Genomic DNA, 45,616 nt, shown 5'->3' with positions numbered 1-45,616 from the left:
CGGGAGAGGGTTGGGGTGAGGGTGTCTGCGAATTGCAGTATTTTTTCCAGCACCGCTTCTGTTTGAAGCAGCACGTCGTTGTTCCAAAACCGCAGCGTTTGGAAATCAAGTGCAGCCATGTCGTCGCTGCGTTTCTGGTCATGCGCAACGCCTGCGTCTTCAGCATGCTGGCCGCCGTCAAGCTCAATGACCAGCCCTGTTTCAAGGCAGGCGAAATCTGCAAAGTAGGGGCCTATGGGACGCTGGCGGCGAAATTTCAAATTGCCGAGTTGCCTGGAACGCAGTCTTGACCAAAGCAGGCTTTCGGCATCGGTTTGGACCTTTCGAAGCGCGCGGGCGCGCACCCTCATCCCCGCCCTCTCCCGCAAGCGTGAGAGGGAGTCAAGCGGGGACGACACCAACGCCGGCTCTTGCTCTTGCTCCCTCTCCCGCGTGCGGGAGAGGGTTGGGGTGAGGGTCTGCGGAATTTTCATGGCACCTGCTTGCGCAAATCGGACGGTACCCAGGCCCACACAAATTCACATTCAACAGGTTCGATGCCCGCTTCGTCGGTCACCGTCACCTGCACATTGACTTCACCCTTGTCACTGGACTGCATCAGCGCCTGCTGCTCGGCCGTGAGGATGGCGACCGCGCGCATCGCGCCGGTGGCGCGCTTTTTGAACGCCATCTTCAGCTCCTTGGCCAGCGGCGTGCAGTCGTCGCGCACATTCATGCCGACCACCATGCCGGTGGCGGTTTCGGCCAGCAGGTTCATGGCCGACGCATGGATGCCGCCGATGTGGTTCTGCACTTTCTTGTCGTTCTTCAAACCGACTTCGACGCGCTGCCGGCTCATCTGCAAAAAGTCCAGCCCGGCCGTGCCGGTGAAAGGCACGGCGCGGCGCAGCACCACGCCTTGATACCAGATGCGGGCAAAAGACGGCACATCGGACAGCCGTTCCAGCTGGCGCTCCAGCCGGTTTGGTGGATGCTTTACGGTGCGCAGTTCGGCCATTAGTTGCGGACGGGCTTGCCGGTGCTCATCATGCCCATGATGCGTTCCTGGGTTTTCGGATGCTCCAGCAGCGCGCAAAAAGCCTTGCGCTCCAGCGTCATCAGGTACTCCTCGGTGACCAGCGTGCCGGCATCGACATCGCCGCCGCAGACCACACCGGCGATCAGGCTGGCGATGTGAAAGTCGTGCGCGCTGATGAAGCCGCCGTCGCGCATGTTGACCAGCTGGCCCTTGATGGTGGCCACGCCGTTGCGGCCCGCCACCGGAAACAGCCGCTTGAGCGGCGGGCGGTAGCCCGACGTGTACAGCGCGCGCGCTTCGTTCAGCGCGACGAACAGCAGCTCGTCCTTGTTCGGCACGACCACGTCGCTGTCGAGCAAAAAGCCCAGCTTGCGGCTTTCCAGCGCGCTGGTGCCCACGGTGGCCATGGCGGCGGCCGAGAACCCCTCCAGCAGGAAAGGCAGCAAGTCCTTGTTGCTGGATTTTCCCGCATTTTCAGCGGCACGGCGCGCAATGTACGTCAGGCCGCCGGCCCCCGGCACCAGGCCAACGCCCACTTCGACCAGGCCGATATAGCTTTCCATCGCCGCGACGCGCTTGGCCGAATACACCGCCATTTCGCAGCCGCCACCGAGCGCCAGGCCACGGATCGCCGACACCACGGGCACGCTGGCATAACGCAGCCTGAGCATCATGGCCTGCATTTCGGCCTCTGCGCCTTCCACCGCCGACACGCCGGCCATCATGAAGGCCGGCAGCATGGCCTGCAGATCGGCTCCGGCCGAGAACATCGCATGGTTGGACCAGATCACCAGGCCCTTGTAGCTTTTTTCGGCCAGGTCCACGCCCATTGCCAGCCCTTCAACCACATCGGGGCTGATGGCATGCATCTTGGTCTTGATGCTGGCAATCAAGATGTCGTTTTGGTCGCCACCCAGCGTCCACAAACGAATCGCGTCGTCTTCGTGCAGCGTCGTTCCGGCAGTCTCGAACGCTGGCGCGCTGGAACCCAGAACATCCTCGGGGAAATACTGGCGTTCATAGACCGGCAGCTTGCGGCGGGGAATAAACTTCTGGCTTGATGCGCTCCAGGAGCCTTCGGGCGTGTGTACGCCACCGCTGTCCGCCACCGGGCCGTTGAATACCCAGTCCGGCAGCGGCGCGGTGCTCAGCGCCTTGCCAGCGTCGATGTCTTCCCTGATCCAGTTCGCGACCTGCAGCCAGCCGGCTTCCTGCCACAGTTCGAACGGGCCCTGGCTGGCGCCAAAGCCCCAGCGCATCGCAAAGTCGATGTCGCGGGCGGTTTCGGCAATGCTGGCCAGATGCACGGCGGCGTAGTGGAACTGGTCGCGCAGCACGGCCCACAAAAAGCGCGGCTCGGCGCCTTCGGCATTGCGCAGCAGCTTCAGGCGCTCGCCCGCCGGCTTTTTCAGCATGCGGCCGACCACTTCATCGGCCTTGGCGCCGCCGGGCACGTATTCCATGCTTTCGGGGTCCAGCCGCAGGATGTCGCGGCCGACTTTCTTGTAAAAACCGGCACCAGTCTTCTGGCCCAGGCTTTTGGCCTCCAGCAAGGCGGCGAGCACAGGTGGCGTGCCGTACATGCTCGCGAACGGGTCTTCGATCTTGCCGGGGCCGAGGTTGTCCTGCAGCGTCTTGATGACATGCGCCATGGTGTCCAGACCGACCACGTCGGCGGTGCGGAAGGTGCCCGAACTGGCGCGGCCCAGCTTCTTGCCGGTCAGGTCATCGACCACGTCGTAGCTCAGGCCAAACGCGTCGGCTTCCTTGATGGTGGCCAGCATGCCGGCAATGCCGACGCGGTTGGCGATGAAGTTGGGCGTGTCGTGGGCGCGGATCACGCCCTTGCCCAGCGCCGTCGTCACGAAGGCTTCCAGGTCGTCCAGCACGGCGGGCTCGGTGGTCGGCGTGTTGATCAGCTCGACCAATGCCATGTAGCGCGGCGGGTTGAAAAAATGAATGCCGCAAAAACGCGGCTTGATGGATTCTGGCAGCGCCTGGCTCAGCGTGGTGATCGACAGGCCCGAGGTGTTGCTGGCCACGATGGCGCCTTCGGCAATGAAGGGCGCGATCTTGTGGTACAGGTCGGTCTTCCAGTCCATGCGCTCGGCAATGGCCTCGATGATCAGGTCGCATTCCTTCAGAACATCCATGTGTTCTTCGTAATTGGCCTGCTGGATCAGACTGGCGTCGTCGGCCACGCCGAGTGGCGCGGGCTTGAGCTTTTTCAAACCCTCGATGGCCCGGCTGACAATGCCGTTTTTCGGGCCTTCCTTGGCCGGCAGATCAAACAGCACCACCGGCACCCGGCAATTGACCAGATGGGCAGCGATTTGCGCACCCATCACGCCCGCGCCGAGCACGGCGACTTTTTTAACTTGAAATCGGGACATCTTTTTTCCTTGTCAATTACTTATTCAGCGCATCTCTCAAGCCAGTGACAGCGTGGAGCCGGCTCTGCCGGGCCACAGATGTCGCCCCTGGAAGGGGGGATGAGGCTACATGCAGTGAGCCTCAGGCGGGGTGAGTCAATTGATGCGAAGCCAGGTCTGGGTGCGCCCGAAAGGCCCGAACGAGCCCCGGACATCCAGCTTTTTCCCGTCTTCGACCGGTGTCATTTTCAGCGTGTAGTTGCGGCCGTTTTCCGGGTCCAGTATCTTGCCGCCCTCCCACACCTCGCGGTTTTCGGCCTTTTTGGCGCCGCGAATGATTTCCAGCCCCAGAATGGGCTGGTCCTTGCGGTCGTCGCTGCAGGGCACGCAAACATCGGGCGCGCCCGGCGCCCTGAAAAGCCGCTTTTCAATCCTGCCACTCAAGCCGGCCGGCGTCTCAAGGATGCGGATTTCGGCCTTGGCCTCGCCGGTCTTGTCGTCGGTGCTGCGCCACAGACCGACCGGCGTGTTCTGGGCCAGCGCAGCCACGCAAGCCGCTCCTAAAAGCATAGCCATCAATGCACGTTTCATATGCGCTCCAGCTTTAAAAGATTAAAAATTCAGGCCAGCGCCGCGTCGGTATCCATCAGCGCCCGGCTGCCGCTGCGCGCGGTGCGCATCAGCGTCGCGGTTTCGGGGAACAGCTTGGCAAAGTAAAAGCGCGCAGTCTGCACCTTGGCCAGATAAAAGGGATCGGTATTGCCGCCAGCGATTTCGCGCAATGCGGTTTGTGCCATGCGCGCCCAGAAGTAGCCAAACACCAGATGCCCGGCCACGCGCAGGTAATCAACGGCGGCAGCGCCCACTTCATCCGGATTCTGGAAGCCCTTGAAACCCAGTTCGGTGGTGAACTTGGTCATCTGGTCGGCCAGGTAGGCCAGCGGGTTGATGAACTCGGCCATCTTCTCGTTCACGCCTTCTTCGGCAATCAGCGCGCCGATGACCTTGCCGAACTTTTTCAGCGTCGCGCCGTTGTTGCCCAGCACCTTGCGGCCCAGCAGGTCGAGCGACTGGATGGTGTTGGTGCCTTCATAGATCATGTTGATGCGGTTGTCGCGCACCAATTGCTCCATGCCCCATTCCTTGACATAGCCGTGGCCGCCGAACACCTGCATGCAGGCGTTGGTCGCAATGTGCCCGTTGTCGGTCAGGAAGGCCTTGACGATGGGTGTCAGCAACGCGACGATTTCGCCTGAATCCTTGCGCACCTTTTCATCGGGATGGTGCAATTCCTTGTCGAGCAGCAGCGTGCAGTAGATCGCCAGCGCCCGGCCGCCTTCGGCATAGGCCTTGGCGGTCAGCAGCATCTTGCGCACATCGGGATGGACGATGATCGGGTCGGCGGGCTTGTCCTTGGCTTTCACGCCTGACAGACTGCGCATCTGGATGCGGTCCTTGGCATAGGCCAGCGCATTCTGGTACGCCACTTCGGTCAGGCCGAGCGACTGGTTGCCCACGCCCAGGCGGGCGGCGTTCATCATCACGAACATGGCGGCCAGGCCCTTGTTGGGCGCGCCGACCATGGTTCCCACAGCGTCTTCCATCACAATTTGCGCCGTGGCGTTGCCGTGGATGCCCATCTTGTGCTCCAGCCCGCCGCACCAGATGCCGTTGCGCGAACCCAGCGAGCCGTCTTCGTTGACATTGAACTTCGGCACGATGAACAGGCTGATGCCCTTGCTGCCCTGCGGCGCATCGGGCAGACGGGCCAGCACCAGGTGCAGGATATTGGGCGTCATGTCATGCTCGCCGGCGCTGATGAAAATCTTGTTGCCGGTCAGCTTGAACGTGCCGTCGGCCTGCGGCTCTGCCTTGGTGCGCAGCATGCCAAGGTCGGTTCCGCAATGCGGCTCGGTCAGGCACATGGTGCCGGTCCACTCGCCGCTGACCAGTTTTGGCAGGTAGAGTTTTTTCTGCGCATCGGTGCCATGCGCATGCAGCGCCTCGTAGGCGCCGTGCGACAGGCCGGGGTACATTGTCCAGGCCTGGTTGGCCGAATTCATCATCTCGTAGAAGCACTGGTTCACCACAAAAGGCAGGCCCTGGCCGCCGTATTCCGGGTCGCAGCTCAGCGCGGCCCAGCCGCCTTCCACATACTGCGCATAGGCTTCCTTGAAACCTTTGGGCGGGGTGACTTCATGGGTGGTCTTGTCAAGCGTGCAGCCTTCCTCGTCGCCGCTGATGTTCAGAGGAAAAGTCACTTCGACCGCAAACTTGCCGCCCTCCTCCAGCACCGCGTTGATGGTCTCGGCATCGATGTCGGCATGCGGCGGCAAGACCTTCAACTCATCGGTGACCTTGAGCACTTCGTGCATGACGAACTGCATGTCGCGCAGGGGCGGGTTGTACTGGGGCATGGTGATCCTTTGGCGTTAATTGACGTTAAGTGGGTTTGGAAGAAGAAGGGTTCGGCAATGTCGGCGACGCTTTCTGCGGCACGGGTGCATCGGGGCTGGCGAGTGCGGCCGAGCTGCCGTAGCGCGCCATCATGTTGGCAAAGGCGGTCTTGGCCCGGGCGATGGAGCCGGGTGTCTTCAGGAAGCGGGCTTCGTAGTGCAGTGCCAGGATGAGACCATGAACCTCGAACACCACCTGATGCGCGTCGGTATGCTGATGAAAATGACCCGCCTCCGTCGCCTGCACCACGGCCCGGTGCATGGCCTCCAGCCAGGTCCGGACTGAATCGGCGAGTGCGTCGCGCACCGGGCCGGGCCGGTCATCGAATTCGACGGCGCCGCTGATGTAGATGCAGCCCGAATCGATCTCCACCGACGTCCGGTTCATCCAGTTGTCAAACATCGCATGCAGGCGCGGCAAGCCGCGCGGCTGGTGCAGCGCCGGAAAGAAGACCTCTTCCTCGAACCGGACATGGTATTCACGCACGACCGAAATCTGCAGTTCCTCGCGCGAGCCGAAATGAGCGAACACACCCGATTTGCTCATGTGCATGACCTCGGCCAGCGCGCCAATGCTCAGTCCTTCCAGGCCGATCTGCGTTGCAAGCCCCAGTGCCGCTTCCACGATCGCGGCCTTGGTCTGCTGGCCTTTTTGCGCGCTTTTGGACGCGCCTTTTCCCTGAGGGCTGCGCGAGCTTTTGACGGAAGGTGAACTGACGGGCATGGATGAAGGCAATAAAAGAACGATCGTGCTATTTTGCATCAATTTCATCTCATGCAGGCTATTCTCCCTACATCTTTCTAGAGTTCAGCTCCTAAGCAAATCAAGGGTTTACCCTTGATTTTCAAAGACTTACCGCGCAGGCGTATTCAGGGTTTGCGTCTTTTGGGCAGCCTGCCAGGGCCTTGGCGCCACCCGCGCCATCTCTTCACGCAGCATGTCCACCAATGCCGTTGCGGCTGGTGACAGACTGCGATAACGCCGCGTGACCAGCCCGATCGGACGGGAAATGTCAGGATCGACCAGAATGCGGCGCACCACGCCGGGCTGCGGCGCCACCGCCGCCGCCAGTTCGGGCAGCGCGGCAACCCCCAGCCCGCAGGCGACCATGGCGGTGATGGTGGCCAGGTGCTCGACCTCGTAGGTTGGCACAAAGCGCAAGCGGTGCTCCAGCAGCGCAGCGTCCGCATACTGGCGCACACTGGCGGGCAGCGGCATTGAAATATGCGTCAGCGCGGCCACGTCGATCCAACGCAGCGGTCCGTTCGCCTGGGCCAGCGCATGGCCGGGCGGAATCAGCAGGACAAAGCCGTCCGAGGCCAGCGGCTGGTAGTCCAGGTCGGCATAAGCAGGATTGGCGGCCGTGAGCGCGAAATCCACCTGACCGGCACGCACCAGGTCAAAGGCCGGGCCTGACAGCGTGTCCACAATCCGGAACCGGATGCCGGGGTGCCGTGCGCTGAAACGGGCGCAGGCCGCCGGTACCACGGTAGCAGCCAGCGACGGCAAAGCAGCCAGCGTCACCTTGCCCGACTGCAGTTCCACCACGTTGCGCACCGCACGCACCGCCTCGTCAGTCTGGGCGCGCAGCAGCAGCGCCTGCTCGGCAAACACCTGCCCGGTCGCCGTGAGCTGCACATGGCGCGTGGTCCGGTCAAACAGCCGCACCGCCAGTGTTTCCTCCAGCCGCGTGATGACGCCGGAAACGGCCGACTGCGACAGATTGACTTGCGCAGCGGTGCGGCGAAAGCTCAGGGTGGCGGCCAGGGCCAGGAAAACATCGAGTTCGCGGAGTGACCAATTGATCTGCATAGCGAATCAGTTTATCCATAAAAACGTTTGGACAGCGCAATGCCCACCTCCTAGACTCGCCAGAAACCCGCCATCCTGTTTTACAAAAAGGACTTCTTTTGAACCTGCTTCCCTCTCATCCGAAAAACGTACATGCCGTGGTGGTCGGCGGAGGCACCATGGGGGCCGATGTGGCCATCGTGCTGGCACGCGGTGGTTGCCGCGTGACGGTGGTTGATCCAGGCGAAGCCAGGCGCGCCGCATTGCAGGCGCATGTAAGGCAAGGCTTGACACCGCTCGGGCTGGAACGTCGGGCAGACCAGGTCACGGCGGTAGCCGAGTTGTCATCTGTGGCCTGGGACGACGTGGCGCTGGTGGTGGAATGCATTCCGGAAAATTTGCCGATGAAGCAGCAACTATTTGCCGAACTGGTGAAGCATGCGCGAGCTTCTGCCGTACTGGCCAGCAACAGTTCGAGCTTTCCGATCAGCGCCATCGTCCAGGGACTGGACTCGCGCCAGCGCATGCTGGGGCTGCACTTTTTCATGCCTGCCCACCTGGTGCCGTTGGTGGAAGTGGTGTGCGGTCCGGACTCCAACCTGGCACTGGCCGACAGCTTGTCCGCCTTCATGCGCGGCTGCGGCAGCGTGCCGGTGCTGGTGCGCAAGGACAAGCCCGGCTTTCTGGCCAACCGGCTGCAGCATGCGCTGGCTAGAGAAGCCTTTGCCATGATCGACGAAGGCATCGCCACGCCCGAGGATGTGGACGCGGCCGTGCGGTTCGGCTTCGGCTTTCGCTACCTGGCCGCAGGGCCGGTGCTGCAGCGCGACCACGCCGGACTCGACGTGCATCGCGCCGCCGCCGCCAGCATGTACCCCAGCCTTTCCAGCACCACGGTTCCTGCCAAGGTGCTGCAGACGCATGTCGATGCAGGCAGGCTGGGCATGAAGACCGGTGCCGGTTTTTACGAATGGCCCGAAACGCGGCGCCGCACGGAGCGCGCGCGCTACGACCGCCTGCTGCGGCAGGGGCTGGACCTGCTGGCCGATGAACTCCCTCCCCTCGACAAAACCTTCTGACCGCCCACCCCATGACTTTTGATCCACTCATCATCACCGTGGCGCCCAACGGCGCCTACAAGCAGGCCCATGACCATGCGGCCGTTCCGCTGACCGCCGCCAGCCTGGCCAGTACTGCCAAGTCCTGCCTGGAGGCGGGCGCCGCCATGCTGCATCTTCATATCCGCGACGCGCAAGGCGGGCACAGCCTGGACGTAGAGGGTTACCGCAACGCCTTGCAGGTCGTCAAGGCAGCCGTGGGCGACGCCATGGTGCTGCAAATCACCAGTGAAGCCGGCCGCGTTTACCAGGCACCCGAACAGATCGCCATGGTGCAGGCGCTGCGGCCGGAAGCCGTTTCGGTCTCGATTCGAGAACTGGACCAGCCAGACATTGGCGAAGCCAGCCTGGCCGCATTTTTCGGCTGGCTGGAGCGCGAGCGGGTCATGACGCAAGTCATTCTTTATGACGTGGCCGACCTGCAGCGCTGGCAGACCCTGCGCGAACGCGGTGTGGTTCCCGAGGCTTCCTGGTTTTTGCTGTTCGTGCTCGGCCGCTACACCACCGGGCAAACCTCCAACCCGCGCGATCTGGTGCCTTTTATGCATGCCCACACCGGGCCAGAGCCCTGGGCGGTGTGCGCATTCGGCGCCACCGAACATGCCTGCGTGACGGCCGCCGCCGCCCTGGGTGGCCATGTGCGGGTGGGTTTCGAGAACAACCTCCAGCTTAAAAACGGCCAGACTGCACCCGACAATGCGGCCCTGGTCGGACAGGCCAGAGAAGCCGCCTTCAGCCTGGGCCGTCCGCTGGCCAGCGCGCAGGACATCCGCCAGCGCTTCGGCGCGGCCTGAGCATTTCAACCACAACCACCACCAGGAGACAACCCCATGAACTGCACCGCTTTTCTCAAACTGGGCGCCACACTGGGCGCCAGCGTGACCCTGGCCCTGCTGATGCCGCTGGCCAGCCATGCGCAGGACAGCTACCCCAGCAAGAATATCCGTTTCGTGGTGCCCTACCCGCCCGGCGGCCCGACCGACCTGATGGCGCGGCTGCTGAGCCAGGAGCTGCAAACCCGGCTGGGCGTCACGGTGATCGTGGACAACAAGGGCGGCGCCGGCGGCAACCTGGGCAGCGCCGAAGTCGCCAAGCAGTCCCCGGCTGACGGGTACACGCTGCTGCTGGCGGCCAGCGGCCCGATGGCGGTCAATTCCACGCTGTTTCGCAGCATGCCCTTCAACCCGCTGACCGACCTGGCGCCGGTGATCCAGATTTCAGCGTTTCCGATGGTGCTGGAGGTCAATCCCAAGCTGAGCGTGAAAACCGTCAAGGAACTGGTGGCGCTGGCCAAAACCAACAAGCCGGATCTGAGTTTTGCATCGGCCGGCAACGGCACGCCGCAGCATCTGGCGGGAGAGCTGTTCAACACACAGATGGATATCAAGATTGCACATATCCCCTACCGGGGCGCAGGCCCGGCGCTGAACGATCTGCTGGGCGGCCAGGTCAATGTGATGTTCGATGTGCTGGGCAGTTCCCTGCCTTACATCCAGACCGGCAAGCTCATCCCGCTGGCCGTGACCTCGGCCAAACGCAGCCCGCTGTTGCCCAATGTGCCGACCATGGCCGAGGCCGGCGTGGCCGGTTATGAATTTACCGGCTGGCATGGCGTTGCCGTTCGCGCCGGCACGCCCGCGCCGATCATCGACAAGCTCAACAGCACACTGAATGCCATTTTCAAGGAGCCCGAGTTCCACAAGAAATGGGAAGCGCTGGGAACGCCCGTGGTGGGTGGCACCCCAGCGCAATTCGGCGAATTGATCAAGAAGGAAACCGTGCGACTCGGCAAGGTGGTCAAGGACTCCGGCGTCACACTGGATTGAGCATTCGGTCCCCTGCGGCCTTCAGGGGAAACCGAATGAATCGGCCAATCAGTCCTGATTTGATAGCTTCGAATGCATGCTGGTAGGGCGAAAACACACATTTTTACCTAAAAAAACCGCAGTGCTGGCCGAAAAAATCAGGCCAGCCGATGCGCTCAGTGCGAGCGGATCATCGTGCCGTAGGCCTTGTCCGTCAGGATCTCCAGCAGCATCGCATGCGGCACCCGGCCGTCGATGATGTGAACGGCGTTCACGCCGCTCTTGGCGGCGTCCAGCGCGCCTTCGATCTTGGGCAGCATGCCGCCTGAAATCGTGCCGTCGGCAAACAAGCCGTCGATCTCGCGCGCCGTCAGATCGGTCAGCAACTCGCCGGCCTTGTTCAACACACCCGGAATATTGGTCAGCAGCACCAGCTTTTCAGCCTTGAGCACCGTGGCCAGCTTGCCGGCCACCACGTCGGCGTTGATGTTGTAGCTTTCGTTGTTTTCCCCAAAGCCGATCGGGCTGATGACCGGAATGAAGGCGTCGTCCTGCAGCGCCTTGACCACGCTGGGGTCGATGCTGACGATTTCGCCAACAAATCCGATGTCATGCTCCTTGCTGGCATCGTCCTTGTCCAGCATGGTGAGCTTTTTCGCGCGGATCAAACCGCCGTCGCGCCCGGTCAGGCCCACTGCCTTGCCGCCGGCCTGGTTAATCAGTCCGACGATGTCCTGCTGCACTTGGCCTGCCAGCACCCATTCGACAACCTCCATGGTTTCGTCGTCGGTCACGCGCATGCCCTGGATGAAATGGCCTTTCTTGCCCAGCCGGTTCAACGCCATTTCAATCTGTGGTCCGCCGCCATGCACCACCACCGGGTTCATGCCGACCAGCTTGAGCAGCACCACGTCTTCGGCGAAGTCGGCCTGCAGCGCAGGGTCGGTCATGGCATTGCCACCGTACTTGATGACGATGGTTTTGCCATGAAACTGGCGAATGTAGGGCAGCGCCTGGGCCAGGATCTCGGCCTTGTCGCGCGGTCCAATATGCGACAGGTCGGGGTCGGAAGAAGATGATTCGGGAAGCAGCGGATGGGTCATGTCATCAAGCCTGAAAGTGTTGAATCTGCAAATTGTGCCGCATGGGCGTGATGAACTGAAGTCGCCACGCGCACCAGACTGGCGCCAGCCGGCATCGGTGGACTCTCGTGGGCCTAAAAACCGGTATCAGGCGTCACCCGGCAGGGCCGCGGGTGGTTACGCCGGCGCACCAGCCACGCTGTCTCCATGCGGGCGGTAGCCATGCACCAGCCGGAGCAGGATGGCGCGCATCACCGGCGCTTGGTTGAGCGTGGCGGCCTGGCGCATATCCACCAGGATGGGTGCGAGTTCCGTCCAGGAAACAAACTCCTCGTGCGCCTTCATGATTCGCTGGTGCGCCGTTTTCTCGGGGTTGTCGCCGATCAGCAGTTCTTCGTACAGCTTTTCGCCAGGGCGAAGACCGGTGATCCTGATTTCAATATCGCCGTCGGGGTTGTCCGCATCACGCAGGCTCAGGCCGGACAGTTGCGCCATGCGCCGGGCAAGATCGACAATTTTTAGCGGGCTGCCCATGTCAAGCACAAACACATCGCCCCCTTGGGCCATGGCACCGGCTTGCAGCACCAGCTGGGCGGCCTCGGGAATCGTCATGAAATAGCGTGTGACCTCCGGATGCGTGACCGTCAGCGGGCCGCCGTCGCGCAGCTGCTTGCGAAACAGCGGCACCACGCTGCCGCTGCTGCCCAGCACATTGCCAAAGCGGACCATGGCAAATATGGTGCGGTTCGGGACTTCCGGACTGTAGCTGCCGTCGGGGGCCACAAAACGCACCGACGGGCTGGCTGCCAGTGCCTGAAGCACCAGTTCGGCCATGCGCTTGGTCGCGCCCATGACATTGGTCGGGCGAACCGCCTTGTCGGTGGAAATCAGCACGAAATGCGATGTTCCGCTTTCCATGGCGGCTCTGGCGGCGTTCAGGGTACCAAAGACATTGTTCAGCACGCCTTCGGACGGATTGCTCTCGACCAGCGGCACATGCTTGTAGGCTGCGGCGTGGTAGACCGTGGCCGGCCGGTAAAGCTGGAAGATTTCCTTGATGCGGCCAAAATTGCCGACGCTGGCCAGCAGAGGGACCACCTCGACCTGCAGCCCATGGTCAATGCACAAACCCAGCAGTTCGCGGTGAATGGTGTACAGGGCAAATTCATTGAGTTCGACCAGCACCAGCCGGCGCGGCTTTTCCTGCAGGATCTGGCGGCACAACTCGCTGCCGATGCTGCCGCCTGCGCCGGTGACCAGCACCGCCTGGTCGGCCAGGTTGCGCGCCAGCAGGGTCGAATCGGGCGGCACCGGCGGGCGGCCCAGCAGGTCTTCCACATCGAGTTCCTGGAAATCCTGGATCGTCACCCGCCCCGACGCCATGTCGCCCATGCCGGGGAGCGTCCGGACGTGCACGGGCAGTTCGCGCAGGCTGGCGATGATTTCATTGCGCCGCGCACGGTCCAGCGCCGGCATGGCCAGCAGGATGTCAGTCACGCCCATGCGCTCCACAGCATCGGCCACCTCGGCGGGTGCCATGATGTCGACGCCGTTGATGCTTCTTCCGGCCTTCTTTTTGTCATCGTCGATAAAGCCCAGCAGCACGAACTGGCGGGCCACCGCCAGGGCAGAGGCTGTTTCCACACCCGCCTCGCCAGCGCCATAGATCAGCAGGCGGCCGACCGCATGACGCGCCTTGCTCGACCAGCCGGCCAGCCAGAACCGCGCCATCGCACGGCTGATGCCGACCAGCAGCAGCAGCAGCAGGGGCTGGATCAGGCCCAGGGTGCGGGGCACGCCTTCCCATTTGAAATACAGCAAAGTCCCAAAAAATAGCACCGCATACAGCGCGACCGCTTTGGCCGTGGTCGCCAGGGCCGCCATGCCGGTGTAGCGAAAAATGGCGCGGTACAGTCCAAATCGCACGAAGACAGGAATCGCCAGCAGGGGCGCGAGCAGGTACACGTAGGCTTGCTGTGCATAGGGCAGGCCGGTCTGGTCGACGCGCAGGTAAAAAGCGATCCACACCGACACCAGCGTCAGCAGCAGGTCAAGCACAATGACAAACGCCCGTTTGGCATTGCGCGGCAATGCCAGCAAGGGTGCTGCATTCAATCGATTGAATAACATTTGATCTTCTTGTAGTTAGGCCTGAAGGCAAGCAAGCAGCGAAGTAAAACCGATGCTTTCAGCCTTGAAACACGCCATCCCCTTGTTCCCGCTTGCATAACCGTCAACACATTTTTCATTCAGCCCGCTGACGGTCAGTGGGCGACGCCATCGCGCCGAATTACCTTGACGAAGGTCAGCCACAAAATACGAATGTCAAACCACAGCGTCTGCTGCTGAAGATACGCCACATCGAGTTTGACCTTGTCGGGAATGGGTAACTCGTCGCGCCCGTTGATTTGTGCCCAGCCCGTCAGCCCCGGCACCAGTTCATGCACGCCAAAACGGGTCCTCAGTTCAATCAGGTCATGCTGGTTGAAGAGCGCAGGGCGTGGCCCGACAAAGCTCATGTCACCGGTCAAGATACTCCACAACTGCGGCAGTTCATCCAGGCTGCTTTTGCGTAAAAAGCTGCCAATGGGCGTCAGATAGGTTGTTGGGTCGGCCAGCAAGTGCGTGGCGACGGCCGGTGTGCCGACCCGCATGCTGCGGAACTTGGGCATCTTGAACAGTTTGTTGTGGCGCCCTACCCGGTCCGACCAGTACAGGACAGGGCCGGGCGAGGTCAGGCGGACCATCAGGGCGACCAGCGACACCGGCACAACCAGAATCAGGGCGGCCGCCACGGCCAGGAAAAGGTCAAACATCCGCTTCATGGGGAGTAGCCTTCCGCGGCCTTCTTCAAGCCCTGATCCAGGGTCAAGGGTGGTTTCCAACCCAAAAGATGGCGCGTTTTCTGAATATCCACCTGCAGCGAACCGCAGAGGCGCCGGGCCATGTCCCCCTTGCCGAGCAGCGCAGCCGCCTGCGTCAGCAGACCCGCAGGCACGGGAATCAGGCGCGCCGGGCGATTCATGGCCTGGCCCATGCGGCGCAGCAATTCGGTGGTGGAAACATCTTGTCCATCGGACACCAGAAAGGTCTGGTTGGCCGCCGCCGGATGGGTCAGGCAGGTCACGATCAGATCGACCAGGTTGTCCAGCGCCACCAGGCTGCGCTGGTTGTGGATGGCGCCCAGCGGTAAGGGTACGCCGCGCCGGAGCCAGCGCATCATGGTGGCGAAATTGGCCTTGACGCCGGGGCCGTACACCAGCGGCGGACGAATGATGACGACTTCCATGCCGGTTTGAGCCGCAATCTCTCGCAACCCCTGTTCGGCCTCCAGCTTGGAAATGCCATAGGCGTCGAGCGGCGCCGGCGCATCGTCGGCGCAAAAAGGCCGGTCGGGCTGCGTTGCTTCGCCATTGACCTTGACGGAGCTGATGAAGACAAAGCGACGCACACCGGCAAACGCCGCCTGTTCAGCCAGATTCAAGGTGCCCTGAACGTTGACCCGGCGAAATTCATCCAGGGGATTGCCGGCTGTTTCTGCCATGACATGCACGCGGGCAGCCGCATGAACAACGGCCTGGCGGCCGTTCAGGGCAGCATGCCAGAGGGTGTTGGCATTGATCTCCTCCACCACGATATTTTCGGTTTCGCCGAAAAATCGGCAAGGTGCGCGGGTCGCCGCGCCCACTGTCAACTCACGGGCGGCAGCCTCGGCGCACACGGCCCCTCCCACAAACCCATTGGCACCGGTGACCAGAACATTCGGTCGGATCATGCGCGACGCTTTCCTGCCAGCAGCAAAGCGGCACACGACAATGAAAACAGTATCTTGTCGCGCAAACGTCGACGGCATTCCCAGGCATGGAGACTGAGCGACAGCAAACCCGACTTGCTGCCGTTCGACCACTGCCGGACGAAAGGATCATTCCCCAATCCGACAAGTTCAGCAATCAATGCAGATTGGGCCAGCCCCCATCCATTCAATACCTTGCGTGCGCGGTGAAGATAAGCTTGCAATCCCTTATTGACACCTACCTGGTTTTTTTCATGCTGCCGGTAAAGCATTCCAGCGTAGTCATCTATAAACCACCGATACCCATTGGCGCGCGCATAGGCATAAAAAAACCAGTCATGCAAACCGACCTGTTGAACTTCAGTCCAGCGGGTTTTCAGCAGGACTTGAATGGCACAAGCAAGTTCTTTTCGAAACACATACGTGCAACCTGGACCCGCAGCTTCGAACAAAAAGTCCCATCGAGTCTGCTTCTGTGATTTTTCAATTAGTTGCTGACGACCATCTTGCCAAAATGCAATGACATTACTTGAATAGGCATCTGCTCCAGTTTTCAAAAGCATTTCATGCGCACGAATCAGCTTATCTGGAAGCCAAATATCATCCTGATCGGCAAGACAGACGTAGTCGAATTTCCGAAAATTTACTTCACTGAAAATTTTAAAAAAATTACGCGCAGCACCACCAAAACGCTCCACACAAGGGAGCACAAAAACAGACGAGTTCCTACTCGCCCAATCTTGACATAAAACCATTGTGTCATCCGTCGACGGATCAACACTGATGAAAATTTTTACATTCACATTTTTTTGTTCCAGTATGGATGTTATTTGCGCATCAATCCATTGCGTACCATTGAATGCAGCCAGAAGTACGGCCACATCAAGCACCGTCAAATCATCATTAATATTATCTACACTCAAGATAAGCCTTTACACCTTATAGATCAAAGTTATTTTTTTTGATTATCAATCAAAGAATCGCGAAGATTGTTTAATCGAAATCCTTGGGAAATTATTCGACGCACCCATAAAGCAAAAAGCCTGATCCGCCAAACCAGCATCAGCAGCCAGCCTTGCGATTTATCAGGACTAACATTACTGTTGTGACGACGATATTGAATCAATGGAAATGGAATATAACTTACTCTTCCAAAGGCTGCACCAAGCACTCCAAGCCACATGTCGTGCATTGGCACCGAAGCTGGGATGGGAAGTGCAACAGAAAGCAGTTCACCTCGAATGGCCATTGCGCAACCCAGATAACGATTTCGTATCAGCGTACTCCATAAACCACCCTTAAATCCGCCACGGGTTTCCATGAAGGATGGCGCAGTAACCACACCTTGTGCATCAATCAATTCGGCATCAGATACAACCACCAATACCCGAGGATCACGTTCGAATTCATTCACAAAGCTCGAACGTTTTCCAGGCAACCATGCATCATCCTGATCACATAAAAATAAAATAGAATGCCGAGCCAGGGAAAATCCGCGCTCAAAGCTCTTTATAACACCCGTATTGACGGGATTGACATAAACATGAACACGGGCATCATTGACTGAAGCAAGCCATTCGCTGGACCCATCAGAAGAAGCATCGTCGATGACCAGGAGCTCATCCTGCGGCTCAAGCTGGGAAAGAACCGAAGCAATCTGAACAGGAAGAAATTTTCGACCGTTGAATACGGCCATCACCACTGAAACCGGGAGACTCATAAAATTGCGACACCTGTCTTGTCAAAATAGGTTATCGGCTTGCCAGTCATTTCACGCGAATCCGAAAAATTAGCCAGCGTACGCAGTGAAAACAAAGAGATCAATACGAAAGACAAGCCAATTGGATTATTCAAAAAAGGATTTGATCCAGTTTGAATGTAAACAAGCAAAATAGAATAAAAGAAAGCCGATCCCAAATTATAATTTAAGTCATTTTTATCAATACGATGATAATAAATAAATGCCGTTATCAGAGGAAACAACCAAAACATCAATCCGGCCACGCCCAACTTCCACCCTATCCACAGGAAAGAATTCTCGATATTCAACCGCTCATTAATATACGACCCAAACCCCTCACCTATTATCAACGTTGAGACACTTGCATTTTCAAGCATGAAACTCAAATCGTTCAGGCGGACATTATTTGAAATCTCACGTTGCTCAGAAAATCCTGCACTTGTGCCAGGCAAATAAAACCAGACAAAAAAACCGGAAATAAACGTCAACAAAAATGCTAAGGCAAGAGATTTCCATCGACGAAGTCCGAACAGCATGAAAATTATTGCTGCCGCCGTAGAAATAACAAAACCCCGCGTCAATGTGAGAGTAAGAGCGACGATGACCAAAAGCAATGCAACACTTGACAACCGGCCCTTCATGAACATCAGAAAAACACTGGAAATAGCAAGATAAAGAAATCCTTTATAAAAGAAAAAATTCTCACCTCGAAAGAAAAATTCACCAGTTGAATCAAGGGTTTGATAAAACCTGTCAAACTCCAAAATTCCCGACCATAATCCAACCACTGAGATTAAATATATGATTGCAAGCACTACACCGGACATACATAACATTGTTGCTGTCGATCGGACAACACTCACAGAACCCAACATGATTGCGAAGAAAGGTGCGAGCATCCAGTACAAAGATGGCTGTGTATCGGAAAGCAAATCTGCCCAGTCCGCTCCCTTAACTGCTCCATTAAAAAATCCAAGGCCATGAACAAGCATATAAACCACGCTCACGCCCAAGGAAAACAACACCGCACCGCCATCTTTATTTTTGTGAAACACCAACAGCACCATGGATGCACAAATACATAATACAAACAACACCATGCGCAGAGTTACCGGGCCAAACTCAAGCAAACGCCCGCCGCCACCCAAAAACAGCTCCAGTACCGTCACCGTATAAAGTGCCCGCATCATGAATGATTTTTACGTGGCTCAAAAAGCCATGCAACGATGTTCCATGCCCCAGCAGGATTGGATAACATCTGTCGAACTATACGAAACAAAATTCTCATCGGATAAAAAAATCGCGCAGACCACGGCAATGATGCAATAAAAAAATTCTCAGCATCCATTATATTAAAAAGCCGTGCACGATTTACAGTAGCTGGCTCATAGATCGACAGCTCATGCTTTACAACGGCATCAAACACAGCAATACTTTTATTCATCGAGTTAAATCGTGAAAAAATCCAGTGATCTACATAATCAAGCCAAAGTTGTTTCGGTATAGGTCCGATTTCCTCAAAGGATTTGACATCGACAAAACTTGCCGAGGAAATTCCAGTCAGGCATTTACCTAACTTCAATCCCGAATGGCGCGGGACAGGCTTGAAACCGCCGTTCCAGGTCATATGTGCAGGCGAGACAGCTCTTTCAGCATGCACCACCCAGGGAAGCAATGCAGCTGGACGTATGCCTGCCTGGTTCAATGCCTCAGAAGCAAGGGAGAAAAAACCTTCAGGAAGTGTCGTGTCATGGTCCAGAAGCAAGAGCCAGCCCAACCCTAAATCTTGCGCCAAATACATACCGCATGCATAGGCAGATGCCGTTCCTTCATTTTTTGGATTGTGAATATAGCTGCAATTCTCCAGCAAGGGAGGCTTTGCTCGTGGTTGCGCAGAATTATCATAAATAAGTACATGACACAAACTCAAACTGCCTGCCTTACTGTATTTTAACAACGTACGTAACTGATTCCAAGGCTTGACTTCTTCTAAATTACGCTCATAAACAACCAGCACAGCAAGCACACCATCAAGATTTTCACTCGAACTCATTTTTTGCAGTCCTTAATCTTATAAAAAATAGAGTGTTTTCCATCAGCTTCAAAGTTTGTTTCTTTTACAAATCAAAAGAAGTGCAAGCAAATCCATACCCACTCTTATCGTCCAAGCGATTGCGGCACCCAATATGCCAAATGTTTTCATGCAAAAAAACAGCAGTGGAGCATAAAACAACAATTCAATCAAATGCAGATAGGCCGTTGTACGGGAATCACCTCCTGCCTGAATGGCAGCAAAGGGAACATGTGCCATCCCATTAAGCAGCAAACCCAAAGCCATCACCGAAACAATCGCCCAGGATTTATCTGCAAAATCCTGCCCCAGCCATAAATGCAGACCCCACCTCGATCCAACCGCGATTAAAATGCATACAGGAAGTAAAACTCCAGCTACTGTAGCCAAACATTTTCTGTACAGAATTTTCGCTTCCGAAGGATTTATCTTCATGACTGTGGCAATCCTGGGAAATAATGCCGCAGTTAATGCGGCAGGTAAAACCAGTACACGTATCAAGGCTTCAAAGGGCACGGTATAGTAAGCGACAACACTTGCACCTAGTGCTCCAGAAATAACAAATCTGTCTGCAGTAACCATTAAGGGACTGATAATGTTTGAAACCGTCATCCATGCACCGAAAGACAGCAGCTGTCGCATCTTTTCTTTGCTGACCCCTCCAAGCGCCGAGTCTGTTGGCAGTTTTTTGTGCACTTCCCAGGCATGGGCTGCAAGCATTAATACCCGTGCAGCAATTAAACTGGCAACCATCCAAACCAGTGATTTACCCAAGAACATCACGCTAAGCGCAGGCAAGCCAAAATTTGCCGCTCCCAAGCACATCCGCAACAAATTCACTACCCGGAAATCTTCATAACCTTCCAGAATTCCCCGGAGGCCGGTGGTGACTGTTGTTAATGGAATACCTATTGCAGCAATTAACAATGCATTAGCTGTGCTGGGCTGCAAGGATATACTGACATTAAGCCAATCAAGTGCCAGCCTCTCAGAGGTCAGTCCAAGGATCAGCCCACCCAATAAACCCGTTACTGCAGTAAACCAAAGCCCTGTTTTCACCAGGCTGGGTAATGAAGCATCGGAACCTGTTGAGCGGGCGGCAGCCACTTGTTGTGTAAGCGCTCGACCCAGTCCAAAATCAAAAAGACTAAAGTACCCAATCAGGGCCCACACTATCGTGAGGATACCAAATGCCTCGACACCCACCTCTTTAATCAGATAGGGTATCGTGACTGCCCCCAGCACAAGGGGAAATCCGGTTCCGGCTAAATTCCAGAGCGTATTGCGTCGCAGCGACATATGCCGCTTCTCAAGCTTTACTCAAATTTATACCCTGCAGATCCTTGGCAGAAAGTACGGGTTGTGCAATGCCGTGCAGGGCTAGCGGCCACTCAATCCCGATAGCCGGATCATTCCAGGCAATGCAGCGCTCATGCGCGGGCGCATAGTAGTCGGTCGTTTTGTACAGAAAATCTGCCGTCTCGCTGAGTACCACAAACCCATGAGCGAAGCCCGGCGGCACCCACAGCTGGCGGTGATTTTCTTCGCTCAATTCCACGCCCACCCATTCCCCGAACGTTGACGATGACTTGCGGATGTCCACCGCCACGTCGAACACCGCTCCGCGCGCTACCCGGACCAGCTTACCCTGCGGTTGCTCAATCTGATAGTGCAGGCCGCGCAGCACGCCCTTGGTGCTTCGGCTGTGGTTGTCCTGCACAAACTGATGGTGGGCTCCCGCCACTTCGTCAAACGCCTGCTGGTTGAAACTCTCGAAGAAAAAGCCGCGCGCATCGCCGAATACCTTCGGCTCGATGATCAGCACATCGGCAATAGCCGTCTGTGTGACCTTCATGGCCGTCCCCCTTCGGCCAGCAGACGCTGCAAGTACTGGCCGTAGCCGTTCTTGGCCAGCGGCCGGGCCAGCTTTTCAAGCTGCTCGGCATCAATAAAGCCGTTGCGCCAGGCAATTTCCTCCGGACAGGCGATCTTCAGGCCCTGACGGTGCTCCAGCGTGGCAATGAACTGTCCAGCTTCCAGCAGGCTGTCATGCGTGCCGGTGTCCAGCCATGCATAGCCGCGCTTCATGATCTGCACCTTGAGCTGGTCCAGGTCCAGATAGGCCTGGTTCACGGCAGTGATTTCCAGCTCGCCCCGGGCACTCGGCTGGACGGCCTTGGCAATGTCCACGACCTGCCGGTCATAGAAATACAGCCCCGTGACGGCATAGTTGCTTCTGGGCTTCAGCGGCTTTTCCTCAATGCTGCTGGCCTTGCCGGCGGCATCGAAAGCCACCACGCCGTAACGCTCGGGGTCCTGCACGTGGTAGGCGAAGACGGTCGCACCGCCAACTTGCGCGTCGGCCTCGGCCAGCAAGGGCACGAAATCATGGCCGTGAAAAATGTTGTCGCCCAGCACCAGGGCGCTGGGTTGGTTGCCGATGAATTGCTCGCCGATAAGAAAAGCCTGCGCCAGGCCGTCCGGGCTGGGCTGCACGGCGTATTGCAGATTCATGCCCCACTGGCTGCCGTCGCCCAGCAGTTGCGCAAAGCGCGGCGTGTCCTGTGGCGTGCTGATGATCAGCACGTCGCGGATGCCGGCCAGCATCAGGGTGCTCAGCGGATAGTAGATCATCGGCTTGTCATACACCGGGAGCAGTTGCTTGCTGATGGCCAGCGTGGCCGGATGCAGCCGGGTGCCGGAACCTCCGGCGAGGATGATGCCTTTGCGTTGGGTCATGGGATGTAGGTTTCTTGTCGTTTCTTAAAGAATTTCGGCCAGCATGCGGTCCACGCCCTGCTGCCAGGCGGGCAGTGTCAAGCCGAAAACTGTTTGCAGCCGGGTGCAATCCAGGCGCGAGTTGTGCGGCCGCCGCGCCGGTGTCGGAAAAGCGCTGGTGGGCACGGCGGCGACTTCACTTGCTAGTATTTTCATAGCTGGCTGTACAAGCTGCGCCTGCGCAATCACATGTTTTGCATAACGATTCCAGGTCGTTTCGCCCTGGGCGGCCAGATGGTAGAGCCCGGCGTCCTGCGGGCGCTGCAACGCCTGGCGGATGGCGTGGGCCGTGACGTCGGCAATCAGTTCGGCGCCGGTGGGCGCGCCAAACTGGTCGTCGATCACGGTCAGGCGCTCGCGCTCCTGCGCCAGACGCAGCATGGTTTTTGCAAAGTTGCCGCCGCGTGCCGCATACACCCAGCTGGTGCGAAACATCAGGTGATGCCGGGAGTGTTCGGCAATCAGCTGCTCGCCTTCGAGCTTGGTCCGGCCATACACGCCCAGCGGCGCGGGCGCATCGCCTTCGACCCAGGGCCGGCTGCCGCTGCCATCAAACACATAGTCGGTCGAGTAATGCACCAGCCAGGCACCCAGTTTGCCGGCCTCCTGCGCCAGCACGCCGGGCGCCAGGGCGTTGATGGTGCGCGCCAGTTCGGGCTCGCTTTCGGCCCTGTCCACGGCCGTGTGGGCGGCGGCATTGACGATCACATCGGGGCGCAATGTGCGTACCGTGTCGGCCAGTCCGGGCAGGTTGGACAGGTCGCCGCAGTATTCCTGGCTGTGCCGGTCCAGCGCGATGAGCTCACCCAGCGGCGCCAGGCTGCGCTGCAGTTCCCAGCCGAGCTGGCCGTTCTTGCCGAAAAGCAGGATTTTCATACGCTGGCGTACTGGGTCTGCACCCAGTCTCGGTAGGCACCGCTTTGCACATGAGCGACCCATTCGGGGTTGGCCAGGTACCACTGCACGGTCTTGCGGATGCCGGACTCAAAGGTTTCAGCTGGTTTCCAGCCCAGTTCGCGCTCGATCTTGCCGGCATCGATCGCATAGCGGCGGTCGTGGCCGGGCCGGTCCTTGACGTAACTGATTTGTGCGCTGTAGCTGCTGGTGCCCAGACTGGGACGCAGCTCGTCGAGCAAGGCGCAGACGGTGTTGACAATCTCTATGTTTGGTTTTTCGTTCCAGCCGCCGACGTTGTACACCTCGCCCGGTCGGCCGGCTTCAAGCACGCGGCGAATGGCGCTGCAATGGTCCTTCACGTACAACCAGTCGCGTACCTGCATGCCATCGCCGTAGACCGGCAGCGGCTTGCCGGCCAGGGCGTTGACGATCAAGAGCGGGATGAGCTTTTCCGGAAAGTGGTACGGCCCGTAGTTGTTCGAGCAATTGGTGGTCAGCACCGGCAAGCCGTAGGTGTGGTGGTAGGCACGCACCAGGTGGTCGCTGGCCGCCTTGCTGGCCGAATACGGGCTGTTGGGTTCGTAGCGGTGCGTTTCGGCAAAGGCCGGATCGCCCGCGCCCAGCGAGCCATAGACCTCGTCGGTGGAGACATGCAGCAGGCGAAAGGCCGCTTTTTCTTGCGCGGGCATGCCGCCCCAGTAAGCGCGCACGGCCTCCAGCAGGCGAAAGGTGCCCACGATGTTGGTCTGGATGAAGTCTTCAGGGCTGTGGATAGAACGGTCCACATGGCTTTCGGCAGCGAAGTTCAGCACGGCGCGCGGCTGGTGTTCAGCCAGCAGGCGGTCAACCAGCGCGCTGTCGCCAATGTCGCCCTGCACAAACATGTGGCGCGCATCGGCGTCGAGAGACGCCAGCGTTTCCAGATTGCCGGCATAGGTCAGCTTGTCCAGGTTGACGATGGGCTCGTCCGTCTGCGCCAGCCAGTCAAGTACAAAATTGGCGCCTATGAAGCCGGCGCCACCGGTGATGAGGATGGTCATGTAATAGTATGGTTGTTAAGCCATTGACGTGTTGAATGCAAAATAATCAGGGATTTACTGGCGAAATATCCCGAAATGACAGACCATTCGCCGGAGGAAAATTCAAGTTTTAACCCGAACCTGACTCAACCCAAACCCATGGATTTGCGAATGCGCAGCAATTTTTCCGAGTTCGTGCCACTGACCAAAGTATTCCGCAAACTCTGCCGGATAAAAATAAATATCAGCAGCGCCAATCCAGCAGTCAAGGTAGCGCTAATAGCGATCAGACCCTTTTTAGGATGGCTGGGGTTGTCGGGCAGGGTAGGCAACTGTACCAGTTGGGCATCGCTCAAGCCCTCCAGCTGGGCTTCCAGCAAAACGATCTGGTTTTGGGCGGCACTTGTCGCGCCAAGCAGTTCCGCATAACCCCGAGCGACCTCTGCCCTTGCGTTAGTCCCTGTGCCTGACCCGCCAAGTTGCTGGTACAGGATTTGACCCACAACCTGCGCATTTTTGAAGCGCGCCCGGGCCTCGGCCAGTTGCGCTTCAAGACGCAAGCGCACCGTTCCCTTGGGACGACTTTCCTGGAAAGTTCGTTGAATCACCGCCGTGGCAATGGTCTGGGCCTGCTGCGGCGAACCGGCAGACACGGTCAGAGTGAGAAGTTTGTCGGTCCGTCCGACGGAAGTCTTGATTTGGTCCCGCAACTGGCGCCGGGCTTCATCCACGGCAATGTCCTTGCCCAGCCCCAAGGACACAATGACCGGGTCCAGTACTGCGGCAGTCAGCATCACACTGGCAGTTGATGGGTCAGCCTGCAAAACAGACACACTTTGGTAGGTTTGTGGAACCATGAAACCGATGGCCAGCGCACACAACCCGACCCCCAAAGACCCAAAGACCAGCAGTCTGGCATTCTCGGCCAGTGCAAGCAGAATATCCAAAAAACTGCCATTAATTTCTGATTGGCCTGGACGGCGTTGAATCTCTTCCATTTTTCCCTTGTTTGAAATTTCCAGAACTGGAGCAGTCCCATTTTGGAAAATAGGAGTATTAGTTGATGGCTGCGAGTGGGAATTCATCCAACTGACTCAGTCCCACGAAACCCGAGAGAACTCACACCAGGGCAATCCATGGGCATGAGAGGCAGCTCGCTCTGCTGGCAAATACACACACGCACAAATGCATTATGTTTTGACTGACCAACGAGTCAAGCTTGATGGTTCGTTCGCACCACGGCCGCACAATAAATTCGTTCTAACACCAATCTCAGGATTGAAATCAAAAAATTATCACGAATCGGCTGAGTGGAAAAACTGTTTGCTGTCAGCGCCTCAAGCATACATGACTTGTCAGCCGGTATTAACCATACCAGCCAGAATGTTCGAAAAGTGATACAAGTTACGCCCTATCACAAAAAATCCTACTATCCCAATGCAACGATAAAAAAGAACCCGTACGGATTCTTTAATTAAAAACCAACCAAGAAAATGAATTTCGGGGTTAGCCGACTTACTCCAACATCTGGGCGCGGGGTTTCAAAAAAAATCTATTCAAAGCGGATTTACAAATACATCTTAAATCCTTTATCATTCAGCTTTTTCAAAGAAAGCATTCAAACATGTCGAAGTCAAATGAACTACAGCAGCAAATCAATGACTACGAAGCAAAGTTAAACGCATTGCGCAAAGAGCAGGAAGCTGAACGCAAGGGTGAACGCACCCAAGCCATTGCAGCAGTCAAGGAACTAATCAAAAACCATGGCCTTACCGGTGCAGAACTCGGTTTTTCAGGTAAAGGCGCTGGCAAGCAAGTCTCTGGTGACAAACGCAATGTGGTCGCCCCAAAATACCAGGATCCAAGTAGTGGAAAAACATGGACGGGCCGAGGCAAGTCTCCAGCCTGGTTAAGCGCTCAAATTGCTTCAGGACGTGAAAAGCAAGAGTTTCTTATCAAAAGTTAACAAAACTTGATTGCCGCCGGTTTGTTGGGATGATTGCTCAACATGAATAAGAACCGGCGTTTCCAGCACTTCTGATGAAACTGCTGCCACTTCCCATTGCAACCTTTGACAAGGGAAGAGTCAGACCCGTCAAAGTAATGTTTACTTTTATAATTTTTGTGGATTAGTGGAAACCTTATTGCGCGCCCAGAAATGTATTGATGCCATGCAAGACAGCAGCGCAAGGCCCTTCTTTACTTAGGGCAGCTTGACCAGCTGCAATTCGATATTGTTATCCGCCGCAGCACTGCCGGCCGCCTGGCGCCTATCACCCTGTTCTTTCCAAGCCTCTTGATCGTGTGCCCGGTAGCTTTGTGATCCTGCTTGTGCAGCGCATTGACCAGGGAGCGCTCTGGCTTGCGCGTTCAGGTGATGACTGTCAGCACGATCACGTCAACCAGGCAATAAAAGCCATACGCACTTTTAACCGCCTCCAGGTGATGAAAGCCCCAAACTTTGAAAAGATGGCGCTGCAAACAAGAGGTCAATAAAGTTTTCTCCGGATGTTCACAAACGCACTGTACGCATGATGCAGGAACATTGTGGAGATGTACCCATCCTTGTGGGCAAGGTCAAAAACAAAAGTACGTTGTAATAACTCATCTTGGGTGTACAAAAAAGCAAGGTGACCACAGCGGTTGACGACATGACACCAAGGCAAATCGCTCAGCAAAACAATAAATGGTCGCGGGCAGGTCTGCTGCAGACTATCTTCTGCGCCCTGCTACACCGGTTCATCCCGACAATGCATTCATCGCAATACAAATGCGGGGCATCGTTCCTTCATGGGTTTCCACGGCATGTTCGAGCCAGTTCGGAAACACGACCAGCACCCCGGACTTGGGACGAATGTTGATGGTTTGGCAGGCATTGGCGCCTTTGCCGCGAAAGGGCGAAAGCACGGCGCCCGGCCTTGGGTCCCGGAACACGAGCGCGCCAGCACCCTCTGGCACAGCCAGATAAAAGCTGCCCGACAACAGCACATTTTGATGCAGGTGGGCGGTGTTGTAGGCGCCAGGATCATGGATGTTGGCCCATGCTTCGAGGCCGTAACGCAGGCTGCCCGGCGCACCCATCTCGCGAAAGGCGTGAGCGAAAGAAACTTCACAGGCCTTACGCAAGGGCGCAAAGTCAGGCCGGGCAAAAACTGTTTTATCGCTGTTCCAGCCATGCCGATTGGAGCGACCGGCGGCAGTTGGGGAATTTTGGCGCATGGCATCGAGTTCAGCGTGCCAGGCGGAAAAGTGGACCTGCAGCCCTGACAGGTCAAAGATCCAGAGGCGGGTCGGGAAGAGGTCCAGGTGGTTTGTCGTCACTTGCATAAAACATTCGCGTCATAAAAAAGCCCCCACCCCACTTGTGATGGGATGGGGGCTCGGCTAGCTAAACATCAGAAGCCGGATGGCTTCAGATCCAGTAACTACATCAGACAGGCGTAGACATCAAGTCGAAGTTTGCTTGACTCAGGTCAGTCACACCAGCCAACTTGATCACCAGATCGCCTGCACCAATAACGCCGTCGTTGTTCACGTCAGCATAGAGCTGACTGTTGGTCGTATCCAGCACGACTTCAAGGTAGCCGGAGCTGCTCAAAGTCAGCGCTGTATTGGCCGCAGCGTATCCGTCCACTTCGCCGAGGTATTTCACGCCTGCGGATGTACCACTGTTCAGCAAACCGGCCAACACAATGATGTCATGGCCGAAAATGTCCATGTACTCATCGTCCTGACCAATGACAAAGTTTGCCTGGAAGCCATTGACCACATCCACGTTGGGACCGCTGGAATCCAACGCCGTATCGTAGACCAGGACGTCACTGGCGATGCCAGCAGCCAAGTTGATCGTGTCCTGGCCCAGACCGCCCCAAATGACGTTTCCGACGTTCAGACCATTCAGACCACCCAAACCACCCAAACCGGAAGCTCCCAGCAGTGAGGTCGAACCATCGCCCACCGTGATGGTGTCATTGCCCTGGCTGGCCAGGATGAAGTTCAGGCCAGTGCCGACCGTGATCGTTACACCGGCTCCGGTTACTGGCGTGGCTTCGTTAAGGGACAGGTCCAAAATCAAACCAGCGTTGAACGCAGAAGCGTCGATGGTCTTCACAGCGCCGAGTACGGTTTCCGACTCATAGTTGTGATCACCATTGAACACCCGACCTGCCAGGTCAATGGCGTCGTCGGTCAGGTCCAGGAACGCATCACCGGTGATGGTGATTGTCGTGGCTGAACCAGCTTTCAGGCCCAGGGCATTGATCGTCAGACCCGTTTCGCTATTGAATGCTTGACCATTCGATACGAGGGCAATCGATTCGGCGCCCGTGACTGCGGCTTGGACATCAATACCTGTGATGGAAGGACCCTGAACGATGCCTTGACCGCCCAGTAATACATTGCCGCCACCGTTGAGCACCAGGTTCAGGCTGCCGCTGGCATTCTGAGCGGTATCAACGTTGACGTTCAGCAGGCCATTGCCCGCGATCTCAACCTTGCCGCCGTCGGCAATGGTGAGGTCCAGGGCGTAGCCGCCACTGCTGTAGGCGCCGCCAGCGTCCAACACCACGTGGTTCGTGCCAAACAGCGTAGCATCAACAATGAGGTTGCCTTCGTGATCAGCAACTCCAGCTGCGACCTTCGACAGGTTCAGGATTTCGAAGTTGGTGACAGAACCTTCCACAAAACCTGTGTTGCCGCTGGTAGCCATAGCAGTAGCAGCCAAAGCAGCGTCCATCTTCAATACGTCGACACCGCCATCGCCGCCGTCCAAGTTAAAGCTTGGCTTGGTTTCGACCAGCAAAGGTGTCAGCTGAACGTCAATCCAGACTGGCAAGGTATCAGTCAAGGTCACGGTGTCAACACCGGCGCCACCCAAGTAGCTGACCGCATCATCACCGGCCAGCGCCACCGTGATGTTGCCCGTGGCGGTGTGTGCATCGATCAGGTTCAACGCATTTGCAGCAGCCACGTCCAGCAGCAGGTTACCGGCGCCAGCCACGTTCAGGGTCTTGACTTCTTCCGACTGCAGGTTGATCTCGGAATCGACGATGAACGAATGTTCAATGACAGTCGTCGTTTCGACATCATCCACCGTCGCGACCACAGTTTCCGTGTACGCCATCGCATATTCATTGACGGTCAGGCTCAAGGTTTCCAGGTTGACCGGAGTCACTACAGCAGTGTTTGCAACCGACAGGTTGGCAATCACGCCAGCCACGGTCAGGTCGAGCGACGTGGCAGCAACGCTGGTCAGTTCGATGGAAACGTTTTCTGGACCATTACGAACCAGCGCGGCATCAGCAACATCCGTCTCAAGGTTGTCAGACACTTCTGCGCGGCTGACATCGGTCAGGCTCATTGCGGTGATGGCGCCGGCGACAACGTCAACGGCTCGGGGGTTCCAGTTTTGACCTTCAGCACCCGTGATGGACAGCGCGTCGATCGTGCCGCCCACATTGACTTCAACTTGGCTGTTGTGCTCAGGATCAGCGCCGACCGCCAACGTGATCTGACCGGCATCACCCGTGATGCCGATAAACACGTCATTTCCGGCCGTCACGTCGATGGAGCCCACATTGCTGATCACTGCGGCCAGGTCTTTATTGCCCAGACCGGTTTCTTCGTCGAAGTTGCCTTTGTAGCCTTCATAGCCGACGTCGATGTAAACACTTTGGCCAGCAGCTACTTTCACGGTGCCAACACTGCCGATGACAGTGATATCGGTATCGTCAGCAGAAGTGACATCGAGGGCGTCAGCGCTGCTGGCTACGGTAGCTACGCCAGCATCCTCATATGTGTAGCCACCATTGTCATGTTTATAGGCTTCGTCGCCTTGGCTACCCACCTCAACAGACGCATAACCAGCCGAAGCGATGGTGATGGCGCCGGCGTTGCCGACCACGTCAACATTGACGGATTGGCCCTCCCCAGTTGAAGTTGCGTTGATGGTGCCAACCGTGCTGGCGATGGTGGCGCTAGCGCCGTATTGACGGATTTCACCCGAGTCATACATATAGGTTTCTGCGCCATAACCCATATCGCCAATATCAATATGCATGCCGTTTACAGCATGGACGGTGATGGTGTTGGCATTGCCGACCACGCTAACATCCACGTGGTCTCCGCTCGTGACAGAAACGCTGTCAACCGAACTGGCGACGGCTGCCAGCGCCGAGTACCCATAGGAGTAAGAGCCATCAGCATTGCTATAGGAATAGGAATTGTCGCCGTAGTCACCAACTTCAACGTCGACATCACCGCCAGCCTTGACCGTGATGGCGCCAGCATCACCCAGCACATAAACGTCAGCATCACCCGTCGTGGTGGTGACGTTGATGGCATCGGCTGTGCTGGCGATGGTTGCAAGCCCAGACTCCACGTCGGTGTAACCACCATTTACGGAAGAATATGCTTGATCGCCCCAAGCACCCACTTGGACTTCGGCATAGTCGCCAGCCACCACATTGATCGTACCGGCATTGCCAACCACGTAGATTTCGGCATCGGCAACTGCGCTTACGTCAACTGTGCCGACGGTGCCGGCAACGGCTGTAACTCCGGCAAATGAATCGGATCCTTCGCTTTCATAAGAATACGATTCCTGGCCATAAACACCCACCTGAACAGTCGCGTGGAGACCCGAATCAATCACGATCGAGCCCGCATTGCCGCTCACCAACACGTCAGCGCTATCGCCGGACGTGACATTGACGGAATCAACATTGCTAACAATCGTTGCAACGATCGGTGAAACGCTGAATGATGATGGAATATTTCCGTAATGGGAAAAATCGTCTGCCTGGCCGACCACAACAGAGGCGTAACCGCCCGCAGCGACCTGAATTGCAGCGGAGTCTAGCGCTGCTACGGATGCGTCACCTACAGCAGCAACATCAATTGCCAGGGAGCTACCGGCTTTGACGTCGGCATTGGCACCAGCGTCAACGGTGATGGAAGTTACATTACCTACATAAGCGTTAACATTGTGGGAAGCATCGACTTTAATCGTACCCACGTCGCCTGCGTTCACATAAGCGTTATATCCAGCGTCAACAGTGATAGACGTTGCTTTACCTGCGTCAACGCTAGCATTGGAGTTTAAGGTATTGACAACGATCGAACCCACGTCGCCTGCGTTCACATCAGCGCTATAGCCAGCGTCAACAATGATGGAAATTGCATTACCTGCTTCAACCCTGGCACTGGACGCCAAGGCATTGACAACGATCGTACCCACGTTGCCAGCGTTCACATCGGCGCCGTAGCCTTCGCTATCGCCTTGGCCAACATTAACAGTGATCGAAGTTGCATCACCAGCAGTAACGCTAGCATTACGGCCAGTCGTCACGTCAAGGATTTTTGCAGTTTCGTCGGTCAAATCAACGTTGCCTTGGCTTGCCTTGATCTTGACGCTTTCAGCAGCAGCGGAAGTCAAGTCAACAGACGCGCCGTTCACGGCCGTCACATTGACGTTTTGAACACCGATGTAGCCAGAAATATCGGTCGTGACCTTGCCCAGGGTCTGGATAACAACTTCTTCCACATTCTTGACGGTTTCGCCAAGGCTGCCAGTCATGCCATCAGTACCGATCACCAGACGCAGCTTGTCGACACCGGCGCCGCCGTCAATCACGTCGAAAGCCAAGGTTTTTTCGGTTCCGGTGATCAGGTCATTGCCTGCGGTACCCACGATCGTTTCCGAATCAGTAGTGAGCGTGAAGATGTCGCCATGAGCAATTGCGGCGTCTACCGATGCTGGGTCGGCAGTTACGCCAACCAGGAGGGCCTGCAAGTTACCCAGATTGGTGTCGGCGACGCCCTTCGTCACCGAGTAATACTCTGCCACTTCGGTCTTGTTGTTCTGGATGGCTTGGGCTGCAAGAATTTGCGCATCACCGCCGGTGTATTTGCTGATTGCCATGCTTGCGTCATAAGCAATTTGACCTTTGCTCACGCCAGCATTTAACTTGGAAATGACGAAGTCAAGGGCTTCCGAGTTGCCCTGCAGGCCCAGGGGCGTCAGGAAGGCGGCAGCGAAATCAATGTTGGTCTGGTATGAAGGGTTGAGCGCCTTGTAAGCGCCTGTGTTGGACAGATCATTGGCCAGTGCGGACAAGCTGCGGCCGTTGGCCTCGTAAACATCGGCCAGTTCGGCCAGGTAAGTTGCGCCAGGAGCGGCGTTAAACATTACAACAACCAATTTAATGATGTTGGTGCGTTCTTGTGCGGTAAGCGCCATGAGAGTTTTCTCCACTAGGTGAGGAATTGACCAGATGCCCAGTGCACCCAGTACCGCAGTCAGTATAAAAATAGATTTTGTAAATGGTTGTGACTGTAGTCACAAGACATGAAACTGAATTTTCCCGTCTTGTTCTTGAAATTTTCCTTTTAAAACAAGTCATGAATCACTTTTAAAAATCAAATTCAGGCTTAAATGATGTTACTTTTAGTTTTATTTAAATAGCAAATGAAACTAAAAATATTGACAATATTATTGATTTAATTAAAAAATTTGCTGATAAATTTAAAAAAACAAATTCCAAAGATTCGAAAGCGAATTTTTTGCATGTCAGCATGACGGCCAACCCCTGTCTTGAAGTGGAATGCAACGGTGTCGCGTCATGCGCAAAGTGTCGGGAAATCGCGTCGCCATCGACGTGCAGCGCAAGGCGCAGCCCTTGTCAAGGTTGAAGCCTTGTCAAGGGCTGCAAAGCAGCGATGTGCATCGAAGGCCAGCGAGAACCGGCAGTTTGCGCATGACGGGACACTTGGTTGATCTGCTCCGTCGCAGTAATGCTGCCGACAACCTATAAAACCCTGCCCGTCCGGGCGGCTTGGCTTGGGTGGGACGCTCAATAGACTGCCAGGCAGACAAGTAGCGTTTTCAACTTATTGAACCACCCACCGCAACCCCGCGTAAAGGGCGTTCTGGCGGCTATTAAAGGCAGCAAGGTTGCTGGCCTGCTGATTGAACTCAATGCTGAAAAATCCTTCCGCGCCTCCAAGCCACGATGGCTCAAGAGGGCGCGCAATTTCTGCACGAAAACTATGGCGGCTGGCCTGGCGGGTCTGGTTGTTGCTCAACAGGGGGCTGTAGCCGTTGCCATCAATCTGGCGGGTATAGACGTAGTTGGCATTGAGCCGGGAATAGCCATACCGCGCCTCCCAATTAAGGTGCAACTCTGCGCGCCGGTAATGTCCGCCTGGGCGACTGGGCGTATCCGCTTGGTCCCTACCAAGGCGCAATTGCATATCCAGGCTGTTAACGCCACGGCAATTCAGAGCGCCCACCAGGCCACCATAGCCGCCGTTAAGTTCGAAGGAAACCGGGTAGTGGCGAACTTCAAGATCAATGCCAATGCCAGGCTTACAGACAGAAGGAAGGACCGATGTATCGGATACTTGCCACTGATGCAGCACGCTGGCACGAAAACTTTGCAGCAGTTTCTGGCCGCCAAAGTCGATACGGGTCAAGCCGGTGCGGACCATCCATTGGTGGGGCGCACCGGGGGATTGGAGCCAGTTGGCGGAAAGGTCGGCCTGCTGGTAGCGACTGGCAGGTGAGGCTGTATGGCGAGCCCTTAATTCAGCCAAAAATAGCCACAATTGCGAACCTTGGGGCTTGAGGCCTTGCCACTGAACAGTGTTGAGTGCGACTGCACCATTTCGGGGCCGGGAAGTTTCAAGTAGCGGCAGCGTGACAGGGCCTTGGGGGAAAGTTAGTGTCAATTCATTAAGCGCCGGCGCATTGTTGAGATTGCTGTCAACCCCTGCTGCCGCCGTCAGCACCCAATGTGTTCGCCACACGTCGGTATTCGTGGCGGCAATTTCACGTTCAAGAAGTGAGCGCACATTAACCGGTAGGTCTGTACGCGTGGCAAGTTGCTTCATCAAGTTTTTGGCTGAGGCGTTGTCGCCGATGCGCAACAGTGCATCGAGGTAGTCGAGTTGTGCGCCAGGCAAGCTGGGGTCCAGTAGCAGTGCGCGCTCCAGAGCCTCAATAGCGGCCGCATTTTGTCTCTGGGCCAGCAGGATGGTGCCACGCCATGCATAAAAGCCTGCGCTTCGCAGGCATTCAGGCTCCATAACATCAAGCTGCGCTTGCAGTGCAGCAAGACTGGCGGGGTCATTTGGAAGCGGATAGACCGGCTTAACAATGCAGGCGGCTAACGAGCCAAAAACAACCGATGACAACCCTAAACCCGATGAGGCCAGCGACCCGGCAGCGCTATCAATCAGCTCTGCAGATGCTGAAACGGACAACGCTTCCAGAGCAACGCCAGCCATGACAAGCAGCCATTTACTTAGGCCGCTTTGGCAAGCCTTGATTTTCACGTGACGATGTTTTTGTGTTGTTGATTTAGATAGCGCAGGGTGCTTTGCTCAGCCATGCCGCCAGTCTGCAAGAGTGTACGTAGTGTAAATATTTTGCAAGGCTGCTTTAATCCGGGCAAAAGAAAGCTTCCTAGAGGTTTGAGCGCCAGATCGGACTGCTCGCCCAGGAGTCCAATCCGTTCGGCGGCACTCTGGCCAACCAGCACGGGGTAGGCCAGATCAGCGGTCAGTCCTTGGAGTCTGAGTGCAATCGTGACGGTTTGCCCCAAAACGGTATGGACACGTCTGCGGGCCGGGCCAAAAGAGCCGATTAAGGCCATGCCGCTTTCGAGTCCAACGCTGATGCTTAGCGGTTCCAATCCAATTCCAGCAGTGTTGGGCAACTCTTCGCTACAACGCAGCTGAAGTTCGCGGGCAACTGTCAGTGCTTTAAACGGGTGGTTTTCACAAGCAAGTGGTCCATTGAAAACCGCCAGCAGGTTATCGCCCACCATTTCTTCAACGACACCTCCGTGGGCTTGTATGATGGTTGCTGCCGTGCTGAAAAATCGGTGCAACACACGGGCAGCATCTTCGGGTGGAAGTGCCTCGCAATAACGAGAGAAGTTTTGCAAGTCGGCAACCAACACGGTGACGTCGCTTCGGCGGGCTTCAATTTCGCTGGTTGGTTCTGTTAGCGCAATTTTCTCGGCAACCGGACTAGGCACGTAGCTTGAAAGGTTGCGATAAAGCCGGCCTTTTTCAAACAAACTGCGAGCATGTTCACCGACGGCCAGTGTGCCCCCAACAAGGCAAATAGCGAGCGCGGCTGAAGACCAGCCCACAAACCAGTTGGCGTGAAGCAGAGCTGCTGCGTGCAGCGTAAACCCGAGCAAGGCAAAAGCTGCGGCTGCCACGGGCAATAGCACAACAGCCCGGCGTTCGCGCAGGGGCCGTCTTGCGACAAGCATTAACAGACACACCAACACCAGCAATACATAGCCAAATTGCAACCAGCCTGCTGCACGAGGGGTGTAAGGCACAGCATTGTCAAGCATGGCTGCGAGCAATTGGGCATGGACTTCTGCTCCGCTAACAGCGCCACCCAATGCGGTTGGAACCGCATCAGCCAAGCCAAACGCTGAGGCACCCACAATCACCCAAGCGCCATTGAGCGTGTTGGCAGGCACCCTGTCGTGCAGGACGTCGACAGCCGAAATCGATGTCCAGGCGCTCCGAGCGATGCCGTAGGGAATACGAATCTGACCTTGAGCGTCCATGCCAATGAGAGTACCCGGCAAGATAGGCGATGGCAACTGCCAGGCAGGCTGCCATGGACCGATACCTGCGATGGGAAACAAGGCCGGTGCGCGCGGTGGCGCAAGTGCGGGCTGATCAAGTGCAGCCAAGCCGGCCAGCGTAAGGCTGGGGTAAATATGTTCATCAGAACACACAAACCCCGGAATCTGACGCACTGCGCCATCGCGGTCCAGCGTGGGCGTGATGTGCCCTACGCGGTCATGCAGACCATACGCATTGGCAATGAAACCTTGCGCAGGCACGGAAGGGGTCTGGCAGCCAACGCCTGCAACGGCCCCTGCCAAAGCGCCCAAGCGCAATTGACTTTCGTTTCGCAACGCAAATACCTGCGCCAGAACCGACGGGCTGTCGCCATCACGTGCAGCCAGCGCATGCGACAACTCGATGCTGCCACTGCGTTCGTCAGTGAACACTATGTCAAAAAGTTTAAGCCCCACACCCTGATGGTCGAGTTTGCGTGTCAACTGAGCTATTACCTCACGCGGCCACGGCCATGGTCCAATCTGGGCAAGGCTGGCATCGTCAATATCCACAACGATGATTCGCCGTTCAGGAGTTTCGCTAGCGGTGATTCGCCAAAGATAGTCCGTGCTGCGTTCATCGAGTTCCTGAAGGCTGGCGGGCGAGATCGCAACCCACAGCAACCACGCCATTGCAGCAAGCACCACCAGAACAGCACGGCTATGCCAAGGCCATACCAACCAGCTGCTTGCAAACAGCTTCATCAACGTGACCAAAGGGTGATGCCGGAGAAAGTGCCACCAGCAACTGCTTTCTCAAACAGGTAACCTGCAGACTTTCCGTCGAAAGCAGCTGCACCGGCCAGGGACTGAGCTGCGCCGCGGGAGGTGAATAGCCCATCATCACGAAGCACGCCAGCCGCCTGAAGGCTGACAGTACTCGTGGTGGCCGAAGATAAGCTCAATGATGTGTTGAATTGGCGCGAGGCAAAATCAATCGACAACTGGCCGCCAAGTACAGTTGCAGGCAAAACTGCAAGTGCTGGCGATGTAAGGCGGACGTAAGCTTGCTGCAATCCAAAGTTTATGTTGCCCAAGTTTTGCGAAATGGTCGTAGCGCCATTTTCTGTGCGGTAGAGAATGAAATTGCTGTCTCCCACCGTAACGTTGCGTCCTTGGCGCGCATCAAGCCTGGCAACGGAGAAGTCACCGGCATCAAGGGCGGCTCCAGCCCAGCGCCCCCAAACCAACTGCGCGGGTTCAGTGGCAACAGATGTGACGGGAACAACGGGAGTTCCGGGAACAACGGGAGTTCCGGGAACAACGGGAGTTCCGGGAACAACGGGAGTTCCGGGAACAACGGGAGTTCCGGTATCCACAGGTGATAAGGGCAATGCCTGTGGTATTGCGACGCCCGGCGCCAAAGCCAAATCACCCACGGTACGAACCACGCTTTGGACCAGTGCCAATTCAGCGGTATCGTTACTTGTGGTGGTGTTGGATTTAGGGGCTTCCCGTGTGTTGGCTGTTTCCACAGTGGAACGTACATCTGCAGATGCCAGAACTACTTCAGGCGCCTTGGCAACGCCGAAAGACTTTAATTCGGCCTGCATGCTACTGCTTTTAAACTCCACTAGCGTGTTGCGCATTTCAGCTGAAAGCAGTTTTCCGGATATCGATCCGCAGGGGCCGTTCCCACGGCTTGAACAACCCTCTCCAAATGGAGCCATGACGATAGCACCCTGGTTAACCATGGCAATGGTCTGATTGCTTTCGCTTTTGACGACAAAGTCTGTACCTTTGACACCAATAGCGACTAAAGGGGTATTGAGACGAAAACGGTCTTTCGCGCCTTCCGCTGCAGCACCTGAAATAGCGCGCACCACGCCTTTTTCAAGGCGAAAGCGCACGAGTGAACGATCTACCTGCTGAGCGTTGTACTGATAATCTTCTACGATCAGACGACTTGTCGGACGGACACTGACAAGAGCGCCGTCGACAAAGCGGATGTGGACATGGCCACCCTCGGATGTTTCAATACGGTCGCCCGAGCGAATCTTGCTTCCGCGCAAAACAGGAAATGACTGACCGTTTTGCGATACAAGTATTGCCTGACCGATAGTGAGAGTGACTTCTCCTATTGGAGCAGCATGCGCATTGCATGCGAGCACAAAAAAAACCACCCATGCCCGGCGTGCCGTCAACAGCATGGCGATTGCCAGCAGGTACAATTTGTAGCTTCTCATGATTGAGGTGATTGAGCCACAAATATTGAGAATCTATTGTGACAGTAGTCACATTTGGTTTCTGAAAGTGGTTTTTATTATTGAAAAAGTAATTGTGCCAGTTGAAAAATAAAAGCCTCCCCTTATCCGTTATGGGCCTTAGCGCCAATTTGAACTCTGCTCGCAGCCACTGACATGCCCGTTCCGGTTGCCGTTTTGCAAGAAATCTCACTGCTATCAAGTTTGCCTCAAGTCACTATTGCACATTTGGCCCAACAGGCAACAGAGCAAATGTTTGCCAAGCGCGAGGTGGTGCTTCATAAGGGAAGTTTGCCAAACGCCCTGTGTTTCTTACAGGAAGGACGGCTTCAAGGGATGGACTTCACTATGGATGATCGGGAGGTTGGTCTGTATTTCATCAATCCTGGGGACTACTTTGGAGAAGTTGCAGTGATTGATGGACAAGCCCAGCCAGAGTTTGTAACGGCGGTGGCAAAATCTCGGGTAATCTCTATCTCACGATTGCTCATCAAGCCCATTTTGTTTGGCGCTCCCAAACTGGCAGAGGCGCTCTGCCTAAGGCTATCGATTCGGCTGCGTGAAGGCGCAGCACAAAGACGAATCTTGGGATTATCGAACCCCTTGCAACGGGTATGCGCCCAACTTGATTTGCTTACCAGTACACACGCGGACGTTCAAGTACGTGTTCATAACGCCCCCACACACCAGGAACTCGCCATAATGATCAACGTCAGCAGAGAAACCGTTACACGCGTGTTTCAACTCCTTCAAGGCCGAGGAATCCTAGAGCGCGACGGGAATGATTTAAGGATAGATGACCCAGCCATGCTGCGTGGAATTGCCGCAGGCAAGCAATTGAAATCAACAACAGCTTAATGAAAGCGCGATTTTTAAACCTTTTAGATGGAGCCTACCCGCTGATACCCACGCGGCATAGATACCTCATCACCCAACTTGCCCGACGCGACGTGCTGGCGCGCTACAAAGGCTCTGTTTTGGGGCTGGGCTGGGGTCTGTTGTTCCCGTTGCTGATTTTGCTTTCTTACACCTTTGTTTTTAGGACAGTATTCAAGGCGCGTTGGCCAGGCGGGAGCGACAGCACGGAAGAATTTGCACTTCAAGTGTTTACGGGGCTTGTAGTATTTAATCTTTTTTCTGACCTTCTGAATCGTGCTCCTCGCTTGGTGCTAGAACAACCCAACCTGGTCAAGCGTGTTGTATTTCCGCTAGAAATCCTGTCGTGGGTGGCCATGGGAAATGCCATGTTTCACGCTGTTTTGGGGCTATTTATTTTATTGCTGGGCGTGGCTACTGTGGGCCCCGGGCTGACACCGTGGACTCTTTTGGCGCCCTTGGTCATCATGTCTTGCGTGCCATTTTTGCTGGGGATGGCCTGGCTTCTTTCTGGACTTGGAGTATTTATCCGGGATATCAGCCACTTCATGGGGCCGGCCCTGACCATGCTGATGTTCATGTCGCCGGTGTTGTACCCCGTCAGTTCTCTGCCGAAGGGTTTTGCAGGGCTGCTGTGGCTCAATCCCTTGACGGTACCGATTGAAAATCTGAGGTATTTGCTACTAAAGGGTCAAGAGCCGAATTGGAGTGCCTTGGCCATTTACACCGTCGCAGGAATAGTCTTCGCCGCTCTGGCGTACCAATTTTTTGTACGAGTTAGACCTGCTTTTTCCGATGAGGTTTGAACAAGCGGGCAAGCCAGTAAGAAAAGCCTTTTTCTGGCTCTTGAGTTTTGTCAAGAACAGGATGTGCACTGCCTTTGAAAATCAGGCCAAAGGGGTCCTCTGCTGCTTCCCGGGGGGTTGCAACCCTCAAGCCTTCAGCGGCTTCGACAGAATCTGACAAGGTATACGTGCGATAAACATTCAGGGCGTTGATGTGTCGATCGTAACCCTGCATGGCCAACTGGGAGGTAAAGCAGTTAACGGCTTGCTGCTTGAGTTTCCACACAGGGGTTACATCAATGAGAACGTTAGGCAAAAGTGGTGCGCCCACTTCATATTGAACCAGCGTATGGCCAGGACCGCATTGCTGAATCGCTGATATGGCGGCAAGAGCTGCAGCCCGATGATCTGGGTGGATCTCCCACAACGAGGGGGCCAACAAAACGTCGGCGCCGCACGCTTTCATTTGGCGAACAATCAAATTGACCAGTTCGCTTCCTGCGCCGTCAAGTGATCGGTCCGCATAGTTGGCAAAAACAGGTTCACGGCACTTAAGAACTTTGGCTGCCGCACGAGATTCAGCCTGGCGGGCTGTCACTACATTCATGCCGGGAGGAGGAACACCCCACAATCCCCCGTCAGTCAGTATCAAGGCCTGAACCGGCACACCTGACAGGGCATACAAGGCTGCACAGCCTCCACAGCCAAAAACTTCATCGTCAGGATGAGGGGCAAGAACCAGCAGGCCGGCTGCGCCAGGTACGGGTAGCGTTGATGCGTGGTAAGGGATTCGCTGGTTTTCGAACATGACAGGAAAGAAATGGAGAAACGTTATTTTTGCAAAGTACAGGAATCCGGATTAAAGAAAATCCGTGTCTCCACCCATGAGCCAGAGATGCCCGATATAAGGTCTGTCTTCTTCTGACGGCTGGGCGTTGACGGGAACGTAAATATCCGAAGGCGTTGAACTGGCCGAGTCCATGGAAAAAAACGATGCGATGGTTTCGCTGAACATGGCCGCGACAAACTTGTTGTTGCATCCCCCTGCAAAACGTCGAACGGCATTGGCAGCCAGGCCTGCCAGTTGGCTGGGGCCAACATAATCAAGCCATTCGATATGTCCGGCATGCTCTCTTAAGGCTACGGCACAAAGCGGTTTACCGGTCCAGCGTCGGCGGACCACTAGCAATTCATATTTATAGACAGGATGACATGCAAAGCGGGCTTTCCAGCGAATTGCATCACGCACCGGAATGAAGTGTCGAGGCCAACTCAGGCGCATCTCAAGCCAGAGGCGTTCCAGTACATGGAGATCATGCATGCCTAGCGTTGACGTCGTTGTCCAACGCTGGGCTACTGGCGCCAGCGCTGACCAAGTTAGTGTTGTCATTCTGCTCGCGTGGGCATAGAGACCCAGCTTGGTGCCAAGTTTGAAATGCCGACCGTTTGGAAATCCAAATGCAAATGCGTACGGCAGTGAAATGCCCACCATTTTCTGGAAAAAGGCACGGGCCACATGATGAAGCGCTCCATTGCGACTGAACACACCGCGCTCGCTGGGCAAGACCATGACATCACCGTTTTGTACTGCAGTCAGTTTTCCGGATGGCCCATGAACCGCACGTGGCATGCCACCAAAGAACGCTACGGCTGTGTTGCCTCGCCGTAGCAGCATGCCCCGTATGGGCGTATTGGCGTACTTCCATCGCCATTGAGCAATTGGCATTGCATGCCCAAAAACCTTCAGGAACAGATCAAGCAGCTCCTCATCATTAGCGGCTACTGCACCGTGAACAGACCAACGCTCGGTAGCAGGGGCTGACACTTCAACCATTACATGCGATGCTGATGCGGATCGGCCTGCAAGCCGGGCTTGCTATGCCAGCGGTGTGGCAGCGTAACAAGGCCAGGTTCTGGCGATACATCCTGGACAGTCAGGGTGGCAATGCACAACGCACTGTCGTAAATATGCACAGCGTTCTCGCTGCCTAGGTAAACGCCTATATGGTAATTTCCCTTGCGCAGTGGAATGCGCGGAAAGTCAATAATGGCGACACCCCTTCCTTGCGCATCGCGATCAAGCACCAAGCCATCAGTACGAGCTACCGAACAGGTAAGCGCCATTTTATTGGGCAGGTCTATCGTGACGCCTGCAGTGGGCGGAGGTAGCAGGGGGTCAGACTCGAATTCAATCATGATGCTGAGGCTGGATTCACCGGGACGGACATGAAGGTTGCGCATCCAGGCGCCATCGACACCGACGGTGGCGCGGCTGATACGTGCATAGCCTGCAGTGCCGACCCTTGTCACCGGCTCGTGCGCTTCAACCGGTGCATCGCCAGCAGGTTCTGCGTCTGGTTTGGCTTCGCTGATAGTAGGAGCGACATTACCATTGCCTGCTAAAAACAGATCATATTCCCGCACCACTTCGTGCGGCTCACCAATAGCTTGAAGCACACCGTCATTCAGCCACATGACGCGGGTGCAAAATGCCTCTACTTGGTAGAGCGAATGCGAACAAAACAAAATGGTCGTGCCCCGCTCTTTCATCGCGAAAATCCGATCAAATGATTTGCGCGAGAACTCTCCGTCACCCACTGAAAGCGCCTCGTCAATGATCAAAATATCAGGGTCCACGCTCGTGGCCAGGGAGAAAGCAAGCCTGACAAACATGCCGCTGGAATAAGTCTTGACGGGGTGATCAATGAACTGGCCGATTCCAGAAAATTCAATAATGGAGTCGAGTCGTTCAAGCAATTGCTCGCGACTGATTCCCAGCAAAGGGCCATTGAGCAAAACATTGTCGCGGCCCGAAAAGTCCGGATTAAAACCAGCACCGAGCTCTAACAGGGCTGCGACCCTTCCGTTAACGCTGATAGAACCGGTGCTTGGCGCTATGGTTCCGCACAGCAACTGCAACAGCGTTGATTTGCCCGCGCCATTGCGACCTATCACACCCAGAACTTCGCCGCGCGGTATTTCGAGGGAAAGATCACGAAGTGCCCAGAATGCATCATCACCGTAGGCTTTCCGTCCGAAAAGTGCCGAGCGTAGTCGTTGTCCGGGACTGGATGCAGATTGGTAAGCTTTTCCGAGCCCTTTGGCTTGAATGGCGAAGCCGCCTGCAGTCCCCATGACATCTGAAACGAGTTTGTTCATGAGGTTTGTAGTGGAAGAAAGCATTTTTTCCATAGCTTTCCTTGCGACTAAATGCGCAATCTCTTGTTAATTTTCAAATCAGCTCGTCACTTGCAGAGACGCTGATAGATGGATCCATAAAAAAAGGCTTCTTCTTCTATTCGAAGGGGAAGGAAGAGGTTGCGCTTCCACTTTTTCAGTGTATCTGGCGTGTCAAGCAATGCGCTGATGGCAGCGGCCCATGCTTTGGGATTACCAGTTTCTACTGCTTGTCCACAGTCATGCGCAGCTACCTGCCGGGCTGGCGCTCCTAATGTAGAAACCAGGGCAGGTACGCCAGCAACAGCACACTCATGCAGCACCAGGGAAAAGCTCTCGGGAACTCTGGATGGCAGGCACAGGAGATCAGCTTCGCCAATCATCTTGAAAACCTCAGATGCTTCCAGAGAACCGGTAAATTCGATTCTTGCGTCACCAGCAGACAAAGTTTTCGCTTCGTCATGGTAAGCCGAATTTCCATGAAACCCCCCAATGACCTTAAGTCGAAGCGGTGCCCCTGGCAAAAGAGCCAAGGCTTTCAACACTATGTCAAGGCCCTTCTGCGGAATAATCGTGCCGATAAAAACAAGCTGGAGAAATCTTCCGGATGGCAAGTTCCGTGAAACAGGTGCAGTGGCAAGCCCCAGTGCCAAAAAATCTACACCATGTGGGATAACTTGAATATCAGTCTGTTCAAAGCTCTCCCGGTAGCGTTCGGCAACATACTCCGATGGCGCGACCCGGGCTCCAGCAGCTTGCAAAAGAGACTGTGATTGCTTGAACCGACCAAGATACGAATGGGAGGTCCAGGGTGCAGTTGAACAGTCTTTCACACAGCGCCGCCCTTCGTCAGGGTCAACACACGATTTGCTTTTCAGGTTGATCAGGTTGATTCTGGCGCAGGGAAGAAAGAAATCGGTCAGCGTCAACACGTAGGGCAGCTTGCAGCGCTGGGCAGCAAGTACGGCACTGCCCATGCGCATGGTGTGCATGACATGCGCAACGTCAAACCGCTCTTGCTGCATCCAGACGACAAGCTTGCTTACCACCTCTTCATCGACGTCCAGACTGATGTCAGCCGTAGCTGGCAGAGCCGATCGGGGAATGAATGTGACAGGCAACCCCTGATAAACGGCGTCGAGCGCACCGTTGATGGGTACGTCCGTGACTATTCCACCAGTCTTTTGGGGATCGACCGCACAGGCCAGCACACGGACATAATGACCTGCGCGTTGTGCCATTCGCGCAATATTCAGTGCCACACGCTCGGTTCCACTGGCATATTCGGGGAAAAACTGGTGAATTATTATCAAGATTCGCATCAGACACCAGCAGCCAGTTCGTTGTGGATGAGTTGAGCCGTCACGTAGTCCGGATCCTCAATTTGTTTGTGGTCCAGCCAATAAAAAGCCAGTGCGGAACCAACCGCAGATGCAAAGGTTTTACGCACTACATCGCCCAGTTCGTGCTGCAGCACCTCATCTTGTTTCCCATACACATCTGCAGCAAATTTATTGAAATGCTCAAGTCTGGCCAAGAAGGAATCACTGAAGTGACGTGCTTCACTCAAGGCGACAGAGCCTGAGACGGCATCCTTCGATCCCAAATAACGCGAAGCCATGTCCGAAATAAAGGTATTTAATTGCTCGTCACCTAGCAGGATTGATCCTTTTTTCTGAAGCGGAGATGCACTTCGACGCGAGTGCCGAATCCAGATATCAAGCTGGACGCTAAGCGTCTGCTTGGAACGCTTGGTTTCAAGTTCTGAAAGCCACTCAGAAATGGTGGTAGCCGTTGACTCAATACCTGCTAGCAGTCCTGGCAGGGATTCACAATGAGGGTAAGAAAAATCATCAAACATACCCACGAGAAAGATCACGTCAACGAATGAACGTTTCAAATAATAGTATGCGGGCCGGTTGTGGGAATGAATGACCTTGACAGAAGCCAGCATGGCCACGCTCTTACCGCTTTTGATAAGGCGAATGCCAAGGTCCAGGTCTTCAGCATAATTTCCGCGATAGCGAAACTGCTGGAAACATTCACGCGAAATGAGGCAGGAAACATCGCTGAGTTGTCCCCGCGACCGCAAGGACATGTGATCATCTCCGCAGTACTCGCCAATTCGATCGTAGTCGAGGCAGCCAAGAAACCGATAATGGGTGTTGATCATCGAGTCATACATCATGTCGCTGTCGCTGCGACTGTATTCAGCGCACGAAGCCGCCACCAAACCCTGGTCGGCATGATCCAGAAGATAACGGAGCATGCCGTACATCCAATAACTGCCGATGGGATATGCGTCCTGTACCATGAAAAGCACGTAGTCGCCTGTAGCGTTATCGGCACCAATATTGCGTGAGTGGCTGTGGGTAAACTCTTCCGGTAAAATTTCGATGACACTGGCGCCTGCATCGCGGGCAATTTGAACCGTGGTGTCACGGGAGCCTGAATCGACGACGACAATCTCTATTTCGCGCACAGCCAACTGAGTGCGCAGCTTGCGCAGCATCCATACAAACTCGGGACCCGCATTGAGCGTTGGTATGACTACTGACACCTTGACATTGATGGTGGAGCCGCCACCGGTCAAGTCAGGATGAAGCCGGATATCACGCAACGCCAGCGGACAAATATCAAAAGAATTTTGATCCGCAGCGGGAGGCCTGTTATGCAGCAAGCCCAGATAAGTTCGATGGTGTTTCAGATAGTAAGGAAGCCGACGGGTGGTCCCGAGCAATCCATTTCGCCTGAATTCACCCATCACTGCTCGTGGGAGGTTACGAGCCAGACGCATTGGTGAAGGGCCGTTCAACCACATTGCCCAACGACTTACATGTCGGAATGGTTGTGTGATGCGCCAAGAATGAGACTCGTATACCTCGCCAAGCTGTTTTAAATGCTCGATGCGGATATGGCTGAGTGTGTCAATTTCAAGCTGCTGCAATCGGGAGTAATTTAAATGCTCGATGCGGATA

The 45,616-nt window shown here is 56.0% G+C and carries 37 protein-coding genes; 6 read left to right on the top strand and 31 right to left on the bottom strand.

Annotated features, from left to right (window positions below; all coding sequences use genetic code 11):
• The 7 genes from GZ092_RS11725 to GZ092_RS11695 all read right to left on the bottom strand — a co-directional run.
• On the bottom strand, positions 1-473 hold a 473-nt coding region (locus tag GZ092_RS11725; RefSeq protein ID WP_293636607.1), incomplete at its 3' end, for an endonuclease domain-containing protein.
• A complete protein-coding gene (locus GZ092_RS11720; protein ID WP_293636606.1) occupies positions 470-997 on the bottom strand; it encodes a DUF4442 domain-containing protein in 528 nt (175 codons plus the stop codon). The genes GZ092_RS11725 and GZ092_RS11720, both read right to left, overlap by 4 nt.
• Positions 997-3,411, bottom strand: a complete 2,415-nt coding sequence (locus GZ092_RS11715) for a 3-hydroxyacyl-CoA dehydrogenase/enoyl-CoA hydratase family protein (RefSeq protein WP_293636604.1) — start codon at positions 3,409-3,411, stop codon at positions 997-999. The genes GZ092_RS11720 and GZ092_RS11715 overlap by 1 nt, the downstream gene beginning before the upstream one ends.
• Before the next feature lie 135 nt (positions 3,412-3,546).
• Positions 3,547-3,981 carry a DUF2147 domain-containing protein gene (locus GZ092_RS11710; protein ID WP_293636602.1) on the bottom strand — a complete coding sequence of 145 codons (435 nt, stop codon included), beginning with the start codon at positions 3,979-3,981 and terminating at the stop codon, positions 3,547-3,549.
• 29 nt (positions 3,982-4,010) lie between these two features.
• Positions 4,011-5,807 (bottom strand): acyl-CoA dehydrogenase C-terminal domain-containing protein, encoded by a 1,797-nt coding sequence (locus tag GZ092_RS11705; protein ID WP_293636600.1) that lies wholly within the window; start codon positions 5,805-5,807, stop codon positions 4,011-4,013.
• A gap of 25 nt (positions 5,808-5,832) precedes the next feature.
• Positions 5,833-6,570, bottom strand: coding sequence for a TetR/AcrR family transcriptional regulator (locus tag GZ092_RS11700; RefSeq protein WP_293636599.1), 738 nt, complete (start codon positions 6,568-6,570; stop codon positions 5,833-5,835).
• A gap of 129 nt (positions 6,571-6,699) precedes the next feature.
• Positions 6,700-7,659: a LysR family transcriptional regulator gene (locus tag GZ092_RS11695; protein WP_293636598.1), complete on the bottom strand. Its 960-nt coding sequence runs from the start codon at positions 7,657-7,659 to the stop codon at positions 6,700-6,702.
• 104 nt (positions 7,660-7,763) lie between these two features.
• On the opposite strand from GZ092_RS11695, the gene GZ092_RS11690 reads away from it, so the two are divergent.
• The 3 genes from GZ092_RS11690 (at position 7,764) to GZ092_RS11680 (ending at position 10,582) form a co-directional block, all read left to right on the top strand.
• Positions 7,764-8,717 carry a 3-hydroxyacyl-CoA dehydrogenase NAD-binding domain-containing protein gene (locus GZ092_RS11690; RefSeq protein ID WP_293636640.1) on the top strand — a complete coding sequence of 318 codons (954 nt, stop codon included), beginning with the start codon at positions 7,764-7,766 and terminating at the stop codon, positions 8,715-8,717.
• Between the two features lie 11 nt (positions 8,718-8,728).
• Positions 8,729-9,550, top strand: coding sequence for a 3-keto-5-aminohexanoate cleavage protein (locus tag GZ092_RS11685; protein ID WP_293636597.1), 822 nt, complete (start codon positions 8,729-8,731; stop codon positions 9,548-9,550).
• Between the two features lie 102 nt (positions 9,551-9,652).
• Complete coding sequence (locus GZ092_RS11680) at positions 9,653-10,582, top strand: tripartite tricarboxylate transporter substrate binding protein (protein ID WP_293636639.1); 930 nt, start codon at positions 9,653-9,655, stop codon at positions 10,580-10,582.
• Between the two features lie 155 nt (positions 10,583-10,737).
• Here the strand turns inward: GZ092_RS11680 and argB are convergent, their stop codons facing one another.
• From argB to GZ092_RS11610, 14 genes are all read right to left on the bottom strand, one after another.
• Entirely contained in the window at positions 10,738-11,664 is a 927-nt protein-coding gene (gene argB, locus GZ092_RS11675) for an acetylglutamate kinase (protein WP_293636596.1), read from the bottom strand.
• 156 nt (positions 11,665-11,820) lie between these two features.
• Complete coding sequence (locus GZ092_RS11670) at positions 11,821-13,773, bottom strand: nucleoside-diphosphate sugar epimerase/dehydratase (protein ID WP_293636595.1); 1,953 nt, start codon at positions 13,771-13,773, stop codon at positions 11,821-11,823.
• 134 nt (positions 13,774-13,907) lie between these two features.
• Positions 13,908-14,468: a sugar transferase gene (locus tag GZ092_RS11665; RefSeq protein ID WP_293636594.1), complete on the bottom strand. Its 561-nt coding sequence runs from the start codon at positions 14,466-14,468 to the stop codon at positions 13,908-13,910.
• Positions 14,465-15,418, bottom strand: coding sequence for an SDR family oxidoreductase (locus GZ092_RS11660; protein WP_293636593.1), 954 nt, complete (start codon positions 15,416-15,418; stop codon positions 14,465-14,467). The genes GZ092_RS11665 and GZ092_RS11660 overlap by 4 nt, the downstream gene beginning before the upstream one ends.
• Complete coding sequence (locus GZ092_RS11655) at positions 15,415-16,359, bottom strand: glycosyltransferase (RefSeq protein ID WP_293636591.1); 945 nt, start codon at positions 16,357-16,359, stop codon at positions 15,415-15,417. Before GZ092_RS11655 ends, GZ092_RS11660 begins: the two co-directional genes overlap by 4 nt.
• 29 nt (positions 16,360-16,388) lie before the next feature.
• Entirely contained in the window at positions 16,389-17,156 is a 768-nt protein-coding gene (locus tag GZ092_RS11650) for a glycosyltransferase family 2 protein (RefSeq protein ID WP_293636590.1), read from the bottom strand.
• Positions 17,153-18,367 carry a hypothetical protein gene (locus GZ092_RS11645; RefSeq protein WP_293636589.1) on the bottom strand — a complete coding sequence of 405 codons (1,215 nt, stop codon included), beginning with the start codon at positions 18,365-18,367 and terminating at the stop codon, positions 17,153-17,155. The genes GZ092_RS11650 and GZ092_RS11645 overlap by 4 nt, the downstream gene beginning before the upstream one ends.
• Positions 18,364-19,230 carry a hypothetical protein gene (locus tag GZ092_RS11640; protein ID WP_293636588.1) on the bottom strand — a complete coding sequence of 289 codons (867 nt, stop codon included), beginning with the start codon at positions 19,228-19,230 and terminating at the stop codon, positions 18,364-18,366. The genes GZ092_RS11645 and GZ092_RS11640 overlap by 4 nt, the downstream gene beginning before the upstream one ends.
• A gap of 48 nt (positions 19,231-19,278) precedes the next feature.
• On the bottom strand, positions 19,279-20,547 hold the full coding sequence (locus GZ092_RS11635) for a flippase (RefSeq protein ID WP_293636586.1): 1,269 nt from the start codon (positions 20,545-20,547) through the stop codon (positions 19,279-19,281).
• Positions 20,548-20,557: 10 nt separating this feature from the next.
• Complete coding sequence (gene rfbC, locus GZ092_RS11630; protein ID WP_293636584.1) at positions 20,558-21,103, bottom strand: dTDP-4-dehydrorhamnose 3,5-epimerase; 546 nt, start codon at positions 21,101-21,103, stop codon at positions 20,558-20,560.
• Positions 21,100-21,987: a glucose-1-phosphate thymidylyltransferase RfbA gene (rfbA, locus tag GZ092_RS11625; protein WP_293636583.1), complete on the bottom strand. Its 888-nt coding sequence runs from the start codon at positions 21,985-21,987 to the stop codon at positions 21,100-21,102. Before rfbA ends, rfbC begins: the two co-directional genes overlap by 4 nt.
• Before the next feature lie 24 nt (positions 21,988-22,011).
• Positions 22,012-22,902 (bottom strand): dTDP-4-dehydrorhamnose reductase, encoded by an 891-nt coding sequence (rfbD, locus tag GZ092_RS11620; protein ID WP_293636582.1) that lies wholly within the window; start codon positions 22,900-22,902, stop codon positions 22,012-22,014.
• Positions 22,899-23,963 (bottom strand): dTDP-glucose 4,6-dehydratase, encoded by a 1,065-nt coding sequence (gene rfbB, locus GZ092_RS11615; protein WP_293636581.1) that lies wholly within the window; start codon positions 23,961-23,963, stop codon positions 22,899-22,901. Before rfbB ends, rfbD begins: the two co-directional genes overlap by 4 nt.
• A gap of 125 nt (positions 23,964-24,088) precedes the next feature.
• Positions 24,089-25,027, bottom strand: a complete 939-nt coding sequence (locus GZ092_RS11610) for a hypothetical protein (protein ID WP_293636580.1) — start codon at positions 25,025-25,027, stop codon at positions 24,089-24,091.
• Positions 25,028-25,566: 539 nt separating this feature from the next.
• Between GZ092_RS11610 and GZ092_RS11605 the strand changes: the two genes are divergently transcribed.
• Positions 25,567-25,908 carry an H-NS histone family protein gene (locus tag GZ092_RS11605; protein WP_293636579.1) on the top strand — a complete coding sequence of 114 codons (342 nt, stop codon included), beginning with the start codon at positions 25,567-25,569 and terminating at the stop codon, positions 25,906-25,908.
• A 773-nt stretch (positions 25,909-26,681) separates the two neighbouring features.
• Here the strand turns inward: GZ092_RS11605 and GZ092_RS11600 are convergent.
• The 5 genes from GZ092_RS11600 to GZ092_RS11580 all read right to left on the bottom strand — a co-directional run bounded on the left by GZ092_RS11600 (position 26,682) and on the right by GZ092_RS11580 (position 37,782).
• On the bottom strand, positions 26,682-27,269 hold the full coding sequence (locus GZ092_RS11600; protein ID WP_293636578.1) for a TIGR02466 family protein: 588 nt from the start codon (positions 27,267-27,269) through the stop codon (positions 26,682-26,684).
• A 103-nt stretch (positions 27,270-27,372) separates the two neighbouring features.
• Positions 27,373-32,181, bottom strand: coding sequence for a hypothetical protein (locus tag GZ092_RS11595; protein ID WP_293636577.1), 4,809 nt, complete (start codon positions 32,179-32,181; stop codon positions 27,373-27,375).
• A 650-nt stretch (positions 32,182-32,831) separates the two neighbouring features.
• Complete coding sequence (locus GZ092_RS11590) at positions 32,832-34,277, bottom strand: tetratricopeptide repeat protein (RefSeq protein WP_293636576.1); 1,446 nt, start codon at positions 34,275-34,277, stop codon at positions 32,832-32,834.
• Positions 34,274-36,301: an adenylate/guanylate cyclase domain-containing protein gene (locus GZ092_RS11585; RefSeq protein WP_293636575.1), complete on the bottom strand. Its 2,028-nt coding sequence runs from the start codon at positions 36,299-36,301 to the stop codon at positions 34,274-34,276. The genes GZ092_RS11590 and GZ092_RS11585 overlap by 4 nt, the downstream gene beginning before the upstream one ends.
• Complete coding sequence (locus GZ092_RS11580; protein WP_293636574.1) at positions 36,301-37,782, bottom strand: FecR family protein; 1,482 nt, start codon at positions 37,780-37,782, stop codon at positions 36,301-36,303. Before GZ092_RS11580 ends, GZ092_RS11585 begins: the two co-directional genes overlap by 1 nt.
• A gap of 174 nt (positions 37,783-37,956) precedes the next feature.
• Between GZ092_RS11580 and GZ092_RS11575 the strand changes: the two genes are divergently transcribed.
• Together GZ092_RS11575 and GZ092_RS11570 are read left to right on the top strand one after the other, a co-directional pair.
• Positions 37,957-38,658, top strand: a complete 702-nt coding sequence (locus tag GZ092_RS11575; protein ID WP_293636573.1) for a Crp/Fnr family transcriptional regulator — start codon at positions 37,957-37,959, stop codon at positions 38,656-38,658.
• Entirely contained in the window at positions 38,658-39,482 is an 825-nt protein-coding gene (locus tag GZ092_RS11570) for an ABC transporter permease (protein ID WP_293636571.1), read from the top strand. The genes GZ092_RS11575 and GZ092_RS11570 overlap by 1 nt, the downstream gene beginning before the upstream one ends.
• Here the strand turns inward: GZ092_RS11570 and GZ092_RS11565 are convergent.
• The 5 genes from GZ092_RS11565 to GZ092_RS11545 all read right to left on the bottom strand — a co-directional run.
• A complete protein-coding gene (locus GZ092_RS11565) occupies positions 39,454-40,269 on the bottom strand; it encodes a PIG-L deacetylase family protein (protein WP_293636570.1) in 816 nt (271 codons plus the stop codon). The genes GZ092_RS11570 and GZ092_RS11565 overlap by 29 nt on opposite strands.
• 51 nt (positions 40,270-40,320) lie before the next feature.
• Positions 40,321-41,295, bottom strand: coding sequence for a hypothetical protein (locus GZ092_RS11560; RefSeq protein WP_293636569.1), 975 nt, complete (start codon positions 41,293-41,295; stop codon positions 40,321-40,323).
• The gene (locus GZ092_RS11555) at positions 41,295-42,620 is read right to left on the bottom strand and encodes an ABC transporter ATP-binding protein (protein WP_293636568.1); all 1,326 of its coding nucleotides are present in this window, start codon (positions 42,618-42,620) and stop codon (positions 41,295-41,297) included. The genes GZ092_RS11560 and GZ092_RS11555 overlap by 1 nt, the downstream gene beginning before the upstream one ends.
• Before the next feature lie 86 nt (positions 42,621-42,706).
• Positions 42,707-43,960: a glycosyltransferase gene (locus GZ092_RS11550; RefSeq protein WP_293636567.1), complete on the bottom strand. Its 1,254-nt coding sequence runs from the start codon at positions 43,958-43,960 to the stop codon at positions 42,707-42,709.
• Positions 43,960-45,616 (bottom strand): glycosyltransferase (locus GZ092_RS11545; RefSeq protein ID WP_293636566.1); only part of this gene is annotated, 1,657 nt, incomplete at its 5' end. The genes GZ092_RS11550 and GZ092_RS11545, both read right to left, overlap by 1 nt.

This window comes from Polaromonas sp. (assembly GCF_010365105.1).
Taxonomy (GTDB): Bacteria; Pseudomonadota; Gammaproteobacteria; order Burkholderiales; family Burkholderiaceae_C; genus Polaromonas.
The sequence above is the reverse complement of the archived record's forward strand: the minus strand, read 5'-3'. Positions and strand labels throughout refer to the sequence as shown.

What these genes read in the sequence shown, in the direction of transcription:
- GZ092_RS11580 (WP_293636574.1), bottom strand. Translation starts at nt 37,782, where the DNA reads ATGAGAAGCTACAAATTGTACCTGCTGGCAATCGCCATGCTGTTGACG.
- GZ092_RS11645 (WP_293636589.1), bottom strand. Translation starts at nt 18,367, where the DNA reads ATGATGCGGGCACTTTATACGGTGACGGTACTGGAGCTGTTTTTGGGT.
- GZ092_RS11585 (WP_293636575.1), bottom strand. Translation starts at nt 36,301, where the DNA reads ATGAAGCTGTTTGCAAGCAGCTGGTTGGTATGGCCTTGGCATAGCCGT.
- GZ092_RS11700 (WP_293636599.1), bottom strand. Translation starts at nt 6,570, where the DNA reads ATGCCCGTCAGTTCACCTTCCGTCAAAAGCTCGCGCAGCCCTCAGGGA.
- GZ092_RS11635 (WP_293636586.1), bottom strand. Translation starts at nt 20,547, where the DNA reads ATGTCGCTGCGACGCAATACGCTCTGGAATTTAGCCGGAACCGGATTT.
- GZ092_RS11595 (WP_293636577.1), bottom strand. Translation starts at nt 32,181, where the DNA reads ATGGCGCTTACCGCACAAGAACGCACCAACATCATTAAATTGGTTGTT.
- GZ092_RS11570 (WP_293636571.1), top strand. Translation starts at nt 38,658, where the DNA reads ATGAAAGCGCGATTTTTAAACCTTTTAGATGGAGCCTACCCGCTGATA.
- GZ092_RS11555 (WP_293636568.1), bottom strand. Translation starts at nt 42,620, where the DNA reads ATGAACAAACTCGTTTCAGATGTCATGGGGACTGCAGGCGGCTTCGCC.
- GZ092_RS11575 (WP_293636573.1), top strand. Translation starts at nt 37,957, where the DNA reads ATGCCCGTTCCGGTTGCCGTTTTGCAAGAAATCTCACTGCTATCAAGT.
- GZ092_RS11710 (WP_293636602.1), bottom strand. Translation starts at nt 3,981, where the DNA reads ATGAAACGTGCATTGATGGCTATGCTTTTAGGAGCGGCTTGCGTGGCT.
- rfbD (WP_293636582.1), bottom strand. Translation starts at nt 22,902, where the DNA reads ATGAAAATCCTGCTTTTCGGCAAGAACGGCCAGCTCGGCTGGGAACTG.
- GZ092_RS11560 (WP_293636569.1), bottom strand. Translation starts at nt 41,295, where the DNA reads ATGGTTGAAGTGTCAGCCCCTGCTACCGAGCGTTGGTCTGTTCACGGT.
- argB (WP_293636596.1), bottom strand. Translation starts at nt 11,664, where the DNA reads ATGACCCATCCGCTGCTTCCCGAATCATCTTCTTCCGACCCCGACCTG.
- GZ092_RS11685 (WP_293636597.1), top strand. Translation starts at nt 8,729, where the DNA reads ATGACTTTTGATCCACTCATCATCACCGTGGCGCCCAACGGCGCCTAC.
- GZ092_RS11660 (WP_293636593.1), bottom strand. Translation starts at nt 15,418, where the DNA reads ATGATCCGACCGAATGTTCTGGTCACCGGTGCCAATGGGTTTGTGGGA.
- GZ092_RS11720 (WP_293636606.1), bottom strand. Translation starts at nt 997, where the DNA reads ATGGCCGAACTGCGCACCGTAAAGCATCCACCAAACCGGCTGGAGCGC.
- GZ092_RS11680 (WP_293636639.1), top strand. Translation starts at nt 9,653, where the DNA reads ATGCCGCTGGCCAGCCATGCGCAGGACAGCTACCCCAGCAAGAATATC.
- GZ092_RS11600 (WP_293636578.1), bottom strand. Translation starts at nt 27,269, where the DNA reads ATGCAAGTGACGACAAACCACCTGGACCTCTTCCCGACCCGCCTCTGG.
- GZ092_RS11550 (WP_293636567.1), bottom strand. Translation starts at nt 43,960, where the DNA reads ATGCGAATCTTGATAATAATTCACCAGTTTTTCCCCGAATATGCCAGT.
- GZ092_RS11650 (WP_293636590.1), bottom strand. Translation starts at nt 17,156, where the DNA reads ATGAGTCTCCCGGTTTCAGTGGTGATGGCCGTATTCAACGGTCGAAAA.
- GZ092_RS11565 (WP_293636570.1), bottom strand. Translation starts at nt 40,269, where the DNA reads ATGTTCGAAAACCAGCGAATCCCTTACCACGCATCAACGCTACCCGTA.
- GZ092_RS11640 (WP_293636588.1), bottom strand. Translation starts at nt 19,230, where the DNA reads ATGAGTTCGAGTGAAAATCTTGATGGTGTGCTTGCTGTGCTGGTTGTT.
- GZ092_RS11610 (WP_293636580.1), bottom strand. Translation starts at nt 25,027, where the DNA reads ATGAATTCCCACTCGCAGCCATCAACTAATACTCCTATTTTCCAAAAT.
- GZ092_RS11605 (WP_293636579.1), top strand. Translation starts at nt 25,567, where the DNA reads ATGTCGAAGTCAAATGAACTACAGCAGCAAATCAATGACTACGAAGCA.
- GZ092_RS11670 (WP_293636595.1), bottom strand. Translation starts at nt 13,773, where the DNA reads ATGTTATTCAATCGATTGAATGCAGCACCCTTGCTGGCATTGCCGCGC.
- rfbB (WP_293636581.1), bottom strand. Translation starts at nt 23,963, where the DNA reads ATGACCATCCTCATCACCGGTGGCGCCGGCTTCATAGGCGCCAATTTT.
- GZ092_RS11695 (WP_293636598.1), bottom strand. Translation starts at nt 7,659, where the DNA reads ATGCAGATCAATTGGTCACTCCGCGAACTCGATGTTTTCCTGGCCCTG.
- GZ092_RS11715 (WP_293636604.1), bottom strand. Translation starts at nt 3,411, where the DNA reads ATGTCCCGATTTCAAGTTAAAAAAGTCGCCGTGCTCGGCGCGGGCGTG.
- GZ092_RS11705 (WP_293636600.1), bottom strand. Translation starts at nt 5,807, where the DNA reads ATGCCCCAGTACAACCCGCCCCTGCGCGACATGCAGTTCGTCATGCAC.
- GZ092_RS11665 (WP_293636594.1), bottom strand. Translation starts at nt 14,468, where the DNA reads ATGAAGCGGATGTTTGACCTTTTCCTGGCCGTGGCGGCCGCCCTGATT.
- rfbA (WP_293636583.1), bottom strand. Translation starts at nt 21,987, where the DNA reads ATGACCCAACGCAAAGGCATCATCCTCGCCGGAGGTTCCGGCACCCGG.
- rfbC (WP_293636584.1), bottom strand. Translation starts at nt 21,103, where the DNA reads ATGAAGGTCACACAGACGGCTATTGCCGATGTGCTGATCATCGAGCCG.